This window comes from Rummeliibacillus pycnus, assembly GCF_050459865.1.
In the GTDB taxonomy this organism is placed as follows: domain Bacteria; phylum Bacillota; class Bacilli; order Bacillales_A; family Planococcaceae; genus Rummeliibacillus; species Rummeliibacillus pycnus_B.
Window position 1 is genome coordinate 1 of the sequence record NZ_JBCMNM010000075.1, and the last position, 40516, is coordinate 40516.

Annotated in this window: 38 protein-coding genes; 7 read left to right on the top strand and 31 right to left on the bottom strand. The window is 34.8% G+C overall.

Features of this window, described 5'->3' with window-relative positions:
• Positions 1–255: 255 nt before the first annotated feature.
• The gene (locus ABE048_RS14765) at positions 256–1200 is read left to right on the top strand and encodes an alpha/beta hydrolase (protein ID WP_430312028.1); all 945 of its coding nucleotides are present in this window, start codon (positions 256–258) and stop codon (positions 1198–1200) included.
• Positions 1201–1443: 243 nt separating this feature from the next.
• On the opposite strand, the gene ABE048_RS14770 is transcribed toward ABE048_RS14765, so the two are convergent.
• The 5 genes from ABE048_RS14770 to ABE048_RS14790 form a co-directional block, all read right to left on the bottom strand.
• Positions 1444–1662: a YneF family protein gene (locus tag ABE048_RS14770; RefSeq protein WP_403093709.1), complete on the bottom strand. Its 219-nt coding sequence runs from the start codon at positions 1660–1662 to the stop codon at positions 1444–1446.
• 91 nt (positions 1663–1753) lie between these two features.
• On the bottom strand, positions 1754–2194 hold the full coding sequence (sirA, locus tag ABE048_RS14775; protein ID WP_430312029.1) for a sporulation inhibitor of replication protein SirA: 441 nt from the start codon (positions 2192–2194) through the stop codon (positions 1754–1756).
• A 135-nt stretch (positions 2195–2329) separates the two neighbouring features.
• Positions 2330–4333 carry a transketolase gene (gene tkt / locus ABE048_RS14780; RefSeq protein ID WP_430312030.1) on the bottom strand — a complete coding sequence of 668 codons (2004 nt, stop codon included), beginning with the start codon at positions 4331–4333 and terminating at the stop codon, positions 2330–2332.
• 92 nt (positions 4334–4425) lie between these two features.
• Positions 4426–4662, bottom strand: coding sequence for a DUF896 domain-containing protein (locus ABE048_RS14785; RefSeq protein WP_430312031.1), 237 nt, complete (start codon positions 4660–4662; stop codon positions 4426–4428).
• A 147-nt stretch (positions 4663–4809) separates the two neighbouring features.
• On the bottom strand, positions 4810–5412 hold the full coding sequence (locus ABE048_RS14790; RefSeq protein WP_430312032.1) for a LysE/ArgO family amino acid transporter: 603 nt from the start codon (positions 5410–5412) through the stop codon (positions 4810–4812).
• 103 nt (positions 5413–5515) lie between these two features.
• Here ABE048_RS14790 and ABE048_RS14795 point away from each other — a divergent pair, with 103 nt between their 5' ends.
• Complete coding sequence (locus tag ABE048_RS14795; RefSeq protein ID WP_430312062.1) at positions 5516–6961, top strand: PLP-dependent aminotransferase family protein; 1446 nt, start codon at positions 5516–5518, stop codon at positions 6959–6961.
• Between the two features lie 62 nt (positions 6962–7023).
• Here ABE048_RS14795 and ABE048_RS14800 read toward each other — a convergent pair whose 3' ends face one another.
• Together ABE048_RS14800 and yneA are read right to left on the bottom strand one after the other, a co-directional pair.
• Positions 7024–7680, bottom strand: coding sequence for a YneB family resolvase-like protein (locus tag ABE048_RS14800; protein ID WP_430312033.1), 657 nt, complete (start codon positions 7678–7680; stop codon positions 7024–7026).
• A complete protein-coding gene (gene yneA / locus ABE048_RS14805) occupies positions 7670–7990 on the bottom strand; it encodes a cell division suppressor protein YneA (protein ID WP_430312034.1) in 321 nt (106 codons plus the stop codon). Before yneA ends, ABE048_RS14800 begins: the two co-directional genes overlap by 11 nt.
• Positions 7991–8157: 167 nt before the next feature.
• On the opposite strand from yneA, the gene lexA reads away from it, so the two are divergent.
• Positions 8158–8772, top strand: a complete 615-nt coding sequence (lexA, locus tag ABE048_RS14810) for a transcriptional repressor LexA (RefSeq protein ID WP_430312035.1) — start codon at positions 8158–8160, stop codon at positions 8770–8772.
• A gap of 145 nt (positions 8773–8917) precedes the next feature.
• Here the strand turns inward: lexA and ABE048_RS14815 are convergent, their stop codons facing one another.
• Positions 8918–9826 carry an aminopeptidase gene (locus ABE048_RS14815; protein ID WP_430312036.1) on the bottom strand — a complete coding sequence of 303 codons (909 nt, stop codon included), beginning with the start codon at positions 9824–9826 and terminating at the stop codon, positions 8918–8920.
• Positions 9827–10021: 195 nt separating this feature from the next.
• Entirely contained in the window at positions 10022–10393 is a 372-nt protein-coding gene (locus ABE048_RS14820) for a hypothetical protein (RefSeq protein WP_430312037.1), read from the bottom strand.
• A gap of 169 nt (positions 10394–10562) precedes the next feature.
• On the opposite strand from ABE048_RS14820, the gene ABE048_RS14825 reads away from it, so the two are divergent.
• Together ABE048_RS14825 and ABE048_RS14830 are read left to right on the top strand one after the other, a co-directional pair.
• Positions 10563–11048, top strand: coding sequence for a DUF2975 domain-containing protein (locus ABE048_RS14825; RefSeq protein ID WP_430312038.1), 486 nt, complete (start codon positions 10563–10565; stop codon positions 11046–11048).
• 17 nt (positions 11049–11065) lie between these two features.
• Positions 11066–11275, top strand: a complete 210-nt coding sequence (locus ABE048_RS14830) for a helix-turn-helix domain-containing protein (RefSeq protein ID WP_430312039.1) — start codon at positions 11066–11068, stop codon at positions 11273–11275.
• Positions 11276–11398: 123 nt separating this feature from the next.
• On the opposite strand, the gene glnA is transcribed toward ABE048_RS14830, so the two are convergent.
• The 10 genes from glnA to mutS form a co-directional block, all read right to left on the bottom strand.
• Complete coding sequence (gene glnA / locus ABE048_RS14835; RefSeq protein ID WP_430312040.1) at positions 11399–12733, bottom strand: type I glutamate--ammonia ligase; 1335 nt, start codon at positions 12731–12733, stop codon at positions 11399–11401.
• A gap of 53 nt (positions 12734–12786) precedes the next feature.
• On the bottom strand, positions 12787–13170 hold the full coding sequence (locus ABE048_RS14840) for a MerR family transcriptional regulator (RefSeq protein ID WP_430312041.1): 384 nt from the start codon (positions 13168–13170) through the stop codon (positions 12787–12789).
• Between the two features lie 250 nt (positions 13171–13420).
• Complete coding sequence (locus ABE048_RS14845; protein ID WP_430312042.1) at positions 13421–14680, bottom strand: aminotransferase class I/II-fold pyridoxal phosphate-dependent enzyme; 1260 nt, start codon at positions 14678–14680, stop codon at positions 13421–13423.
• A 264-nt stretch (positions 14681–14944) separates the two neighbouring features.
• Complete coding sequence (locus tag ABE048_RS14850) at positions 14945–15244, bottom strand: rhodanese-like domain-containing protein (protein ID WP_430312043.1); 300 nt, start codon at positions 15242–15244, stop codon at positions 14945–14947.
• Positions 15245–15415: 171 nt separating this feature from the next.
• A complete protein-coding gene (gene hfq / locus ABE048_RS14855; protein WP_430312044.1) occupies positions 15416–15643 on the bottom strand; it encodes an RNA chaperone Hfq in 228 nt (75 codons plus the stop codon).
• A 59-nt stretch (positions 15644–15702) separates the two neighbouring features.
• Positions 15703–16623 (bottom strand): tRNA (adenosine(37)-N6)-dimethylallyltransferase MiaA, encoded by a 921-nt coding sequence (gene miaA / locus ABE048_RS14860; protein WP_430312045.1) that lies wholly within the window; start codon positions 16621–16623, stop codon positions 15703–15705.
• Positions 16602–17543: an alpha/beta fold hydrolase gene (locus tag ABE048_RS14865; RefSeq protein ID WP_430312046.1), complete on the bottom strand. Its 942-nt coding sequence runs from the start codon at positions 17541–17543 to the stop codon at positions 16602–16604. The genes miaA and ABE048_RS14865 overlap by 22 nt, the downstream gene beginning before the upstream one ends.
• The gene (locus ABE048_RS14870) at positions 17536–19215 is read right to left on the bottom strand and encodes a glycerol-3-phosphate dehydrogenase/oxidase (RefSeq protein WP_430312047.1); all 1680 of its coding nucleotides are present in this window, start codon (positions 19213–19215) and stop codon (positions 17536–17538) included. The genes ABE048_RS14865 and ABE048_RS14870 overlap by 8 nt, the downstream gene beginning before the upstream one ends.
• Before the next feature lie 7 nt (positions 19216–19222).
• Positions 19223–21130: a DNA mismatch repair endonuclease MutL gene (gene mutL / locus ABE048_RS14875; protein WP_430312048.1), complete on the bottom strand. Its 1908-nt coding sequence runs from the start codon at positions 21128–21130 to the stop codon at positions 19223–19225.
• 12 nt (positions 21131–21142) lie between these two features.
• Entirely contained in the window at positions 21143–23791 is a 2649-nt protein-coding gene (gene mutS, locus ABE048_RS14880; RefSeq protein ID WP_430312049.1) for a DNA mismatch repair protein MutS, read from the bottom strand.
• Positions 23792–24179: 388 nt separating this feature from the next.
• Between mutS and gntK the strand changes: the two genes are divergently transcribed.
• A complete protein-coding gene (gene gntK, locus ABE048_RS14885) occupies positions 24180–25724 on the top strand; it encodes a gluconokinase (protein ID WP_430312050.1) in 1545 nt (514 codons plus the stop codon).
• Between the two features lie 94 nt (positions 25725–25818).
• Here gntK and ABE048_RS14890 read toward each other — a convergent pair whose 3' ends face one another.
• A complete protein-coding gene (locus tag ABE048_RS14890; protein WP_430312051.1) occupies positions 25819–26343 on the bottom strand; it encodes an AAA family ATPase in 525 nt (174 codons plus the stop codon).
• Positions 26344–26535: 192 nt separating this feature from the next.
• Positions 26536–27432, bottom strand: a complete 897-nt coding sequence (gene gnd / locus ABE048_RS14895) for a phosphogluconate dehydrogenase (NAD(+)-dependent, decarboxylating) (protein WP_430312052.1) — start codon at positions 27430–27432, stop codon at positions 26536–26538.
• Positions 27433–27584: 152 nt separating this feature from the next.
• On the opposite strand from gnd, the gene ABE048_RS14900 reads away from it, so the two are divergent.
• Positions 27585–28430, top strand: coding sequence for a MurR/RpiR family transcriptional regulator (locus tag ABE048_RS14900; RefSeq protein WP_430312053.1), 846 nt, complete (start codon positions 27585–27587; stop codon positions 28428–28430).
• A 65-nt stretch (positions 28431–28495) separates the two neighbouring features.
• Here the strand turns inward: ABE048_RS14900 and ABE048_RS14905 are convergent, their stop codons facing one another.
• The 10 genes from ABE048_RS14905 to recA all read right to left on the bottom strand — a co-directional run bounded on the left by ABE048_RS14905 (position 28496) and on the right by recA (position 40115).
• Entirely contained in the window at positions 28496–29824 is a 1329-nt protein-coding gene (locus ABE048_RS14905; protein WP_430312054.1) for a GntP family permease, read from the bottom strand.
• A gap of 210 nt (positions 29825–30034) precedes the next feature.
• Entirely contained in the window at positions 30035–30616 is a 582-nt protein-coding gene (gene cotE / locus ABE048_RS14910; RefSeq protein ID WP_430312063.1) for an outer spore coat protein CotE, read from the bottom strand.
• 271 nt (positions 30617–30887) lie between these two features.
• A complete protein-coding gene (locus ABE048_RS14915; RefSeq protein WP_430312055.1) occupies positions 30888–31325 on the bottom strand; it encodes a RicAFT regulatory complex protein RicA family protein in 438 nt (145 codons plus the stop codon).
• A complete protein-coding gene (miaB, locus tag ABE048_RS14920; RefSeq protein ID WP_430312056.1) occupies positions 31325–32872 on the bottom strand; it encodes a tRNA (N6-isopentenyl adenosine(37)-C2)-methylthiotransferase MiaB in 1548 nt (515 codons plus the stop codon). Before miaB ends, ABE048_RS14915 begins: the two co-directional genes overlap by 1 nt.
• A 235-nt stretch (positions 32873–33107) precedes the next feature.
• Positions 33108–33974 (bottom strand): 2-oxoacid:ferredoxin oxidoreductase subunit beta, encoded by an 867-nt coding sequence (locus ABE048_RS14925; RefSeq protein WP_430312057.1) that lies wholly within the window; start codon positions 33972–33974, stop codon positions 33108–33110.
• Entirely contained in the window at positions 33961–35712 is a 1752-nt protein-coding gene (locus ABE048_RS14930; RefSeq protein ID WP_430312058.1) for a 2-oxoacid:acceptor oxidoreductase subunit alpha, read from the bottom strand. Before ABE048_RS14930 ends, ABE048_RS14925 begins: the two co-directional genes overlap by 14 nt.
• A 256-nt stretch (positions 35713–35968) precedes the next feature.
• A complete protein-coding gene (locus ABE048_RS14935; protein ID WP_119414357.1) occupies positions 35969–36235 on the bottom strand; it encodes a stage V sporulation protein S in 267 nt (88 codons plus the stop codon).
• Positions 36236–36322: 87 nt separating this feature from the next.
• Positions 36323–37120 (bottom strand): TIGR00282 family metallophosphoesterase, encoded by a 798-nt coding sequence (locus tag ABE048_RS14940; RefSeq protein ID WP_430312059.1) that lies wholly within the window; start codon positions 37118–37120, stop codon positions 36323–36325.
• Positions 37121–37302: 182 nt separating this feature from the next.
• Positions 37303–38859 carry a ribonuclease Y gene (rny, locus tag ABE048_RS14945; protein WP_430312060.1) on the bottom strand — a complete coding sequence of 519 codons (1557 nt, stop codon included), beginning with the start codon at positions 38857–38859 and terminating at the stop codon, positions 37303–37305.
• 203 nt (positions 38860–39062) lie between these two features.
• A complete protein-coding gene (recA, locus tag ABE048_RS14950) occupies positions 39063–40115 on the bottom strand; it encodes a recombinase RecA (RefSeq protein ID WP_430312061.1) in 1053 nt (350 codons plus the stop codon).
• Positions 40116–40516: the final 401 nt, after the last annotated feature.

Sequence of the window (40516 nt, forward strand, 5' to 3'; positions counted from 1 at the left end):
CGCAGGAGTCGCCATCTTCCACTTTATAGACAATGTACTAATTAATATGGTATATAACAATAACACATTTAATGTCCGTGATTTTTATCAAATCTTTAAATTACGAAATTGACTCAATTATCAAATTTATAATAAAGCAGGGAATTAATATTCAAAAAGGATGCCAAGCTATTAATACTTTCAACCTTTTTTCGAGTAGATATTTCAAGAGCGCCGTATAAGGTATATCAACAAAGATAGAAAGTGGTGTTAAGTATGAAAAAAAGAATTATTTGGATTTTTGGGTTAATAACCGGAATTGTAGGAGGTATCGTTACACTGTTGGGTTATTTAGTAACGAGTCGAATTATCTATATAAAGAAAAAAGATGATGATTTCATTTTAGAACGCGAAAAAAAGGCGTTGCGCTATGACGAAAAATGGTACGAATTAGTTGACAAAGAGCACTTAAGTATTTCTTCACCTAACGGCTATTTGATTAAAGGTATTTATTTTAAACCTTTACAAACAACAAATACAATGATTGTTTGCCATGGTGTGACAGAAAACAAAGTAAACTCTGTAAAATATGTTCGATTATTCGAAAGACTTGGGTTTAATACGGTAGTCTATGATCACAGAAGACATGGTGAGTCCGGTGGTAAGACAACAAGCTATGGTTATTATGAAAAATTTGATCTGCAAGCTGTACTTCATTCAATAACAGAAAGATTGAACGATGATGCAATTATTGGCGTACACGGTGAGTCTATGGGAGCTGCAACGACATTATTATATGCTGGAACATTAGAAGACAAAGCGAACTTTTATATTGCCGACTGTCCGTATTCGGATTTCTCTGAAGAACTTTATCATTTGCTCACAAAACAAACACCATTTAAAAGTCCACTCGCTATTAGACTCGCGAATATATTTTTGCGATTACGTGACGGCTATTGGTTAAAAAGCATAGCTCCTCGTACAGCGGTTACGAATATTGAAAAACCCGTTCTTTTCATTCATAGCTTACCAGATGATTTTATATTACCTGGAATGACAATCGAATTATATCGATTAAAGAATGGTCCTAAAATGTTAAAACTATTTGAGCAAGGTGCACATGCCCAATCATTCAATACAAATCCGCAAGAATATGAAGACACTGTTCGAGAATTTATAAAAGAATATGTGTTGAATAAGAACGATTCCTTAAAAGTCTAATTCTTAGGTCTATTTTCTATCTGAATTAGCTGTTTGACCCTATCTGATTCTGTCGGTTAATGATTTCTCTCCAAATTATTATGACAGTTATACTTAATAATCTTACACAAAATAAAAATGCCGACGAAAGAAATTTTCGATGGCATTTTTTAATTGGATATTCCACTATTTAAAATTGAGCTATATCAAAGGATTGTCCATAAAAACAAGTTTATCACTAACTTTCGGACAGAACCGTTTTATTTATTTACTCAATTTATTCATTTGGTTCATCATTTGTTTGATTTGTTTTTCAGATGGTTTACGTCCCATTTGAGTCATCATTACACGTAACATTTGTTCGTTAATAGGTGGGTTTTCTTTTAAATATTTCATCATATATTGACGAGCGATAAAGAATCCGCCAACTAAACCTACGATTAATGCTACTACTATTAAAGTAATCGCTAATCCAGTACTCACTAATTTTCCTCCTCTAAATTTCGCATACGAGAAAAGTTTCTCCAAAGAGGATTATACAATAAAAACTACTTCGATACTACTATTTATCTAATTATCCCTCTGCTACAGCTGAAAACTTTAGTGGTTTTAGCCATCCACATTCGACTTCATTTTTATTGAATCCAATAAAACCCGAGCTAATCTTCGATAAAGTAGCAAATAAATCTAATTCAAGCATACGAGATCCAACACATGTTACAACCATATAATACGGTTGAATTTCAATATGTAAATCACCTTTAAATTCGTTTGTCAAAAAGATTTCATGGTTCTTCATATGAATCGCAGTGAAATTCTTATATAAATATTGCTCTATAAAAGCTTCAATCTCCTGCATTGGCAATATTTCACATAAATAAGCTAATTCCTGCGATGGATAAAAAGCATTATTTTCAGTTTTTAAATCTCTAATTAAATCGAATAATAAACGCTCTCTTCCGTACACAAATGACTGATGCTTTTTTTTGACATGAAAGATTGAGTAAACACGCATCTATTGCCACTCCCTTCTTTCAACTAATTATACCTTTATTTTATCGAATATTTTGTCAATTTGCACTGTAAATAATCCACTTTCTTTGTCAAAAAACAAAAAGTAGAGGAAAATTACCTCTACTTTTTAAAAGTTCTATTTTTCAAATAGTGCTTTTACTTTTGATACAACATTTTCAACAGTAAAGCCATATTCCTTCATAACGATTTCACCTGGAGCACTTGCACCGAAACCATCAATTGCTAGTACATCGCCTTCGAAACCTGTATATTTATGCCAGCCAAATGATGAGCCCATTTCGATTGCTAAACGCTTTGTTACAGCTTTCGGCAATACACTTTCTTTATATGCTGCATCTTGTTCTTCAAAACGAGCAAAATCAGGCATAGAAACAACAGTTACGTCGATTCCTTCATTTGCAAGTTCAGCTTTAGCTTTAACTGCTAATTGTACTTCTGAACCTGTTGCTAAAAGCAATACATCTGCAACTTCTTTGTTTGCTTTTTCTACAATATAAGCACCTTTTGCAACACCATCGTAAACAGTTTGTACATCTACATCAAGTACTGGTAAGTCTTGACGAGATAATACTAATGCTGTAGGTCGGTTTTTAGAAGATACTGCAAGTTTCCATGCTGCTGCTGATTCATTTGCATCTGCTGGACGAATTACAGAAAGATTTGGCATTGCACGTAATGCTGCTAAATGTTCGATTGGCTCATGAGTTGGACCATCTTCCCCTACTGCAATTGAATCATGTGTGAACACATATGTTACAGGAAGTCCCATAAGTGCAGAAAGACGAACTGCTGGACGAACGTAATCAGAGAATACGAAGAATGTACCGCCAAAGACATTTAAACCACCATGAAGCGCCATACCATTAAGTGCTGCACCCATTGCAAATTCACGAACGCCGAACCAAATATTACGACCACTGCGATCTGTTGCTGAGAAGTCGCCAGTTCCTTTAATCGTTGTTTTGTTTGAACCCGCTAGGTCGGCACTACCACCAAAGAATGCTGGGATTTTTTTAGCTAATGCGTTAATTACTTCACCTGAAGATGAACGTGTTGCAATCGATTTGCCAGCTTCATAAGTTGGAATTTCAGCATCAAAATCTGCTGGAAGATCACCTGAGATTGCTTGTTCTAATTGTGCACCTAATTCAGGATATGCTTCTTTATATGCATCAAATTGTGCATTCCAAGCAGCTTCTACATCTTCTCCATGTACTTTTGCAGCTTGTTTAAATGTTTCGTATACTTCTTCTGCTACAAAGAAATCGTCGTTATCCCATTCGTAAGCTTGTTTTGTAAGTACTACTTCATCTTTACCTAGAGGTGATCCGTGGGAAGCTGATTTACCAGATTTGTTTGGTGAACCAAAACCAATCACAGTTTTTACCTCAATTAAAGTAGGTTGACCTTTGTGTCCTTTTGCTTGTGAAATTGCATTATTAATAGCTTCAGTATCATTACCATCTTCTACTAATAAATAATTCCAGCCATATGCTTTAAAACGTTCTGCTGTATTATCAGAGAATGATTTGTTTAAATCACCATCTAATGAGATGTCATTACTATCATAAAGAACAACCAGTTTTTCTAATTGTAAGTGACCAGCAAGTGAAGCCGCTTCTGCAGAAACACCTTCCATTAAGTCACCATCACCGCATAATGCAAATGTATAGTGATTAATAATGTCGTTATCAGGTTTGTTATAAACACCTGATAAATGTGCTTCAGCCATCGCCATACCTACAGCCATTGAAATCCCTTGTCCAAGTGGGCCAGTTGTCGCTTCTACACCAGCAGTATGACCAAATTCAGGGTGACCTGGAGTTAAAGAACCCCATTGACGGAAGTTTTTAATTTCTTCCATAGGTAAGTCATAACCACCTAAATGAAGTAAGCTATATAAAAGCATTGAACCATGTCCTGCTGATAAGACAAATCGATCACGGTTAAACCATTGAGGATTTTTTGGATTATGGTGTAATTGTTTTGTCCAAAGAGTATAAGCCATAGGTGCTGCACCCATTGGAAGCCCTGGGTGACCAGAGTTTGCTTTTTCAATTGCATCAATAGACAAAGTACGGATTGTATTAATTGCAAGCTGATCTGCTTGTTGAGTCATGAATAGACATCCTTTCTAAAAGCAAATTATTATTCTATTACAGTGTAGTCAACATTTCTACATAAAACAATGGTTTTTAGACAATTGTTCTGTTAATTCAATGGTTTGTTTTTTTGTTGCATTGCACGTAATTTAGCTGGAGTAACTTCATCACCATTTGGATCGAAAACACGAACATTTTCAATTGTGCCTCTCATCGACTCACGAAAAGTATCTAAATATTCTTTGCGAAGGTTGGTTTGTTCCTTTGCTTCTTCAACAGTTAAACCTGCTTCTTTTGATTTCTTTGATAAATAGTTAATACGTTGAATTTTTTCTTTTGGTAACATATTAAACACACCTTTCATAATTACCTTACTTAAAGGTATGAAAAAAAAGCCTCAAGCGCAAGCTTAAAGCTTTATTTTGTTGACAAATTCTATCATACTTCGCTAAATGTTTTATTCTAGATATTTATCCCGAAATTTTCAAATTAATTAAATCAAACTAATGAGTAAGTAAATCGCTGTCCCCCAAATAAATAATGCTGAGAGTTTATTGAAAATGATAAATACCTTCTCAGAAATATCTAGTTTTTTCATACCTACACCAACAATCATTAAACCCAAAAACCAAAGCCAGGAGACACTAATACATGCAATGGCAAATAAAATTTGTTCTTTTCCTGTATACTTTAACGCACTTGTACCGATAACCCCAACCGTATCTAATAGCGCATGTGGATTTAATAGAGATACTGATAATGCAAAAAGAATTTGTTGTTTGATTGGAAGAGCTGACTTCCCCTCTAAATCGGCTGTACTCGAGTTCCAAACCACCTTACCCATATATAAAAGAAAAATAATACCACCGATTAATAAAATGAAACGAATCCATTCAATTTGCAAAACAATCATCGATAATCCAAAAACAGCTAATACAATTAATAATGTATCACTAAGAGCTGCGGTAATAGCTGCAGGGAGTGCCTTTAATATATTTGGTTGCGTAACTCCTTGTGAAAATACAAAAATATTTTGTACACCTAATGGTAAAATTAGACCGAATGCTAAAATAAAACCATGAAGAAATGCTTGCATTGTTCAATTCCCCTTTCCTTTTAATATCGTACTATGTTATATAAATAAGAAAAGGTCCAATTGGTTGGTAATCTAACCACCCAATTCTGTAAAAGGAGAAAACATAATGTGGCAACCAATTAAAAATTCTTCAATTAGTTTACAACGCCAAATTATTCACTGGATTACAGATCAAATTCAGTCAGGTGATTGGGGAGTCGGAACTAAGTTACCTACACAACGTCAACTTGCACTACAATTTAATGTAAACCGTAGCACCATTCAACAAGCTTTGGAAGAATTAAAAGCAGATGGCATTTTAAACTCAACAGTTGGTTCTGGTGTATTCGTTGCTAATAACTCCTGGAACCTTTTAGCAAAGAAAACTCAACCAAATTGGCAAAAGTATATTGAAGAAAGTATTCATAAACCCAACTATCATACGATTCAATTAATAAATGAGTATGAGCAAGTCGATTCAGTAGTCCGTTTAGGAACAGGTGAACTCTCTCCTACCTTATTGCCAGTTAAAAAATTGCAAGAATCTCTGCGACATCTTTCATTTGAAGATAAAGATTTTGGCTATTCCTCGCCGCAAGGTAGTTTAAAATTACGTCAAGCACTAAGCTACTATTTAAAGAAGCGTGGTATTACTACTTCGCCAGAAAATATACTAATCGTATCAGGAGCATTACAAGCACTTCAATTAATGGCAGTCGGATTATTCGAAACAGGGTCCGTTGTTTTTCAAGACCATAGTTCCTATCTTAATTCCATCCATCCATTTCAGTCATTTGGAATACAAATGAAATCTGTAAAACGTGATGAGCACCTTGAACAAACATTGCAAACAAAGAAAAAAAATCGACAATCTATCTACTATACTGTTCCTACTTTAAATAATCCAACTGGAAACGTTTGGACGTTGGATGAAAAAGAGAATTTATATAATACTTGCAAAGAACTACAAATTCCAATCATTGAGGATGATGTTTACTCTGAATTATTATTTGAATCTCCCATACCTTCTATAAAATCACTTGATTCATCTGGACAAGTTTTATACATCGGAAGTATTTCCAAAACTTTAAGTCCCGGATTACGAATTGGCTGGGTTGTTGGTCCAACCCCTGTTATTAATAGATTAGCAGATATTAAAATGCAGATGGATTATGGTTCAAGTGCTGTTTCACAAGAACTTGTTACCTATTGGCTTACTTCAGGACTTTATGAAAATAATTTAATTGAATTGAAAGATCATTTAATGTCTCGTGCCAAATTTGTTGAGAATATTCTTACTGAACAGTTCAATTCAATAGCTAAATGGGAAAGTTCCAGAGGTGGTTTTTATATATGGCTACGATTTAATGATCCTATTGTGACAAAGGAATTTTTCTTAAAACTTCTAAAAAGAAAAGTATTGATTAATCCTGGTTATATATATGATTCAGAAGATGCAAATCATATAAGATTGTCCTATTCATATGCATCATTAGAGGATTTAAAGAGAGGATTAATCATCTTATACGAGGAAAGTCTATCAACTATCAAAAACAGCTGTACTCCTTAGATTGGAATACAGCTGTTTTATTATTAGAATCAATTTCATAAATTCCGGCTTTGATTCAACGACTATTTTTCACTTTCTTCAACAAATTCTATATATCTTCTATGGACTGTTGCTTTACTTATATGAAATCCAAGCCCTTTTAAAGTTGCTGTTATTTCTTCAAAAGTCATTCCTTTTTGTCTTAAACTAATAATTTGTTCTATCGGTGCATCTATCCGCTCTCTACCTTCTGGATTTCCTCGTTCCTTCAAATTTTTTTCGGGTCTATAGCCATTTTGAACTGCTCTTTTCATACCTCGGCGAATTTTTGCATTATGTAATTTTCGTTGATACTCTTCAACAAGAGCTAATATTTCAAGCAGCATTGTATCCATGTCATTCAACTTAATATTGCCGGAATCACTTATCGTAAAAATATCAACATCCATCTTTTGCAATAAATGCAACACGGCCATTCGTCCATTACCACGTCCTAAACGTGTTTCATCTTGAACAAATAGGGTTGGAATGTGATACTCTTTCATATATTCCAGTAGATCTAATAAACCTTCTCTGTCAATATCATATCCACTGTGTCTATCATTGAATACTTCTACTACTTCATATCCCTTTGACTTTGCAAATGCTCTCAATTCTATTTCTTGTCTTTCTAATGATGTATCTTGCGTTTCTTTTTCTGTACTTACACGACAATACAATACAGCTTTGTTATTCTTCATTTTTGTCACTCGCCAATTCTATTCCTCTATCTTTTGAAATTACTTTTTTATATTCTGGAATAATTAAAGTATGACCAGCTATAATTTTATCGTCAATCATATTGTTCTCATTTTTCACTATGCGTACCCATTCGTCATTAGATAAATCACCTTTATATTGATCCGATAAAGACCAAAGCGTATCTCCTTCATGTATATCAATATTTATATATTTTGATGTATCTTTATTTGAAATAAAAAGAATGATCATACCAATTGTTACAAATACGATTAGAATAGCTGTATTTTGATTTTTATTAATCCAATTCATGTAATTCTCTCCCTTTATCGAATGTTTGTTCGGAATGTATGTTCTCACTATAAAACGAACATTTGTTTTTGTCAATTATTTTTTCGAACTTATGTTTGCGTTGTTTGTTCGGTAATGCTATACTAAATTTAACAATTAGAAGAATACTAAGATAAGAGGTGATTGGATTGAAAAAAGTATCGAAAAGACAAGAAGATATTCTTGAATTTATTAAAGAAGAAGTTCGCACTAAAGGATACCCACCTTCCGTCCGAGAAATTGGGGAAGCAGTGGGATTAGCATCAAGTTCTACTGTCCACGGACATTTAAATAGACTTGAAAGCAAGGGTCTTATTCGTCGCGATCCAACAAAACCCCGTGCAATAGAAATTTTGGATCAAGATAATATATCAAAACAAGGTGTAATGCATGTTCCTCTTGTCGGAAAAGTTACTGCAGGATTACCAATTACAGCCATTGAAAATATTGAAGAATTCTTCCCTATTCCAGACTATTATGGGACATCAGATGATCATATCTTTATGCTCGAAATTATGGGCGAATCTATGATTGAAGCTGGTATATTAGATGGAGATTATGTGATAGTAAAACAGCAAGCAACAGCCAATAACGGAGATATTATTGTTGCAATGACTGAAGAAAATGAAGCTACAGTAAAACGTTTCTACAAAGAAAACGGTTTTTTCCGACTTCAACCTGAAAATTCCTCAATGGAACCGATTATTGTTGATCGTGTCTCTGTACTTGGTAAAGTGGTTGGCTTATATAGAAATGTTCACTAATCAATCATATGAAAAAGCATCCAAATCTATTCATAAAAGATAGATTTGGATGCTTTATTTTTTTATCGTTAGTTGATTGGTATGATATTATCTTTATAGCGTTTATAAGAAATGTTTAAACTTTTGATTTAGTTCAAGATATAATTTAAGACCAAATAATCTTTGGATTTTTTGTTACGCAATCAATATGGACATCCGCTTGAATTGTACCACCAAACGTATGATTTGATCCAAATGCAACATGAATGGTATTATATGCTTTTTCATCTTCTAAAATACGACCGATGATACGTGCCTCATAATTCGTCCCTATACCTAATTCTGCGAGCATACGTCCATTTCCTTCACCTAAAATTTCTAATAGATGTTTTCCCTGTTCGCCTGTCGCATTGATTAATCGACCATTTTCTATTGTTATAAGAACCGGTTCATTAACAAGACCTATACCTGCGATAGAACCCGTAATCAATATTTCGCCATTAGCTTCCCCCTCTAAAGGCGCGATAAACGCTTCACCTGAAGGAAGATTCCCCGACGCTGCTTTCTCACGAAAAACTCCCGAACTAGGTATCCCTTTACGTGTTCCTATAGGAATTGACAATTCATACATTTCTCCAGTTTGAATTTTCACGTTTGCAAATGTCGTTAGTTTGTCTGCTTGTTCAAGCGTTTCTTTTTCAACTCTTGAATAATCCGCTCTCATCGCTCCATTTATGAACATATCTTCAGTAATACCTGGCATCGTAATTACAGAAGTACCTATTTCATTTGCATTACGTCTTGCTAGTGTATGAGTAAGGGAATACTTCGTTAAACAAAAAACTACTTCATAATTTAACATTTTTTGTGCCACTTCTGCAGGTGGTTCTTCTCCATCCTTTGTACGATCTTCCATTAAATACAAATCACTTTTCCAGCCATCATCTGTTAATGCTAATTCAAACAGTTTAGCCAATTCGGCTGTACTATGATCTCCAATTACTAAAATATGGTTTGGTTTTTCAAGTGAGAAATTATTGATCATTAAGTTCTTAACAATAGTATTTAAATTCATCAGTTAAATTTCCTTCCATCCTGAATATCTAATACTATTATATACTTTTATGGATAAAATTATTTGATAAGAAATGTAAACCGAATATTAATTAATCTTCGTATATTTTCATGAATTGATCCGGTTTACTTATTCAATTTTCCTTAAAACCTTTAAATGAAAAAAAAAAAAAACGCTAGTCTATTGACTGCGTCATTAATTACTTTTCCTAACTGTTCCCATGCCTTCTAACATTATTCTTGCGTCTGAATTTAGATAAGATAAAACCTCATCTCTCAAGAATAGTTGTTCTTTGCCTTTAATACATAGTTTTAATCCTCTAATATCAAATTTTGATGCGTATATGTTAATCGCATTAATTGTATTAATTTCAGACTTTGTTAAAGGCTTTTCTCCTTGATCAACTTTCTCCTTGATGAAATTCAAAATTTCTCTAGCGTTACTTTTTAAATGGGTTTTGTATTGATATACAAAATCCAAATTTTCTTCAATGAGCTTTCTTGCAGTAACAAAATCTAATTCATCTACAGCCTTGTTAATTATTAGAATAAGTTCTTTTCTATCCATTACACTGCCTCTTTCTAATATATTCTCTTTACTTTATCGGTATTAATCAAGAAAATTATAGCAATAAATTATTTAGAACACTTTTTTGTTATAATTCGATATTTTTTTATTGTTATTCGATAAAAAAGATGATAATATTACTTCATCAAAGAAAGGAAGTTGAGAAAAAATGAATAAAAATATCTTAAAAGTTACAAATGGTTTGGTGATGGTCGGAATTTCCCTAACACTATTAGTGCTTATATCTTTGCCATTGATAATGACAGCTTTTTTTAAAAGTGCCTTATTTATGACAGATACAAACTTAGATATGGTTGTAGTTATAGCGATTTATATCTGTGCTATTCCTTACTTAATAGCTCTATTCTCATTAAAAAAGATGTGCAAACTATTATTGTTAAATAAACCTTTTTCATCAGAAATGCCAAAACAATTGAAAATAATTTCTAAATGTTCTTTCAGTGAGTTACTTCTTTTTAATTTAACTACTCTAGGATTATTCATTGTATACGACATATACCTATATGCGTTCACAATAGTATCATGTCTAGTTGTTTCATTTGTATCTTTAGTAATATGCCTATTAAGTATTGTTTTCGCAAATCTATTTAAAACAGCGATTGAAATAAAAAATGAAAATGATTATACAGTTTAATAAAGAGAGGAGATATTATGACAATCCAAGTGAATTTAGATTTAATAATGGTAAAAAGAAAAATGAGTTCTACTGAACTTTCAAATAAGTTGGGAATCACTCAGGCCAATTTATCTATTTTAAAAAATAACAAAGCAAAAGCTATTAGATTTACAACATTAAATGAAATTTGTAAAGCTCTAGATTGTCAACCAGGTGACATCTTGGAATATGTTGAAGATGAATGAGGATTGAGAAAAATTCTTTGAATACATGCAGAAAAAAACTGCAAAATAAAAATATTGCCCACAAATAAAAATTTTGTGGACAAAGAAAAAGCATTGAGGCTTAGAGCCCCAACGCTTTAAATCTTAATACATTTTCATGTATTGGTCGCGTTCCCATTGGTGTACTTGTGTACGGAACATATCGAATTCGATTTCTTTTGCTTCACGGAAGTTAGCATAGATATGAGAGCCAAGAGCATCTTGGATTACTTTATCTTCTGCAAGTGCAGCAAGAGCGTCATTTAAGTTAGCTGGTAAGTTACCGATACCTGCTTCAGCACGTTCTTCAGCATTCATCACATAGATGTTGCGATCTACTGCTGGTGGTGGAGTAAGTTGTTGTTCGATACCATTTAAACCAGATTCTAAGATAACTGCCATAGCTAAGTATGGGTTAGCAGCTGGGTCAACTGAACGTACTTCGATACGAGTTGATAATCCACGAGAAGCTGGGATACGAATTAATGGTGAACGGTTTTGAGCTGACCATGCAACGTAGCAAGGAGCTTCATAACCAGGTACTAAACGTTTAAATGAGTTTACAGTTGGGTTAGTTACTGCAGTGAAACCTTTAACGTGTTTTAATACACCTGCCATGAATTGATAAGCAGTTTCGCTTAATTGTAAATCTGATGATTCATCAAAGAATGCATTTTCTTTACCTTTGAATAATGAAACGTTACAGTGCATACCTGAACCATTTACACCGAATAATGGTTTTGGCATGAATGTTGCGTGTAATCCATGTTTACGAGCAATCGTTTTAACAACCAATTTGAATGTTTGAATGTTATCACAAGCAGTGATTGCATCCGCATATTTGAAGTCAATTTCGTGTTGACCTGGAGCTACTTCATGGTGAGATGCTTCAATTTCAAAGCCCATTTCTTCAAGTTCAAGCACGATATCACGACGGCAGTTTTCACCAAGATCTGTTGGAGCTAAATCAAAGTAACCACCGTGGTCATTTAACTCAAGAGTTGGTTCGCCTTTTTCATCTAATTTGAATAAGAAGAATTCTGGTTCAGGTCCTAAGTTGAAGCTTGTGTAACCCATTTTTTCTGCACGGTCTAAAATGCGACGTAGGTTGTTACGTGGGTCCCCTTCAAAAGGAGTTCCATCAGCTTTGTATACATCACAGATTAAACGGCATACAGTACCTTTTCCTGTTGTCCACGGGAATACAATAAAAGTATCTAAGTCTGGATATAAGTACATATCAGATTCTTCAATACGTACAAAACCTTCGATTGAAGAGCCATCGAACATCATTTTGTTATCAAGTGCTTTTTCTAATTGACTAACTGGAATTTCAACGTTTTTGATAGTACCTAGAATATCTGTGAATTGTAAACGAATAAATTTAACTTCTTTCTCTTCTACAAGTTTACGAATATCATCTTTTGTGTATTTTCCCACACTAATCACTCTCCTACTATTTTATATGTAATAAATTTTATAACACTCGGTTCTTATAAAAAGAAACGAGATAAATCACCTTGGCGAATTGAGGATTTCTGCATTCTTTGTGCTTGATGCATTTCCTCTCTTAAAATACGTCTTAAATCATCATCTGTAATTTCAGTTTTTGCTTGATTTGCCAATACTGGCTCGTTCTTCATTGCGAAGACTTTTTTGATACCTGCCATATTAATGCCTTGATCTAGTAAATCTTTAATTTCTAGTAAGATATCGACATCATTCAGTGAAAACATCCGGCGATTACCTTCTGTTCGTGCAGGTGTGATCAGCTCATGTTCTTCGTAATAACGAATTTGGCGAGCGGTTAAATCAGTTAGTTGCATGACTATACTGATTGGTAGTAAAGGCATGGTCTTTCGTATTTCTTTACTCATTTCCTTCACCTTACCTTTCACAATATTTATAATACACGATGTTAGGTTTCTTGTCAATCTCATGTTAGAATTTCTTACATTAATTTTTAACTACTAAAAAAAGCCCTTCAACATTGAGTTTACGAGCTAATATTAGTGCTTCAGCGGCTTGTTCAGACCCGAAATTCGCTATAGCTTTCGAACCGAAAACATCTTTTCAGTTTTCGACCGAGAAATTATTTCAAGGAAGATAGCCGCTGAAAAAGTGTTACTAAAGTGAAGTATGTTGTAAATTCTGAACAGCATTCAAAATAGCGTATTTCACATGTTCATATGTTAAACCACCTTGAACGTAAGCTGTATATGGTGGACGAATTGGTCCATCTGCAGATAGTTCAATACTTGCACCTTGTACAAAGGTACCCGCAGCCATAATGACATCATCTTCGTAGCCAGGCATTGGTGCTGGTTCTGGAGCAAATTGTGCATTAACCGGTGAATTCGCTTGAATAGATTGGCAAAATTGAATCATTTGTTCTGCTGTTTTAAAAGATACAGATTGAATTAAGTCTGTACGTTTTGCATCATAACGTGGTGATGGTGTCATCCCAATTTCTTCTAAAATAGCAGATGTGAAGATTGCCCCTTTTAAGGCTTGTGATACAACATGTGGTGATAAGAAAAAACCTTGATACATATCAAGTAGTGCATTTAGAGACGGACCCGCTTCTGCACCGATACCAGGAGATGTCATGCGATATGAACATTGTTCAACATACTTTGCTTTACCAGCAATATAGCCTCCTACTTTTGCTAGACCGCCACCTGGGTTTTTAATTAATGAACCTGCCATTAAATCGGCACCAAGTTCTGTTGGTTCTACTGCATCGACAAATTCACCATAGCAGTTGTCCACGAATATAATGACATCCTCTTTGATTGCACGAATCTTTTTAATCATGTCGCCGATTTGTTCTATTGTAAATGAAGGTCTTGTTGCATAACCTTTTGAACGTTGAATGGCAATTACTTTCGTTTTATCTGAAACTACTTTTTGGACAGTTTCCCAATCAACATCTCGATCCCCTATTAAATCAACATGTTGGTAGCTAATGTTAAAGTCTTTTAATGAACCTGTATCCTTTTCACCACCGTCTACGATGGATTGTAATGTATCATACGGTTGACCTGTAACATAGATTAGTTCATCTCCTGGGCGTAAAACACCGAAAAGACTTAGCGTAATCGCATGTGTACCAGATATGATTTGTGGACGTACGATTGCTGCTTCTGCACCAAATGCTTCGGCATATATACGCTCTAAATTATCACGACCTTCGTCATCATAACCATATCCCGTTGAAGGATAAAAGTGGCTTTCACTTACATTGTTATTTCGAAAAGCAGAAAGCACTTTTTGTTGATTATAAAAAGCCATTTCATCTGCATGATCGAAGTAAGGTTTCACTTTTACTTCTATTTTCTTTGCTAAGGCTAATGTTTCTTCTGTTAAATTTGACATATATGCCATTTCTATCGACTCCGTTTCTTAAATAAGTCCTATTTTATCTTATCAATTCTTTCTTATTCGTCAACTATTCGACATTTTCCATTGCAACGTATTATGTCCAGTTATTAGGGCAGGAGTGAAGTGGCGTGTTATCACAATTATTTTCCATTCTAATGTCAACAATCGAAATTATCAAAGCCTATACAAAAACAAAAATGACGATTCACTCAAAAAGTGATCGTCATTTAGCATACTAATATAATAGAAATAGAATTAGAAATAGAATTAGAATTCTAATTCGCCTTCCCAAGAACTCATGCCACCTTCCATATTCGTCACATCATAACCTAGCCCTTCTAAATAAGAACATGCACTAAAGCTACGACCACCAGCATGGCATACAAAAATATATGGTGTGTTTTGATCTAATTCAGCTTTTCTCTCAGGAATTTGACCTAATGGAATGTGAATTGCTCCAGGGATAATTCCATTAGCCACTTCTTCATTTTCACGAACATCAACGATATGTAAATCTTCATTTGCATCTAGTTTTTCTAATACTTGTTCAGGGGTAATTGTTTTCATTTATTAATCCTCCATTTTCATTCTATTTATAGTATATATGGGGATTTGCAATTGAGCTACTTTTTTAAAAGATATGCATTCTAAATTAACTAAAAAGCCACTTTATAACAATTTACGCTACAAAATGGCTTTAAAAAGTTATTACCGACATGAGAAAAATGATATTGCGAGCTATTCAACTTCTTGTTGTAAATCTATAGGTTTTGAAGGCATGAATGTTGATATAGCATGTTTGTAAATCATATGTTGTTTGCCATCTACTTCAAGTAATACAGTAAAATTATCGTAGGAACGAATTGTTCCTTTTAATTGAAAGCCATTTAATAAGAAGACGGTCACAAAAATACCGTTTTTTCGTAATTGGTTTAAATAAGTATCCTGTAAATTAATTGATTTCATGAAGATCCCCCTTACCTCTGTATTAGTATTGTATATTCGCTTTCTCTAGTGAATTCCCTTTATTTTTGTAAAATATTATCAATTATTTTTATTGTACCCAATTGCGCATCATACCAATCAATATCCATCTTATTTCTAAAATACGTTAGTTGCCGTTTGGCATAGTGACGAGAATTTTGTTTTAATTGATCGATTGCTTCATCTAAAGTTACTCGACCATCCAAATATGCATAAATCTCTTTATAGCCGATCGCTTTAATTGATTGCACATCTCGAATCCCTCTATTGTAAAGACCTTTCACTTCCTCTAATAGACCTTTTTCCATCATCAAATCGACTCGTTGATTGATCCGATTGTATAACAGTTCTCTATCCATATTTAGACCGACTATTCGATGCTTATAGAGTGGGGTATTCCCTAGATGCTGTTCCACATCAGATTTTTGAACATCACTGTGTTCAGCCATTTCTAATGCGCGAATAACACGTCTTGTATTATTTGGATGAATTTCTGCTGCTGTTTTTGGGTCAACTGCTACTAGTTTTGCATGCATTGCTTCAGGACCGACTTCTGCCAATTCTCGATAATATGCTTGACGCACAGTATCGTCAATTTTCTCTTCTGTAAAACGAAAATCAAATAGCACAGCTTGAATATAAAGCCCGGTTCCTCCTATAATGATTGGAAACTTTCCTTTTGCTCTAATTTCGTCAATCTTAGCACGTACTAGTTTTTGATAATCTGCAACAGAAAAGGAATCGGTAGGATCTTTAATATCTAGTAAGTGATGCGGAATTCCTTCCATTTCATCAGGTGTTATTTTCGCTGTTCCAATATTTAATTCTCTATAAACTTGCATCGAATCGCCATTAATAATTTCACCATCAATTGCCTTTGCTAGTTCAATACTGAGTGCTGTTTTACCAACTGCAGTTGGCCCAACTATCGCAATAACATCTAATTCTTGTTGTAATAACATTCTTTTTTCTCCAACCATTCTAATATCGTTTGAAACACTTGCTCTTTTTTGGATTCATTTAATATTTCATGTCGCATTCCATCAAAGAGTTGTACGGTGACATCATGTAAACCGCATTTTTGCAGTTGCTTCGCTACACGCCATATTCCCTTTGTAAAACTACCTACTGGATCATCAGAGCCACTAATAAATAATATTGGCAAATCTTTGCGAATACGGCAAACTTCATGTTTTTTTGATAATGTAATGATACCCTGTAAAAAATCTACATAAAATTGATTTGTAGAGATAAAACCACAATTTTCATCTGCTATATATTTTTCTACTTCTTTAGCATCAGTACACAACCAGTCAAAGTTTGTAGCCGGATTTTTAATCGCCTTATTGAAATTACCAAAAGAAAGCTTATTCATAATTCTACTTTCTTCAGTTTTCCCTCTTATTATTGACAAACATTTCGCAAGATTTACACCCGCATAATGCTCTATGCCTGCAGCTCCAGTTCCACAATAAATTACTTTTTCGAGTTCATCGCTATATAATTCTGTATATCTTCTTGCAATAAATGAACCCATACTATGACCAAATAAAATCATAGGTGGTAGTTTTCGATTTTGCCGTACTAATTCCGTAACAATTTTAGTATCCTCTACTACGATATCAAAACCATTTTCTTCACTAAAAAACCCTTTTGTCGCTTGATTCAATTTTGCAGTTCTACCATGACCACGATGATCATGCATTGAAACTAGAAAACCTGCATTTGTTAAGAATTCAGCGAATGGTACATAACGATCATGATGCTCTGCCATACCATGAAGTATGTGAATATGCCCTTTGGTTGTAGTTTTTGGTTCATACACGGAAACTGCTAGTTGGTGATGATCCTTTGAAGAAACAGTCAGTTGTTCTTTATACATAGGCTTCCTCGCTAGCAAAATGCGATGCGTCATATAATAGTTCTTCTAGTTCTTTACGATATTGTTGTTCTTCGCTAGGTGTGTAGTGTAAATATTTACTCATTAATCTAGTAACGGGTTGCTTATATTTTTTTACACTATTTATATTAAAGAACATTCTAGAAGAACGACGCACAAAGAAATCTGCTGGTGTATAGGCCATTTCATAATTCATTGCATAGATCAACTGCGCATGTAAATCTAAAGGTAATTGTCGCTCACCGTCTTGCACATCTAATGTGTGAATAATATTAAATACATCATCAATATTTGTACCGTATGTTCGTACTAAATGATAGGCTTCATCAAAAGTTAAACCGTAGCGAGTACCTTCTTTTGCTTTGTAATGGGCATATGCATCAAAATTCTGAGAATTAATACCCTTTGCTCCAGATATAGATAGCTCTGCAGTCACACATGGACCTGCTTTTTTATATTGTTTACTTAACACAATTTTATTAACAATTGTTTCTGCCATTTTACGATAGCCTGTCAGCTTTCCTCCTGCAATAGTTAACAGACCAGTAGGAGATTCCCACACTTCATCTTTTCTAGAAATTTCAGATGGATTTTTCCCTTCTTCATAAATAAGTGGTCGTAAACCTGCCCAGCAAGATTCCACATCTGTTTTAGTGACATGAACATTAGGAAACATATAGCGGATCGATTCTAGTAAGTATTCAATATCTACATCAGTAGCTACCGGTTTAATGGGGTCATCTTCATAGAAGGTATCCGTTGTCCCTACATAGGTTTTTCCATCGCGAGGAATTGCAAATACCATCCGTCCATCTGGTGTATCAAAATACACTGATTGTTGTAGTGGAAATTTTGATTGAGCTATTACAACATGCACACCTTTTGTTAATCGTAATTTCTTTTTGTCATTGATTTTATCCTTCTGACGCATTGTATCAACCCATGGTCCAGTTGCATTAACAACTGTATTTGCTTGCAAAGTCCATGTTTTTTTTGAAATTTGATCATATACTTTTGCGCCGTTTACCTTTTGGCCATCGTAAGTAAACTCTTCTACTTTCGCATAATTTAAACATACTGCACCTAGCTCAACTGCTTTTTTTAATACTTCAATCGTTAAACGGGCATCATCTGTACGGTATTCAACATAATATCCACTACCTTTAAGATTATCTTGTTTTAATAGTGGTTCTTTCACTAAAGTGTCTTTCTTCTTTAACATGGTACGTCTCTCAGATTTTCTGACGCCAGCTAAACGATCATATACATTTAAACCCATAGAAGTTGAATATGAACCAAATTTACCACCTTTGTAGATTGGGAGTAGCATCCACTGAGGAGTTGTCACATGCACCCCATTTTCGTATACAATTTCTCTTTCTCTACCTGTTTCCTTTACAATGTCAACTTGCAATTGTTTTAAATAACGTAAACCACCATGTACTAATTTAGTAGAGCGACTTGAGGTCCCTGCTGCAAAATCTTGCATTTCAACTAAGGCAACAGATAATCCTCTGGATACAGCATCTAATGCAATTCCAGCACCAGTGATACCTCCACCAACGACTAATACGTCGAACGAATAGTTGCTTAATGTCTCGATTACTTGAGTTCTTCTTGCAGATGAAAACACGTAATATTCCTCCTTCAACATTCATCCTTTACATAACACGTTTAAACATTTTCTCAATTTCGTATGTTCTAAAATGAACTATGACTGGTCGACCATGTGGACAAGTAAATGGATTGACCCTCGTTTTCAAATCTTGCAGTAATCTCTCCATTTGAGGTAGATCCAAATAGTGATTTGCTTTTATCGAACGTTTACAACTCATCATAATGGCAGCTGCTTCCCGTAATTTTTTCACGTCTGTTTTGCGTTCTTTCAATACTTGCTCGATCAATTCCTCAATAATTTCTGATTCAAAATCTTTTGGAAACCATGTTGGATATTCTCGAACTACAAATGAATTTTGACCAAATTCTTCAAGAAAAACACCAACTTCTTCTAAAGCTTTCGTATTTTCTCTAAGTGTTAGAGCTTCATCTGCTGAATAATGGAATGTTAATGGTAATAACAATGTTTGTCGTTCATTAACATTTACTTCCCCAACTTTTTCTTTAAAATACTCATACTTAATGCGTTCTTGTGCAGCGTGTTGGTCGATTAAGTAAAAACCATCTCCACTTTGCGCAACAATATATGTTCCGTGAATTTGCCCTACGATTTCAAGTTCAGGGAATGGTTCTTTTGGAGTTTCAGTAGGAACAATTTCTTCTTCCATTACTTCTTCTGACCAGCTATTTTCTTCATCGGAAATTAGATTATTGTATCCTTGCGATTCTTTAATCTCTTCCCAACTTTCTTCTACTGTAAAGCCTTTATCTTGCTCCGTTTTTATTACTTCTTCTTTATACCTTGATGAAAAATCCGTGTCATTTGTTTCAGTTGTTTTTTCCTCTATTTTCGGCTTTTCGTTGAATTGTGGCATATTCGTCGTATTGTAATTAATTGTTTTCCAAAAATTAATTTGTTCAGAAGAAGTTGCTGGTTTTTTCTTTTTCTGAGCTATTTCAGGTGGTTGCATAGAATTACGAATTACTTTATGAAGAGATTCTTCAATTAACTGCATTAAATCTGCTTCTTTACTTAAACGAATTTGTTGCTTTGCTGGATGTACATTGACATCTGTTAAAAATGGATCTCCCTCTATATGAATGACTGATATAGGAAATCTACCGATTGGCAAAAATGTATGATACGCATCAATGATTGCTTTTTGAATTGTATAATGTCGTACCCAACGGCCATTTACGAATATTGACATGTAATTTTTGGAAGCGCGCGTGATTTCAGGTATAGTAGCATATCCTGATATCTTATAATCATTTGACTCTCCTTCAAAATGAACCATTTTTTTGGCATTCGCTACACCATAAATTGCCGCTAGTACTTGGCGTAAATCACCTCGACCATTTGTTTGCAATAATTCATGATTATGATGCACTAACTTAAACGCAATATTGGGATAACATAGCGCTAGACGATTCATCAAATCAATGGTATGACCTAGTTCAGTTTGAATTGTCTTCATATATTTCAATCGTGCAGGAGTGTTAAAAAAAAGCTGAGAAACTGTAATATCTGTTCCTTTACGAAGAGAGCCCGGTTTTTTATCGATGACATGACCACCTTCAAGATGCACTTCGATGCCATCTTCTCCATTTGAAGTTATTAAATCTACTTTCGATACAGAAGCGATACTTGCTAATGCTTCCCCTCGGAAACCCAGTGTTCGAATACGAAATAAATCATGCTCATTATTTATTTTACTTGTAGCATGTCTTTGAAATGATACGAGGGCATCATCTTCATCCATCCCACACCCATTATCAATGACTTGAATAGAAGTCATTCCTGCTTCTTCTAATACCACTTCAATTGAGGTACTGCCTGCATCAACGGCATTTTCAACTAATTCTTTGACTACAGAAGAAGGGCGTTCAACCACTTCACCTGCTGCAATTTTGTTGGACAAAAATTCGTCCATTATATGAATATGCCCCATTTTAGGCACCCCCTATTTTTGTAATAATGATTGTTGCAATGTATAAACAAGTTGCAATGCATCCATTGGTGTTGTACCGGATACATTTAAACGTTTTAATTTTTCAAGTACATCTTTTTCAGAATCTGATAATTCATGCACTGTTACTTCTTTAACTACAGGTTTTTCCTCTTCAAAAAGGGATAATTGTGTTGTTGGTTCTTCATGAACGGTTGACACCATTTGTTCAGGTACTTCTTCTACTGTAACAACTGCCGCAGCCACTTCTCTATGACGAAGTGTTGGTTCCACATCTGTTGCTTCAAATTCTGAAAGCAAAACTCGTGCACGGTCAATAATTGGTTTCGGTAATTCTGCTAATTCTGCTACATGAATACCGTAACTCTTATCTGCAGGGCCTTTCTTCACTTTATGCAAGAACACCACTTTACCATCTTGTTCAGTGGCTGATACATGGACATTTTGAAGACGATCTAATTCATTTTCTAATGCTGTTAATTCGTGATAGTGTGTTGAGAATAATGTGTTTGCACCAATTTTGTTATGGATATATTCCATCATTGATTGTGCCAATGCCATACCATCGTAGGTAGATGTTCCGCGACCAATTTCATCAAATAATAACAAGCTGTTAGCAGTAGCATTTGTAATAGCATGTTGGGACTCAAGCATTTCTACCATAAAGGTACTTTGACCACCTGCTAAGTCATCAGCTGCTCCAATACGGGTGAAAATTTGATCAGTTATTGGTAGTTCAGCTGTATCGGCTGGTACGTAACATCCCATTTGTGCCATCACTGTGATTAAAGCAACTTGGCGCATATACGTACTTTTACCTGACATGTTAGGACCAGTGATAAGCATCATATTTTGGTCTGTATCTAAAATACAGTCATTTGGAACATATAGTTGTTTATTCATCATTTTTTCGACAACTGGGTGACGTCCATTGATAATTTTCAATGCGCGCCCTTCATGGAAAATCGGTTTTATAAAATGATATTTTTCCGTAACAACTGCGAAGCTTGTATAAACATCTAGTTGACTAATATCAGACGCCAGCGCTTGAAGACGAGGAATATATTGTTTTAAGTAGTCACGAATTTCGGTAAACAATTGATATTCTAGTGCTAAGCTTTCTTCTTCTGCATTTAAAATAATGGCTTCTTTTTCTTTTAATTCTTCTGTAATATATCGTTCTGCATTCGCTAATGTTTGTTTTCGTTCATAACGAGAAAGGTCTACAGATTGAATATTCGATTTCGTTACTTCGATAAAATAACCAAATACACGGTTATAACCGATTTTCAAATTTTTAATTCCCGTAACTTCACGTTCTTTTTGTTCTAATTGAGCAATCCAGTCTTTTCCGTTTCGAGATGCGTAACGTAATTCATCTAACTTATCATTGAAACCTTCTCGAATCACATCCCCTTCTTTAATAGAAATCGGAGGGTGATCTGTGATGGCATTACTTAAATAACTTTCTACATCTTGACATAAATCAAGTGCTTGCCCAAGAGGTACTAAATGTTCTTTTCCTGAATTGGTTAGTTGGTCTTTAATTGCAGGTACTTGTCTTAATGATTCACGTAATTGAGCAAGATCACGACCTCCAACACTTCCGAAAGCAACTCGGCCCGCTAAACGTTCTAAATCATAAACCTTTTTCAATAGCTCTTGTAATTCTGCACGAACAAAATAATCTTCTAATAAATCAGTAACGATACTTAATCGTTTTTCGATTGCTTTTTTGCTTGCCAATGGTTGATGGAGCCATTGTTTTAATTTTCGCCCACCCATGGCAGTCGCTGTTTCATCAAGAAGCCATAATAATGTTCCTTTTTGATCACCACCGCGCAGTGATTGGATTAGTTCTAAATTTCGTTTGGAATTTGTATCGATATTCAAATAATTTTTTACTTCATGGAATGTAAATGGTTGAATATGTGATAACGAGCGCATTTGTGTACGTTCAATATAATGTAATAATATGCGACAAGCTTCATGTAATTCTTCAGGAGCTTGCTTCAAATATTGAAGACTTCCTGCTTCACTCATACCTTCATTTTCAATTGACAGTACGATTGAGTAAGTTTCAGCTAACTCTTGTAATTCTGTAAATAAATCCTCTTTTACTACTAATTCACGAATATCAAATGTTTGTAATTGTTGGATTAATACCTTGATGTCTCCTTCAACGTATGTAGTGGTGGACTCACCCGTAGATAAATCGAGATAACTAAAGGCAAACTCAGAATCATTTAATTTTGTACTTCCTGCGATAAAATGATTCGATTTTCCATCGATTGCTTTACCTTCCATAATTGTTCCAGGCGTAATAAGTTGAATCACTTCACGTTTCACAACACCTTTTGCTAATTTCGGATCTTCTGTTTGTTCGCAAATTGCTACTTTATATCCTTTTTGAACAAGTGTTTCGATATAATTTGGCGCTGCGTGATGAGGAATACCACACATAGGGATACGCTCTTTCATACCAGCATCTCTACTCGTTAATGTAATTTCTAAAATTTGTGATGCCTTTAACGCATCATCAAAGAACATTTCATAAAAATCTCCTAAACGGAAAAATAAAAAAGCATCTTGATAGTCTGCTTTTACTTGTAAATATTGTTGCATCATAGGTGTGTAAGCCATATTATTACCTCTCCTGTGTTCCTTTATCTTATCTTTATTATAGCAAAACATAGGCCAAAAATCGTTTTTGACTTATGTTAGAAAGTATTTCCACCATCTCATATTGTTTTTTAATTAAATAATTGGCACAGAATAAATCACATCAAAATAATAGAACCTCATTATTCATATTCGCGCTTAACTTAAATCGAGTTATTTTTTCATAAATTAAATCTATGAATAATCTAGTTATTAATCATGTCTTTTTAAGTCGTAATCCTTTTCTTAATTCTATAAGTCCAGTAAAATAGAACATAAAGAAATATTTTTTCTGATATAATAAATTTCTAAGAAAAAAAATTCATTCCAATAAATTATGATGTTTTTATATAAAGGAGAATCCATCGCAATGTCAAAAATGTCTTATTATCTAGGCGTTGATATCGGTACCACTTGTACGAAGGCTGTTCTATTTGGCAACAATGGCCAAGTAATCAGTATGCATCATGCAGGGTATCCGTTGTATAGTCCTACTCCAAATGTTGCTGAACAAGATCCAAATGAAATTTTACATGCTGTAAAAGAAGCAATCCGTATGGCTATTCAAAAAAGCAACATCGATACGAATGATTTAAATCTCGTTTCATTCAGTGCAGCAATGCATAGTATGATAGCTATCGACAAACATGGCAAGCCATTAACAAACTGCATTACTTGGGCAGATACTCGTGCTACTGAATGGGCGGAAAAAATCAAAAACGAAATGAATGGTCATGAAATTTATAGACGTACCGGTACACCTATACATCCGATGTCACCTCTTTGTAAAATTACATGGTTACATCATGAAAAACCAGAGATTTTCAACGAAACATATAAATTTATTAGTATGAAAGAATATGTGTTCCATCACTTTTTTAATCGTTATATCGTAGATCATTCAATCGCTTCTGCTACTGGCATGTTCAATCTCGAAAATCAGGATTGGGATGAAAACGCTTTAGCAGTAGCTGGCATTACGGTTGATCAATTATCTGAATTGGTTCCTACTACTTTTTATCTTGAAGGATTAATAGAAAATATTTCGGAGGAAATTGGTATTCCTTCTCATATTCCTTTTGTTATTGGTGCTAATGATGGTGTTCTTTCAAATCTTGGTGTCAATGCAATTGACCCAGGAGTTGTCGCTGTCACTATCGGTACTAGTGGTGCTATTCGTACAGTTACAGATCACCCTGTGACAGATCCTAAAGGACGTATTTTCTGTTATGTATTAACAGACAAGCATTGGGTTGTAGGAGGTCCGGTAAACAATGGCGGTATGACATTTAGATGGGTACGCGATGAACTGGCAGCTTCTGAAGTTGAAACCGCAAAACGTTTAGGAATAGATCCATATGATGTGTTAACGAAAATTGCTTCAAATGTGAACCCAGGTTCTGATGGACTGATTTTCCATCCATATCTAGCTGGGGAACGTGCTCCATTATGGAATGCCAATGCTCGTGGATCATTCTTTGGTTTAGGATTACACCATAAGAAAGAGCATATGATTCGCGCAGTACTAGAGGGCGTTATTTTTAACTTATATACTGTTTTTATCGCATTACAAGAAGTAATCGGTATTCCGGAGAAAATTCAAGCAACTGGTGGTTTTGCACGTTCTGAGTTATGGCGCCAAATGATGGCAGATATATTTAATCAAGAAGTATCTGTTCCCGAAAGCTTTGAAAGCTCATGTCTTGGAGCAATTGTACTGGGTATGTATGCATTAGGTGAAATTGAAGACTTCTCTATCGTTTCCAAATGGGTTGGTTCGACTCATGTGCATAAACCGATTCCAGAAGATGTTGAATTATATATAGAACTAATCCCGATTTATATCCGTATCTCTCGATTATTAGAACAAGAATATCATGATATAACGAAGTTCCAGGAAAAATGGGTGAAATAATAGTCATTAATTTTTCTTAAAAAACTAAGAGCAATATTACTCTCATCAGTAGTATTGCTCTTTTGTTTTGTATTTTTTTGTCTTAATATAATATTTATTTCATTATATACTCCATTACAAGTGGAATGTAATTTGACAAAGGCTGATTAGTATCCACTTTTAAGATTTCTAAATTATCTGGTTTTTTACTATTTTTAATCGTATGTTCAAATGCTTCTTTGGAATGTATTTGAGGAATTTGACTTATGAGTCTCTCCCTTGTAGCTAGTCGATTATTGATTAAATCATAGTCATCTATGTAACACTCTATATATTTATATTTCACATTAAATTTCGCTGCTAATTCTACCCCTCTATCAATTAGCTCTTCATAAAGACATGGGCTATCTAAAATCACACTCCATCCATGGGATAAATAAAATTCAATTAATGCCCAATCAACATTGTACGCAATTTGTCCTGTAGTCTGAAAATCAATAGCGATTTCTCCTATAGAATTTATTAAAGCCGATTTTACAATATCATGATCTACAATAATCATATTTTCACGGCTAGCAATTTCTTTTGCTAAAGTTGATTTTCCGGATCCAGGAAAACCAGACATTTGAATAAAGTACATTGAAACGCCTCCTTTCTATTTCCAATAACAAAGATGTTTTTCTTGTTTTTCCATATTAAGAGTTATTATATCTTTAAATGGAAAAATCTGATACCTATTCTATTAAATAGCATTAATAAACGATTATTTTTTTCAAAACAAAAAGGCTAGTTAGCATCGGAAATGATAACTACCCCATTCATTATTAATTATTTATTTTTTCTCAACAGCATGTCCGCCAAATTCGTTACGAAGTGCTGCGACTACTTTACCTGTAAATGTATCTTCTTCTAATGAACGATAGCGCATCATTAGTGAAAGTGTTGTAACAGGAACTGGTGCTTTTAATTCAAGAGCAGTTTCAACTGTCCATTTACCTTCACCAGAAGAATGCATAATGCCTCTAATTTCATCTAGTTTTGGATCTTTAGAAAATGCGTTTTGTGTTAATTCCATTAACCAAGAACGAATAACAGAGCCGTGATTCCACATTTCCGCAACTTTTTCATAATCATAATCATATGGGCTTTTTTCTAATACTTCAAAGCCTTCAGCAATGGCTTGCATCATTCCATATTCAATGCCATTATGGATCATTTTCAAGAAATGACCGCTTCCTACTTTACCAGCATATAAATAGCCTTTATCGACACAAATATCTTGGATAAAAGGTTCGATTACTTTAAATGCTTGTTCTTCCCCACCAATCATCATGCAAGCACCATTTAACGCACCTGAAGTACCGCCACTTGTACCGATATCCATGAAGAAGATTCCTTTTTCACGTAAATCTTCAGCAATACGAATAGCTTCTTTATAATGGGAATTACCGCCATCGATTAAAATATCACCTTCATCAAGAATTCCCTTTAATTGATCTATAGTATTATTCGTAATATCACCAGCTGGAACCATCATCCAAACTACGCGTGGTTTTGGTAGTGCATCAACTAGTTCTTGTAATGAAACAAAGGTATTTCCACCTTCAGTTGAGAACTTTTTAGATGCATCTTTATTTACATCAAAAGCATATACTGTATGTTTATGTTTCATTAAATTTAAACCTAGGTTGTAACCCATTTTTCCTAATCCAATTAATCCGATATTCATCTATAACGCTCCTCTTTAAATTTCTATTCCATGTTCTTAATTTCATTATACTAAAAATAATTTCATTTTCATAATTTAAATTAGAAAAAAATTTTCAACTAACAAATTATGTTATACTACAGATACGATTATTATTTGAAAGGAACTCGTTTATGACACAAAACACTGTAAAGAAAATAAATTCTCTTTACCCTCGTTTAAGCGAAAAGGAAAAGAAAATTGCAGACTATATTCAAGAAGACCCATCTCATATTATTAATAAAACTATTAATGAAGTTTCAGCTGACTTAAATATAGCGGATGCAACTGTTTTTCGCTTTTGTAAGCGCTTAGGTTTTAAAGGTTATCAGGCGATGAAAATTGCATTGGCCTCTGAAGCCATTACACCTATTCAACAAATTCATGAAGAAATATCAGAAAACGATGATGAAAAAACCGTCTTCGAAAAGATATTTAAATCGAATATTCAAACACTCGAAAATACAATGCATATTTTAGATGAAGTCTCAATTAAAAAAGCAGTAACGTTAATGAATCAATCAAAACATATTTACTTTTATGGAACTGGTGGCTCATCTGTAATTGCTATGGATGCTTATCATAAATTTATACGTACAGGTATTAAATGCTTTGCTTTTATAGATTCTCATTTCCAACTTATGTCTGCTTCTCAATTATCAAAAGATGATTTAGCTGTTGTCATTTCTCATTCTGGACGAAATCGAGATACTCTTCAAATTTCAAAAACTGCAAAAGAGCATGGTGCTTCTATAATTGCCATTACAGGATTCCCAAAATCACCAATTAGTCAATTAGCTGACGTCGCTCTTTGTACAAGTTCAGAGGAAACAGAATTTCGCTCTGAAGCTTTGTCCTCAAGAATTGGGCAATTAAGTATAATCGATGCACTCTATGTCAACACCATGGTTCAACATAAAGACGATGCAAATCATGCACTAAAAAAAATAAGACATGCCATTTCACACACCCGCATATAAGAAAAAGGAGAAGACTTTGTGATTAATACAAAATCTTCTCCATCCCGTCTAAAACACCTTACCTATTAAACAAATGCATTCAGAATTAATGCACATACAAATGCTACGAATGAAAGGATTGTTTCTAGGGCTGTCCACGTTTTAAATGTTTCTTTTATGGATAAGCCTAAGTATTCTTTTACCATCCAGAAACCTGCATCATTTACATGTGAGAACATTAATGATCCTGCACCCGTTACGATTACAAGAAGTTCTAAATTAACATCAGGCATATTCGCAATAATTGGTGAGACAATGCCTGCAGCTGTAGTAAGTGCAACTGTTGCAGAACCTGTAGCAATTCGAATTAACCCTGCAATGATGAATGCTAATACCAATGGTGAAACAGAGAAGTTTTGTGCTAAATGACCGATTGTGTCACCAACACCACTTTCAATTAGGATTTGTTTAAACCCGCCACCAGCACCAATGATTAATACTATGGAGCCAACCGGAACTAAGCAATCCTCTGTAAATTTCTTAATTGCTTTTTTATTTTGTCCAAGTCTAAAACCAAGGAAATAATAAGCTGAGAAAACTGAAATAAGTAATGCAATTAAAGGACTACCGATAAAAGTAAACGCACTTTCAAGCGATTTACTTACATGCATATAAGGTGACAATGTTCCAAGAACCATCAATATAACTGGTAGTAAAATAGAGAAGAATGAGATAAATGTACTTGGCAATTGATCTTCAGTTTTTTCCTCTACATGTACAAATTCAGGCTCTTCTTCAGGAGTTACACGTTTGCTAATATATTTTGCAAAAAGTGGACCACCGATAATACCTGCAGGAATCGCAATAATTAATGAATAAAGAAGTACTTTACCTAGATTAGCGTTATAAATTCCAATTGCAGCTACTGCACCAGGATGTGGTGGTACTAAACCATGTACAATCGATAATCCTGCAATGGCTGGTAATGCAATCAATAAGATATTTTTCTTAGAAGCTTTTTGAATTGATATAACCAATGGAAGTAAGATTAAAATCCCAACTTCAAAGAACACTGGAATCCCTATAACAAACCCAGAAAAGAACATAGCCCAAGGTAATTTCTTTTCACCAAAAACTTTGATAAAGAAATTGGCAATCCTTAAACCTGCACCAGATTCAGCTAACATTTTACCTAAAATAGCACCAAGTGCGATAATTCCAATTAAGTGCCCTAATGTACCGCCAACACCTGTTTCGTATGCTTTCACAATTTCATCAAGATTCATCCCAGTGAAAATAGCAAGGAATAGGCTAGCAATTAGCAGACTGATAAATGCATGCCATTTAAAAACTGATACACCGACTATAACAATAATTATCGCTAATAATGTAATAATTAATAAGTATGCGTCCATTATTATATCCTCCATGATTTATATATTCGTATTTTATAAAATGTAAGCATTTTCATTAGCTTTATTATAAGGAAAAAAATTTCTCAAATCAATGCTATTTTCGAAAAAAAATTTATTATTATTTCTGTTATTGAACAGTAATACTTTTTTGCCCTGTAAGTATGTAATCTATACAAAAAAAGTCGGTGTGAAACTCCCGACTTTTTTTGCTTATTTTTTACGGAATGATGATGACTCTAAATTACTTGATACATCCGATGATGAAGTGCTTGATGATCTATGCTGTTCTGATGATGAACTTGATGATGAGCTTTCTTCTTCAAAATCCCATTCTTCTTCAAAATCCATTGGATGAATATTAATGCAAATTGTTGTCTCTCCAACAACTTCCGCTAACAACTCTCTTTCGATAGTGACTACAAAATGATCACCATCAGGTGCAATAACCGCTTCAATACAATTTGGTTGTTGCAGTACGCGGATATACACTTCTTCTTTTCCTGTTGGTTCTTCATCTCGATAATGTAGTTTAATCCGTTCACGATATGGAATAGATTCAGAAAATACTGCAGTTTTAGTATGATTGTTGTATGCATACCATACATTAATATCATACTTACCTGTTACCTCAACAAACTTGCCATTTTTCTTTGCTTGATAAGTATGATTGATCACCCAACAACCTAAAATACTTGATGGACTATTTGGTGGACGTAAAGTTTCACTACATTCCGTTCTTTTTTTGCCCTTTGCAATCACTGCTTTTGTCACAATATGGCGTAACTGTCTCAGCATGATTCCTCCTTTGCTTCCGTTCACCACATCATATGCGGCTTTTGCCTAGGGGGTGCCTAATTCTTAAATAAAAAAATAAATACCTATAGACTTCTGATCATCAATAAGTAATAAATTCTATTCAATAATTTTTGTCATAAAATGAGACATTTATATAATATTCGAAAAGGGATGAAGCGATTATCGCCTCATCCCTTCACTTTATCGTCTATGTATATAAAAAGTCCGAAAAAATAATGCTTTTCTTCGGACCCTTTAACAATTACTCTTATGAACAGCTTCCAGGTTTTGAGTTGCGAACTTTTGAACCTGTTTCACCACGTAAAATATCTCCACCAGTTGCCCCAATTATTTCATCTGTTACATTATTGGCTACTGAGTTTGCTACAAGTTGTAACAAATCATTGACATCACCTTGTGATTGTTTGAATTCAACTACAATTGGAAGCTCATCGATTTCTTCCTCGATTTTTGCGATTTTTTCTTCAATTAATTTTAAAGCTTTTTCTTTTCCATAATGTTGGAAGTTTACTGCTTGTTTTTGTAAGCTTTTTAAACTAGCAATTTTTTCGCGGACAAATTGATTTTCGTTAATTTGTGCTTCTGCACGTTTGAAAAATTCAACTTCTTCTGTGTTGGCAATCATATGTGCAATCTCGTGTGCTTTTTCAATAATATCTTCTTTTGTAAATAATTTTTCTGTCATTATGCTTTCACCTCTTGACTCGATACTACTTCGATAAATTCGCCTTGTAAAGACCATGTCCTTGCTTCAGTAATTTTAACTTTAACAAGTTTTCCTATGACTTCTTTTGGCGCTACAAAGTTTACGAGTTTATTTTTTCGTGTATATCCAGCTAATACCTCTGGATTTTTTTTACTTTCACCTTCAACTAATACTTCAACAATTAAACTATCGAATTTTTTTAGGGATTGACCACAGTATTCATTTACAACTTCATTTAAACGTTGTAGTCGTGCTTTTTTCACTTCTAATGGTACATTGTCTTTCATCTTCGCTGCAGGAGTACCTTCGCGGGGAGAATAAACATATGTGTATGCCATTTCAAAGCCTACTTCTTTATATAGAGATAGTGTTTCTTCAAATTGTTCTTCTGTTTCATTTGGGAAGCCTACAATAATATCCGTAGTTAGTGCAACATCCGGTATAGCTTTTCGAATCTTACGTACTAATTCTAAATAGCTCTCACGTGTATATTTACGCGCCATAATTTTCAACATTTCGCTAGAACCTGATTGCACTGGTAAATGAATATGTTCTACTAAATTTCCTTTTTTCGCAAGTACTTCAATTAGATGATCATCAAAGTCTCTAGGATGACTAGTCGTAAAGCGAATTCGAGGAATATCTATTTTACGTAATTCATCCATTAAATCTCCCAAACGATAGTTTCTGTCTTCGAAGTCTTTACCATAGGCATTGACATTTTGTCCAAGCAAAGTCACTTCTTTATAGCCCTGTGCTGCTAAACTTCGAACTTCTTGTATAATATCTTCTGGTAAACGACTACGTTCTTTACCACGAGTATAAGGTACGATACAGTACGTACAGAACTTGTCACAACCGTACATAATATTAACCCATGCTTTTGTATTACCTTTACGCACTTTTGGAAGGTTTTCGATAACATCTCCTTCCTTAGACCAAACTTCTACAACCATTTCTTTAGATAGATATGCTTCATTCAAAATGTCTGGTAAGCGATGAATATTATGTGTACCAAAAATCATGTCTACTTGATCGTACGTTTTTAATAATTTCTTTACGACTGCTTCTTCTTGTGACATACAGCCACAAACACCAATCAGTAAATCTGGATTTTTTAGTTTTAATGGTTTTAAGTGGCCAAGCTCACCAAAAACACGATTTTCAGCATTTTCACGAATAGCACATGTATTCATTAAAATAACATTAGCTTCCTCAACATCTTCTGTTGGTTCATATCCCAACTGTATAAAAATGCCCGCCATAACTTCTGTATCATGTTCGTTCATTTGGCAACCAAATGTGCGAATTAAAAATTTGCGACCTGTTCCCATACCCATGAATTCTTCATCAATCTTAAAGTCGTTGTGGTATTGTACGTCTTCTTTCCCACGTTTCTTTGCATCTTTTAAAGATGGCGCTGTATAGTCAGATTGAAAATATTTGCTATAGTCTTTTTCTGTTTTTGTAGAAGCAGACTTTGTAGTTTTTACTTGTTGACTAGCAAGTCGTTGTTCTTCATTCATCGGTAGACTCCTTTCGTTCGAGTACCCATTATCCTATTATACTGAATGATAGTCTATTCCTACAAGATATGAGTTTGAAATGTCTTTGTTTCGTCAAAATGAAGCATTTTTAAATTGACGAAATAGAAGAAAGAAGAAAGAGACAACGAAAAAATATTTTCGTTGTCTCTTATTTTGGACTTATTAAATAGCCCTTTACTTTAATTATGGAATATAGATTTAAAAGAACTTGAAATTATATAAACTCTTTCATTAGTTCATTTAATTCTTCTTCTTTGATCATAATGTCTGCTTTGTTAAGTGGTTCTTCATTGTAACCAATAATTTTTTCTTGATATGAAGGTTCATCTTCGTTTTGATAGATAATACCTGTTACTAGACCTTCATGTTCCATTACAGTTTTCATCGCTTCAGCACGATTTGTAGAATCGTATCCTTCAATACTTGAAAGTTTTGTAATGTTTTCTTTGAACCAGTCATATGTGTTGATTTTGTTATATGTCACACATGGACTAAATACATTGATAAATGAGAAGCCTTTATGTCTCATACCTGCTTCGATAATCGCTGTTAGCTCTTTTAAGTCTGTTGAGAAACTTTGTGCAACAAATGTAGCACCTGAAGATAGAGCGACTTCTAACGGTTTTAGTGATGGTTCGATTGCGCCACCTGGTGTTGATTTTGTAATAAAACCAGCAGCAGAGCGTGGTGAAGTTTGACCTTTTGTTAAACCATAGATTTGGTTATCCATGACAATGTAAGTGATATCAATATTACGACGGATTGAGTGGATTGTATGGCCCATACCTATTGCAAAACCATCTCCGTCACCACCTGTAGCGATGACATTTAAATCACGGTTAGCCATTTTTAACCCTTGAGCAATTGGTAATGCACGACCATGAATACCATGTAAGCCATATGAGTTAATATAACCTGATAAACGGCCTGAACATCCAATACCTGAAACTACCGCAAGTTCATGTGGTACGATTTCAAGGTTTGCTGCAGCACGTTGAATGGCAGCTTGCACTGAAAAGTCACCACATCCTGGACACCAGTTAGGTTTTACAGTGTTACGAAAATCCTTAAATGTTACCATCTGTTAGCAACTCCTTTACACGGCCAAGTAATTCCATTGGTAAGAATGGCGTACCGTCATATTTTGTTAAGTTTACAATTTTATCATGATGACCCATGTTTAATTTCATAACATTAGCTAATTGACCAGTCGCATTATTTTCGACAACAATCACTTTTTTCGCATGATTGATTAATGACTTCATTTCTTCAACTGGGAATGGGTGAATTAAACGAATATGTGCATGGTTTGTTTTAACGCCTTCTGCATCTAACATTGGACGGATTTCTTCTAATGCACCTTTTGTAGAACCAAAACCTACAAGTAATACATCGGCTTCTTCGTTAGGTGCATCTGTAAATACTGGTGTATCAAAATGTACATGTTGTAATTTACGGAAGCGTTTGTCCATTTGAGTCTTACGGTTGCCTGCTGCTTCAGAAGGTTTTCCTTCTTCGTTATGTTCAACACCAGTTACATGGTGAATACCGTATTTTTGACCTGGAACCACTCGTGTAGAAATACCATCTTCTGTTACTGCATAACGTTTAAAGTATTGTTTGTCTTCGATTTCAGGAAGTTCATCCATATTTAATTTACCGCGATTAATTGTAATCTTAGAGTAGTCAAAAGGTTCAACTGTTTGTTTACCAAGTGATAATTGTAAATCTGACAGTAAGATGACTGGTAATTGTAACTCATCTGCAATATTGAATGCTTGAATCGTATCGTAGAATGCTTCTTCACCAGTTGATGGTGCAATGACTACTTTTGGAATTTCACCGTGAGTTCCGTAAAGCATTGCCATTAAATCTGATTGTTCTTGTTTTGTTGGAAGACCTGTAGATGGGCCACCACGTTGTGTATCAACGACAACTAAAGGTATTTCTGTCATACCTGCAAGACCAAGTGCTTCCATCATAAGTGAAAGACCAGGGCCTGCTGATGCTGTGAATGCACGTGCACCACCGTAGTTTGCACCAATAGCCATTGTTGCAGCTGCGATTTCATCTTCTGTTTGAATAACAGTACCACCAAATTTAGGTAATTTTTTAATTAAGTATTCCATAATTTCTGATGCTGGTGTAATAGGGTATGCACTCATTAAACGAGAACCTGCAGCTAGTGCACCAAGTGCAATAGCTTCGTTACCAATCATGAATAAACGATGTTTGCCATCTCCAGGTTCAAGTTCGAATTTACCAACTTGATCTTTTAGCAATCCATCCATCATTTCATGACCTTTAGCGATAGCTTCCATATTCTTTTGTACAACAGCTTCACCTTTACGGCCGAAGATTTCGTCGACAACACTTTGGAAGACTTCATCTTTAAGATTCATTAGTGCAGCTGTTGCACCGATTGCAACCATGTTTTTCATAAGTGAAGTACCAAGTTCAGTAGCAATTTCTGTAAATGGTACGACATATAATTCAGCTGGGCAATCTTCTGGTTTTTCAGGATTAAATTTAGCATCTGCTAAAATTACTCCTTCAGCTGCTAATTCTTTATAGTTAACCTCAATTGTTTCTTGGTCAAATGCAACCAAAATATTTAGGTCATCTGGAATCGTATGTACAGTTGATGTACGTACGTTAATTTTATTATTCGTATGGCCACCTTTGATACGGGAAGAGAAGTGGCGATATCCATATAAATGGTAACCTAAGCGGTTCATCGCAGTTGAGAAAATTTCTCCTGTACTTTCAATACCTTCCCCCTGTTGCCCACCGACTTTCCATGAAAGCTGATGTAACATTATCAACATCTCCTTAATATATAACGTCAAAGCTTTTTTATCTTTCATAAGTTTATCATGAACATGCGTATGACACTATCGTTATTAGATGATTTCATTTAAAATCAGACCTTTGACTGAAATGAATGTTCATGAAAATGTAATGATAATTGTTCGGTTTATGTATATTTTCTTTCAAATCCAAAAAAAAATACCGGAAATTATCCGGTATTTTTATAAGCCATCTAGCTAAACAAGCGCGTTCAGCTTTTATTTCTTATCGTCCTTTTTTTTCGACGAGTAATTTTAAAGCTGTTCGATCTTCACCAGCTATTAAAATATCAGTAAATGCTGGTGAACATGTTAAATCAGTACCACTCGGCGCTACAAAACCTCTCGCAATTGCGATCGCTTTCACCGCCTGATTGAGGGCACCTGCCCCAACTGCTTGCATCTCTGCATATCCTTGCTCTCTTATCACTGCCACTAATGCACCTGCTACTGAATTCGGATTGGAGCGAGACGATACTTTCAATGAATCCACAACTATTCCTCCCTTAGTTTGAAAAATCAGGGACATTTTGATTGTCCATGGAACATTGTATGCACCTCATGCATGATATAGACTAAATTAAGGAACGAAAGGATAATCTGCGTTTATATAAATTCTTTCAAAGTTATTAGCTTTTCCAGTCTTATTATCAAGATCTACAAAGAAGCCACTAAATACTTCTCTACCTTGTTTTGGTACTTCGAAACGTACTGGCATATTTGTTTTAAATCGATAAAGTACGCTTTCCTTTTTCATACCAAGTACTTCATCATAAGGTCCAGTCATCCCTACGTCTGAAATAAATGCCGTTCCTCCAGGGAAAATTCGTGCATCTGCTGTTTGTACATGTGTATGTGTACCAACAACTGTTGATGCTTTGCCATCTAAATGCCAACCTAAAGCAATTTTTTCACTAGTAGTTTCTGCATGAAAATCTACAAAAACTAGTGGAGATATTTTTTTTGCTTCATTAACTAATTCTTCTGCTTTTGCAAATGGATCACCATGTGGTGGCAAGAATGTGCGACCATGTAAATTGATGATTGAAATAGTTTGACCGTTTTTCGTTACGGAAACCATTCCTTTACCCGGTGCTTCATCTGAAAAGTTAGCAGGACGGATTAAATAGTCAGCATCATCGATAAAGTCAAAGATTTCTTTTTGGTCCCATGTATGGTTCCCCATTGTAATAACATCTACACCCATCATGAGTAAATCTTGATAAATACGTTTTGTAATACCTCGACCTGCGGCTGCATTTTCTCCATTCGCAATGACAACATCAACATTATATTTTCTTTTTAATCGTGGTAAATAGGATTCAACTGCATCTAAGCCAATATCCCCTACTATATCTCCAATAAATAGTACTTTCATTTTATACACCCATTCCCATTAAAAAAGGCTTCTCGACCGAAGTTCAAAGAAGCCTTTTGTCAATTAAATTTTAGAAATGTACATCTTCTTTTGATGTACGTTTTAATAAATAATCCCATTAAGCTTCCGCGGTTAGACCTTTGCTTCATTCAAGTCTGAACGAGCAGCTTCAGCATTTAAGACTATTTTGCATATTCAACAGCACGAGTTTCACGAATTACTGTTACTTTAATATGTCCAGGATAGTCAAGCTCATCCTCAATTTGTTTTCGAATATCACGTGCTAATCGATGTGATGCTAAATCATCAATCTGATCTGGACGTACGATTATACGAATTTCGCGGCCCGCTTGAATTGCATATGATTTTTCTACACCTTCGTATGACTCTGAAATTTCTTCCAGTTTTTCGAGGCGACGAATATAATTTTCTAAAGTTTCACTTCGCGCTCCTGGTCTTGCTGCAGACAATGCATCAGCAGCTGCCACTAATACTGCAATAACAGACGTTGGTTCTGTGTCACCATGATGAGATGCAATACTATTTATCACAACAGGATGCTCATGATATTTTGATGCTAATTCCACACCTATTTCAACATGGCTTCCTTCTACTTCATGGTCTATTGCTTTACCTATATCGTGCAGTAAACCTGCTCGTTTAGCTAAAATCACGTCTTCACCCAATTCAGCTGCAAGTAAACCAGCTAAATGTGCTACTTCTACAGAATGTTTTAAGACGTTTTGACCATAGCTTGTACGATATTTCATACGACCAAGAATTTTCATTAAATCTGGATGTAAATTATGAATTCCTACTTCAAAAGTTGTTTGTTCACCAGTCTCACGAATCTGTTCGTCTACCTCACGGCGCGATTTCTCTACCATTTCTTCAATACGCGCAGGGTGAATACGGCCATCTTGAACTAATTTTTCAAGTGCTAGACGGGCTGTTTCACGACGAATTGGATCAAAGCCAGATAAGATTACTGCTTCTGGTGTATCGTCGATTATTAAATCAATACCTGTTAACGTTTCCAGTGTTCGGATGTTACGACCTTCACGTCCGATAATACGACCCTTCATCTCATCGTTTGGTAAGTTAACGACAGACACAGTCGTTTCAGCAACGTGGTCTGCTGCAAAGCGTTGAATGGCAAGTGATAAAACTTCTCGTGCCTTTTTATCAGCTTCCTCTTTTGCACGTGTTTCAGCTTCTTTTGTCATGACGGCAATATCAGTTGATAACTCATTTTCTACTTGTTTTAAGATGATTGCTTTTGCTTCTTCGCGAGTTAATGCTGAAATGCGTTCAATTTCGGATTGTTGTTTGGCAACAAGTTCTTCCACTTTGCTTTCCATCTGTACAATATGCTGTTGTCTTTCAGCTAGAGCCTCTTCTTTACGCTCTAATCCTGATTCTCTCTTATTCAGAGCGTCATCCTTGCGATCAAGATTTTCTTCTCTTTGCAATAACCGGTTCTCTTGTTTCATAAGCTCAGACCGGCGTTCACGGATGTCATTTTCTGCTTCAGTTCGAAGTTTGTGAGTTTCATCTTTTGCTTCAAGTAGTGCTTCTTTCTTAAGAGCTTCCGCTTCTCTTTTACCTTCTTCAATAATAAGTTCTGCAGAATTCTTTGCACCTGTCACTTTTGAATCGTTCACTTTTTTCATGACGAAATAGATAACAACGGCACCGACGATGAGTCCAAGCAAAGCGGAGATGATGATTTCTATCATTCGAACACCTCCTCTTGCTGTTTTCATATTCTGTTTCAGTCGGCTTTACATTGATTATTCAATATAGTGCCAATTTCATTTCAAGTTTAGAAATAATACAAGTTAATTGTATAGTTGAAATATAGACCTGTCAAGGATTCACAGTTTTTGGATATATATAATAGACCCCTTCAATAATCCTTGAAGGGGTCTTTCGAACGAAACTATTCTTCATCAAATAATGTTGGGTCTACTTCATCTTCCAATTCTTCTGGTACATCATACTCATCTCCAGCAATACCTGAAGCAACACGAATTTTTTGAGCAATTTCATCACGAACTTCCGGGTTTTCCTTAAGGAATTGCTTAGCATTTTCACGGCCTTGTCCTAAACGTTCATCTTCATAGGCATACCATGAACCACTTTTTTGCACGATATCTTTTTCAACACCGATATCGATAATTTCTCCTTCTTTTGAAATCCCTTCGCCATACATAATATCAACTTCAGCTGTTTTAAATGGCGGTGCAACTTTATTCTTTACAACTTTAATCTTCGTGCGGTTACCAACCATATCATTACCTTGTTTAATCGTTTCTGCACGACGCACTTCTAATCGAACAGAAGCATAGAATTTAAGCGCACGTCCACCTGGAGTTGTTTCCGGGTTACCGAACATAACACCAATCTTTTCACGAATTTGGTTAATAAAAATAGCAATGGTATTAGACTTATTAATAATACCAGATAATTTTCGTAATGCTTGTGACATTAAACGTGCTTGAAGGCCAACATGTGAGTCGCCCATTTCGCCTTCAATTTCTGCTTTTGGTACTAGTGCTGCTACTGAGTCGATAACAATAATATCAATGGCACCGCTTCGTACAAGTGCTTCTGCAATTTCTAAGGCTTGTTCACCAGTATCTGGTTGAGAAAGTAATAATTCGTCAATATTTACGCCAAGTTTAGAAGCATAAACAGGATCGAGAGCATGTTCAGCATCAATAAATGCTGCTTGACCTCCATTTGCTTGTACTTCTGCGATTGCGTGTAGTGCTACTGTAGTTTTACCAGAACTTTCTGGTCCATATATTTCAATAACACGACCTCGAGGATAACCACCAACTCCAAGTACTGTATCAAGTGCTAAAGAGCCACTTGAAGATGTAGAAACTTTACGGTCTGCCTGTTCTCCTAATTTCATAACAGACCCTTTACCAAATTGCTTTTCAATTTGTTTAAGAGCCATATCTAATGCCGCTTTACGTTCGTCCAATCTAGTTCCTCCTTCAAAATGCGTTCTCTTATATTTCTGTCTCTACTATACTTCTTTTTTGAGAAAAACACAAGAAAAAAGCGAACATTTATTCGCAATTTTTTTATATACTATTAAATAGTGATAGATTAATTGAATATGAAATCTGTATTCTACCTAATTTTCAATATACAAAACTAAATTTTAAATAAATCAATTTCTTAAATCTATTATCGATTTTTAAATACGAACATTTTAACACATTGACTTTTCACTATTCAGATTTGGATGTTCCGCTACAGACAGGCGCTTTCCGCGGACTTGGCTGCAATCGCCTAATTATTACACTTTGGGGACTGAAAAAGTGTCTATATACAAATATTAATAGTATTAATCTGTTTTTTGCATGATGTGGAATTAGC

Coding starts and splice junctions, on each gene's coding strand:
- ABE048_RS14765 (WP_430312028.1), top strand. CDS start 256: ATGAAAAAAAGAATTATTTGGATTTTTGGGTTAATAACCGGAATTGTA.
- sirA (WP_430312029.1), bottom strand. CDS start 2,194: ATGCGTGTTTACTCAATCTTTCATGTCAAAAAAAAGCATCAGTCATTT.
- tkt (WP_430312030.1), bottom strand. CDS start 4,333: ATGACTCAACAAGCAGATCAGCTTGCAATTAATACAATCCGTACTTTG.
- ABE048_RS14785 (WP_430312031.1), bottom strand. CDS start 4,662: ATGTTACCAAAAGAAAAAATTCAACGTATTAACTATTTATCAAAGAAA.
- ABE048_RS14790 (WP_430312032.1), bottom strand. CDS start 5,412: ATGCAAGCATTTCTTCATGGTTTTATTTTAGCATTCGGTCTAATTTTA.
- ABE048_RS14800 (WP_430312033.1), bottom strand. CDS start 7,680: ATGAAGAATAACAAAGCTGTATTGTATTGTCGTGTAAGTACAGAAAAA.
- yneA (WP_430312034.1), bottom strand. CDS start 7,990: ATGAATTGGATTAATAAAAATCAAAATACAGCTATTCTAATCGTATTT.
- ABE048_RS14815 (WP_430312036.1), bottom strand. CDS start 9,826: ATGAATTTAAATACTATTGTTAAGAACTTAATGATCAATAATTTCTCA.
- ABE048_RS14820 (WP_430312037.1), bottom strand. CDS start 10,393: ATGGATAGAAAAGAACTTATTCTAATAATTAACAAGGCTGTAGATGAA.
- ABE048_RS14825 (WP_430312038.1), top strand. CDS start 10,563: ATGAATAAAAATATCTTAAAAGTTACAAATGGTTTGGTGATGGTCGGA.
- ABE048_RS14830 (WP_430312039.1), top strand. CDS start 11,066: ATGACAATCCAAGTGAATTTAGATTTAATAATGGTAAAAAGAAAAATG.
- ABE048_RS14840 (WP_430312041.1), bottom strand. CDS start 13,170: ATGAGTAAAGAAATACGAAAGACCATGCCTTTACTACCAATCAGTATA.
- ABE048_RS14845 (WP_430312042.1), bottom strand. CDS start 14,680: ATGGCATATATGTCAAATTTAACAGAAGAAACATTAGCCTTAGCAAAG.
- ABE048_RS14850 (WP_430312043.1), bottom strand. CDS start 15,244: ATGAAAACAATTACCCCTGAACAAGTATTAGAAAAACTAGATGCAAAT.
- hfq (WP_430312044.1), bottom strand. CDS start 15,643: ATGAAATCAATTAATTTACAGGATACTTATTTAAACCAATTACGAAAA.
- miaA (WP_430312045.1), bottom strand. CDS start 16,623: ATGTTATTACAACAAGAATTAGATGTTATTGCGATAGTTGGGCCAACT.
- ABE048_RS14865 (WP_430312046.1), bottom strand. CDS start 17,543: ATGTATAAAGAACAACTGACTGTTTCTTCAAAGGATCATCACCAACTA.
- ABE048_RS14870 (WP_430312047.1), bottom strand. CDS start 19,215: ATGTTGAAGGAGGAATATTACGTGTTTTCATCTGCAAGAAGAACTCAA.
- mutL (WP_430312048.1), bottom strand. CDS start 21,130: ATGGGGCATATTCATATAATGGACGAATTTTTGTCCAACAAAATTGCA.
- mutS (WP_430312049.1), bottom strand. CDS start 23,791: ATGGCTTACACACCTATGATGCAACAATATTTACAAGTAAAAGCAGAC.
- gntK (WP_430312050.1), top strand. CDS start 24,180: ATGTCAAAAATGTCTTATTATCTAGGCGTTGATATCGGTACCACTTGT.
- ABE048_RS14890 (WP_430312051.1), bottom strand. CDS start 26,343: ATGTACTTTATTCAAATGTCTGGTTTTCCTGGATCCGGAAAATCAACT.
- gnd (WP_430312052.1), bottom strand. CDS start 27,432: ATGAATATCGGATTAATTGGATTAGGAAAAATGGGTTACAACCTAGGT.
- ABE048_RS14900 (WP_430312053.1), top strand. CDS start 27,585: ATGACACAAAACACTGTAAAGAAAATAAATTCTCTTTACCCTCGTTTA.
- ABE048_RS14905 (WP_430312054.1), bottom strand. CDS start 29,824: ATGGACGCATACTTATTAATTATTACATTATTAGCGATAATTATTGTT.
- ABE048_RS14915 (WP_430312055.1), bottom strand. CDS start 31,325: ATGACAGAAAAATTATTTACAAAAGAAGATATTATTGAAAAAGCACAC.
- miaB (WP_430312056.1), bottom strand. CDS start 32,872: ATGAATGAAGAACAACGACTTGCTAGTCAACAAGTAAAAACTACAAAG.
- ABE048_RS14925 (WP_430312057.1), bottom strand. CDS start 33,974: ATGGTAACATTTAAGGATTTTCGTAACACTGTAAAACCTAACTGGTGT.
- ABE048_RS14930 (WP_430312058.1), bottom strand. CDS start 35,712: ATGTTACATCAGCTTTCATGGAAAGTCGGTGGGCAACAGGGGGAAGGT.
- ABE048_RS14940 (WP_430312059.1), bottom strand. CDS start 37,120: ATGAAAGTACTATTTATTGGAGATATAGTAGGGGATATTGGCTTAGAT.
- rny (WP_430312060.1), bottom strand. CDS start 38,859: ATGATAGAAATCATCATCTCCGCTTTGCTTGGACTCATCGTCGGTGCC.